This is a genomic window from Cupriavidus sp. 2SB, from assembly GCF_005503625.1.
Taxonomy (GTDB): domain Bacteria; phylum Pseudomonadota; class Gammaproteobacteria; order Burkholderiales; family Burkholderiaceae; genus Cupriavidus.
Genome location: NZ_SCMX01000025.1, coordinates 1 through 56,009, shown reverse-complemented (window position 1 = coordinate 56,009; position 56,009 = coordinate 1). Strand labels below are relative to the sequence as shown.

Here is a 56,009-nt window from a genome sequence, read left to right as displayed (position 1 = left end):
CGACGGTGGCCAGACCGTGGAATTGCGTTGAACCTGACGACTTGGGCGGCTGCGCTTGCCGAGTCGCCGCTGGCGGTCTGGTTGCGCGCATCGCCCTGGGCCTATCCTGCTGCGGAAATCCTGCACCTGAGCGGTATGGCGCTGCTGTTCGGGGCCATCGTCGTGGTGGATCTGCGGCTGGCAGGACTGGGGCGTCAGTTGCCTGTGACCACGCTGTTGCGGCACGCATTGCCAGCGTCGATGGTGGGATTTGCCTGCATCGTGGTCAGCGGCGCCTTGCTGTTCATCGCGCATGCCGATGAGCTGATCACCAATCGCGCCTTCCTGATCAAGCTCGTGCTGATTTTGCTCGGGCTGCTCAATGCCGCATGGTTTCATCTTGGCCCGTATCGCCGGCTGCACGGCAACGGCGCGTGGGAAACGCAACGTGCGCCGCCGCCGATGGCTCGCGCGTGCGCCGGACTGTCGATCCTGACGTGGTTCCTGGTCATCTGCGCAGGGCGTCTCATCGCCTATGTGTAGGCGTTTTCCAGGCAAATTCGGGTGCATCAATCGGCGCTTTCAAGTGCTGAAATTGATGTAACTCAAACGTGTGAGAGTAGACGCTCAAGAATTAAAGGTGGGCGACGTTAAGGCAGGTCGGACCCCTTACGAGTAGAGCCCCCTGATGAACAACCTCAGTATTCGCCACGGCTTGCTGGCGACGCTTGTGATTTTTGGTTTGATGATTGTTTTTGGCGCCGTGCTCGGCGTCAGCCAGTTGAGTGCGGCCAGCCAGGCTGCCGGCAGCGTGCATGCGGTCTCCACGCGGGCGTTGCTGATTAACGATGCCTACAAGAACATGACCCGCGTGCGCTCCGCGCTGACGCGTGCGTACAGCTCGGCCAAGGCCAGCGGCCAAGTCAATGCCGAAGCGATTGCCAGCGCGGAGAAATCGCTCGGCAAATCGAAGACCGAACTCGACGAATTCGAGAAGGCCGCAGCCTTGCCGCAGCAGGATGCTTCCACGCGCGAGGAAATCGTCAGCGCGGGCCGTTCGCATATGGAAGTGGTGCAGCGCGGGCTGGAAGCGCTGCGCAACGGCGATCCAGATGGCTACGCGGCTATCAACGACCGCGACATCACGGCATCCGGCGCCAGGTATTCGGCCGGCGTGGAGCGGTTTCAGCAGTACGCAACGAAGCTGAACGATGCGGCGATGGAAGAAGATGCGTCGCGCCTGCGCCGTGTGATCGTGCTGGTTTGCGTGGGACTGGTCATGTCCGTGGCGCTGATCGTCATGGTCCACGTAGCACTGCGCCGTTTGGTGGTGGCGCCGTTGATGCAGGCGCGTGACCTGATCATGCGCGTGGCCGATGGCGATCTGACCATCAACGTGCCGAAGGCGGGTCGCAACGAAATCGGCCAGTTGCTCGACGCGCTGTCCCGCATGCAGGCGGGCCTGACGCAGACCGTGAACAAGGTGCGCACGGGTTCGGATGCCGTGACGATCGGCGCGCGCGAGATCGCAGCCGGCAATACGGATCTGTCGTCGCGTACCGAGGAGCAATCGTCGGCGCTCGAACAGACGGCGGCCAGCATGGAGCAACTGACTTCGACCGTGGGCAACAACGCGCAGAGCGCGGCGCACGCCGCCGAACTGGCGAGCAACGCGGCCGACCTGGCCTCGCGCGGTGGCGAGGTGGTGCGTGGCGTGGTCCATACGATGAGCGAGATTAACTCGAGCTCGCAGAAGATCGTCGACATCATCGGCGTGATCGACGGCATTGCATTCCAGACCAACATCCTCGCGCTGAATGCGGCAGTGGAAGCCGCGCGCGCGGGCGAGCAGGGCAGGGGGTTTGCCGTGGTGGCGGGCGAGGTGCGCAGCCTGGCCCAGCGCAGCGCCAACGCCGCAAAGGAAATCAAGACGCTGATCGATTCCTCGGTGAACAAGGTGGATGCGGGCAGCGCCCAGGTGGAGCAGGCCGGCAGCACGATCGAGGAAATCGTATCCGCTGTGCAGCGGCTGGCGAGTACGGTCAGCGAGATCTCGGCGGCGTCGCTGGAGCAGTCCAGCGGCATCACGCAGGTCAGCGAGGCCGTGTCGCAAATGGAGCAGGTCAACCAGCAGAATGCCGCGCTGGTAGAGCAGGCTGCGGCTGCAGCAGATTCGCTCGAATCTCAAGCGAACCAGTTGGCCGCCGCCGTGGGCACGTTCCGTCTGGCCTGACGTGAGTTATCGACCGGCCAGCCGTTCCTCGACGAACAGCAGCCGGTCATTGCCCCAGTACAGTTCTTCATCGACCACGAAGCTCGGCGCGCCGAAGATACCGCGCGCCACGGCTTCCTCGGTGGCCTGCTTGAGCCCGGCCTTGACCTCGGGATCGTCCAGCATCGCCAGCGCCTCGCGCGGATCGAATCCCGCCGCCACCAGCACCTTGCCGATCTCGTTCGGATCGTTCAGGTTCCTGCCGTTCTCCCACATCGCAGCAAAGATCGCTTCCACATAGCGGAGGAATTCGGCTTCGCCCTTGCGCTGATAACCGATCGCGCCGCGCATCAGTGCCAGCGTGTTGATCGGAAAATGCGGGTTGTGCTGGAAAGGCGCGTGGTAGCGCTCGGCCCAGCAGCGAAGATCGAGCTTCGACCAGTCGCTCTTGGCCGGGATCTCCATCGGACTATGGTTGCCCGTGGCCTTGAACACACCACCCAGCAGCATCGGCTTCCAGACGATGGTCGAACCCGTGCGCGCCGCAATGCGCGGCAGTTCGCGATAGGCGAGGTAGGAATAGGGACTGCCGAAGTCGAAGTAGAAGTGGACTTGGTGGGGCATGGGGGTCTCCAGGAATTTTCTTTCGGTTTTCTCCCCTCTCCCACAAGTGGGAGAGGGGAGCTAAAAACGGGAGAGGAAATTGGCAACTACCACCGCTCCACCCACGGCCGCACATCCAGTTCATGCGTCCACGCATCCCTCGGCTGCTGATGCAGCATCCAGTACGTATCCGCAATATGGTCCGGGTTGATGATGCCGTCGTGCTCGCGCGTGGCGTAGCGCTCTGGGAAGTTGTCGCGGATGAAGGCCGTGTCGATGGCCGCGTCGACGATCAGGTGGGCGACGTGGATGTTCTTCGGTCCCAGTTCGCGCGCCATGCTTTGTGCCAGGGCGCGCAGGGCATGCTTGGCGCCGGCAAAGGCCGACATGCCTTCGCGGCCTCGCGTGCTGGCCGTGGCACCGGTGAAGAAGATCGATCCGCGCTGGCGCGGCACCATGACGCGGGCAGCCTCGCGGCCCATCAGGAAGCCGGCGAAGCAGGCCATCTCCCAGACCTTGAAATACACACGCGACGTGGTGTCGAGGATCGGGAAATTGACGTTGGCGCCGATGTTGAAGATCGCCACTTCCAATGGTGCGATCTCGCGTTCGATGCGCGCTATGAGCGCCACGGTGTCTTCTTCCTTGCGCGCATCGCAGGCGAAGGCGTGGGTTTCGCCGCCTTCTGCGCGGATCTGGTCGACGAGGGGCGCGAGCTTGTCGGCGCTGCGGCGCGTAACGCACGCGATGTATCCCTCACGCGCGAAACGGCGCGCGATGGCACCGCCTGTCGCATCTCCAGCACCTACAACGAGTACGGCTTTCTTGTCGGGCATGGGTCTCCTCCGGTCGAAGTGACTTGCATTATGACAGCGTCAATCGCGGGCGGCGTATGCAGATCAACCCTTGACTTTATATCGTACGATATATATCTTACGATACGTCTTACGACATAACGGAGCTATTCCATGCGACATCACTTTGGACATCACGGCGCTCACCACGGTCATCATCATGGCCATGGTGGCAAGCTGCATCGTCATATGCACGGTCTTTTCGCCATGGTGCGCGGCGGCGGGTTCTGGTCGCAAGGCGGCGGATTCGACGGTGGCGAGGGCGATGGAAGCGGTTTCGACGGCGAGAATCTGCGCCGTGGCCGCAAGTTCAGCGCGGAAGACCTGCAACTGCTGCTGCTGTCCCTGCTCGATGAAAAGCCGTCACACGGCTACGAACTGATCAAGGCGCTGGAAACCCGCACCGGTGGCTTCTACAAGCCGAGTCCGGGCGTGGTGTATCCCGCGCTGACGTACCTCGAAGACGTGGGCTATGCCACCGTCGATACCGAGGGCAACAAGAAGCGCTATCAACTGTCGGATGCCGGCCGCGAATACCTGGCCCAGAACCGCGAGCGTCTGGAGCAAATGGTGGCCCGCCTGCAGCACGTGGCGCGCAAGATGGATTTCATGCGCCGCGCCATGAGTGGCCAGCCGCAGCGCGAGCCTGAAGAGGGCGGCTGGGCGCCTGAACTCACGCGTGCCCGTGGCCGTCTCAAGCAGGCAATGATGATGCGCAGCGGGGCCACTGCCGACGAGCAGCGTCGCATCGCCGCCATCCTCGAACGCGCCGCCGACGAGATCGAAGGCGCAGCCGCTCAATCGAATGCCAACCCGAACGCCAACCCGGAGGCTTGAATATGACTGAACCCCGTGACCTGACCGTGCAACGTGTGCGTCATCCGCTCAAGATGCGTCTGCTCAAGGTGCTGCGCACGCAGCAGATGTCGCCGCAACTGCTGCGCGTGACGCTGGGCGGCAATGATCTGGCCGAGTTCGTATCCGCATCGTTCGATGACCACATCAAGGTTTTCTTCCCCGCGCCCGGCGATGAAAAGCCCGTGCTGCCGCAGGTGGGCCCCGACGGCATCGTGTTCCCCGAAGGCCAGCCGCGCCCGCAGGCGCGTGACTACACGCCGCGCCGCTACGATGCCGCTGCGCTGGAACTCGATATCGAATTTGTGCTGCACGGCGATGGCCCCGCATCCACCTGGGCCGCGCAGGCGCAGCCGGGGCAGTACCTCGGCGTGGGTGGCCCGCGCGGATCGTTCGTGATTCCCACTGGATTCGATTGGCATCTGCTGATTGGCGATGACACCGCGCTGCCTGCCATTGGCCGCCGCGTGGAAGACATCACGCAGCAGAATCCGGATGCGCGCGTGGTGGTGGTAGCCGAGGTGGGTGACGAGTCGGCGCGCATTGCGCTGGCATCAAGCGCCAATGTCGAGGTTCATTGGGTCTATCGCGGGGGCGAGCCGGAAGGCAGCCAGTTGCTACCCGCGCTGCGCACACTGACCCTGCCGCAAGGCGAGGGCTACGTATGGGCTGCCGGCGAGGCCGCCGCGATGCGCGACGTGCGGCAGTACCTGGTGGGCGAGCGTGGCATCGACAAGAAGCGCATCCGCGCCTCGGCCTACTGGAAGCATGGCAATGCTGCCGTGCATGAAACGATCGACGACTGAAGCAAGCGGGCGGATGCGGAAGCACGGATGCGCGTGCCCGACTACACTGTTTGGCATGCCCATCGACATGGAACCCTGACATGCCCAGTCTCCGCCGGTTGTCGCTCATCGCCGCCATCCCCTGTTTTGCCCTTGCTGCATGCGCACCGGATTCGGTGCGCAACTACGAGGCGCACGGTCTCAACAAGTATCTCGACAAGATCCAGGACGTCTGCGCCAACACGCGGCTGGGCGGCCAGCCCATGGGCGAGTGGCTGCGCAGCGGCTCCGATGACAGCGACAGCAACTACGTCTACTGGCTGGATCAGACGTCGCGGCTCTACTACAACCGCATCTCTGTGCCGCAATATCGCGACTCCATCGCCGCCACCTTTGGCGGCAACAAGGAGAACGCCGACGCGCTGGACTGCACCGTGCGCAACCTGCCGCCCGATCGGCCGGTCAACGTGCCGGGCGGACTCATCTAGGTGTCACGGGCCAGTTGTGAAAATGCGCACGGCTGGCTATGATCGATCCCCAGTGACCTAGACAGCGGTCACGACGTCGCTCGGACGGTTCCGGGCGCTTACGTAAAGGATCTCTCCATGACTGCCGATTCCGGCAAGCGCCGCTTTGCGCGCATCGATCGCCTTCCCCCGTACGTTTTCAATATCACCGCCGAGTTGAAGATGGCCGCCCGCCGCCGTGGCGAGGACATCATCGACATGAGCATGGGCAACCCCGATGGGGCCACGCCACCGCATATCGTCGCCAAGCTCGTCGATGCCGCGCAGCGGCCCGATACGCACGGCTATTCGACATCGAAAGGCATTCCGCGCCTGCGTCGCGCCATCTCGCACTGGTATCGAGAGCGCTATGACGTGGAGATCGATCCGGACAAGGAAGCCATTGTCACCATCGGTTCGAAGGAAGGTCTGGCCCACCTGATGCTGGCGACGCTGGATCGCGGCGATACGGTGCTGGTGCCGGACCCGAGCTATCCCATCCATATCTACGGCGCCGTGATTGCCGGTGCCGATATCCGTTCGGTGCCGCTGGCGCCGGGTATCGACTTCTTTGCGGAACTGGAGCGCGCCATCCGTGGCAGCTATCCGAAGCCGAAGATGATCGTGCTCGGATTTCCGTCGAACCCTACGGCGCAGTGCGTGGAACTGGATTTCTTCGAGCGCGTGATCGCGCTGGCGCGCAAGCACGACATCTTCGTCGTGCATGACCTGGCCTATGCCGATATCGTGTTCGATGGCTGGAAGGCGCCGTCGATCATGCAGGTGCCCGGCGCCAAGGACATCGCCGTTGAGTTCTTCACGCTGTCCAAGAGCTACAACATGGCGGGCTGGCGCATCGGCTTCATGGTGGGCAACCCCGACCTGGTGGCCGCGCTGACGCGCATCAAGGCGTATCACGACTACGGCACGTTCACGCCGGTGCAGGTGGCCGCCATCGCCGCGCTCGAAGGCGATCAGACCTGCGTGACGGAAATCGCCGCGCAATATCAGTCACGCCGCGACGTACTGGCGCGCGGACTGATCGAGGCGGGCTGGCAGGTGGATATCCCGAAGGCGTCGATGTACATCTGGGCGCGGATTCCGGAACCGTACCGCGCGCTGGGTTCGCTGGAGTTTGCCAAGCAGTTGCTGGCAAAGGCCAAGGTGTCGGTCTCGCCCGGCATCGGGTTTGGCGATTTCGGCGACGAGTACGTGCGCTTCGCCCTGATCGAAAACGAATCCCGCATCCGGCAGGCGGTGCGGGGGATCAAGGCGATGTTCCGGGCGGATGGGTTGGTGAAGGTGGGGGAGTAGCCGTTTTTTTCTCTCTCTCGGTTTTCTCCCCTCTCCCTCTGGGAGAGGGGCGGGGGAGAGGGCAAGCGGATCAAATTGCGACGTGGTCGGCAAGCAGAACCTCCGGCCCTCACCCCCAACCCCTCTCCCGCTATGCGGGAGAGGGGAGCAAACCAGCGAGGGAGGCGGTCAGCAGTTAACCCAGCAACTCGCAAAACCGCGCAATATCCACGTTTCCGCCGCTGATGATCACGCCCACGCGCTTGCCGCGCAGGGCTTCCTTTTGCTGGAGGACGGCGGCCAGTCCCAGGCAGCCGGTCGGCTCCACGATCATCTTCATGCGTTCGGCAAAGAAGCGCATGGCTTCCACCAGTTCGGCGTCCGATGCAGTCAGCACATCGGTCACATCGCGCTTGATGATGCCGAACGTGTAGTTGCCCAGCGCGCCGGTCTGTGCGCCATCGGCGATGGTCTTCGGTGTGTCGATGTGGACGATGGAGCCGCTGCGGAACGATTGCTGGCCGTCGTTGCCGGCTTCGGGTTCCACGCCGTAGAGCTTGCAGTCCGGCGCCAGTGCCCGCGTGGATAGTGCAGTGCCGGAGAGCAGGCCGCCGCCGCCCAGCGGCACGAACAATGCGTCGAGTTTGCCCACTTCCTCGAACAATTCCTTGGCCGCCGTGCCCTGGCCCGTCAGCACGTCGGGGTGGTCGAACGGGGGAATCAGTGTCATGCCGTGTTCTTCGGCCAGCTTGCGGCCGATGGCTTCGCGGTCTTCCGTGTAGCGGTCGTAGCTGACCACGGTGGCGCCATAGCCCTTGGTCGCCGCTACCTTGGCAGCGGGTGCGTCATGCGGCATCACGATCGTGGCGGGCATGCCGAGTAGCCTGGCGGACAGCGCGATGCCTTGTGCGTGATTGCCCGAAGAAAACGCCACCACGCCGCCCTTGCGTTGCTCGAGGGAAAAGCGCGACAGCGCGTTGAACGCGCCACGGAACTTGAACGCGCCCATGCGCTGGAAGTTTTCGCACTTGAAGAACACTTCCGCGCCCAGCAGGTCGTTGAGCGTGCGGCTAGTGTTGACTGGCGTGCGGTTGGCGTAACCGGCGATGCGGCCGGCGGCAGCTTCGACGTCGGCGTAAGTGGGCAGGGTCAGGGTGGTCATGATGGTTCCGCGAGGAGGGCGCGTGGGCACGCGAAGCCCCATAGCTTTAAGGCTGGCTCCTCGATTGTCAAGATACAGACGGCACCGGAACAGCGCCGCCTGTACCCGACTTCACGCTTCCCCTGCGCTGTCCTTACGCCACTTCCGTGACGCGGATCTCCACCAGCAGCTTGCGAAGCTCTGGCACGCAAGAGCCGCAGTTGCCGCCGGCCTTCACGCAGGCCGTGATCTCGGCGGGCGTCTTGAGGTCGTGTTTGCGCACTGCATCGCAAATCGTGTTCCGTCCCACCCCGAAGCAGGAGCAGATCGTGGGTCCTGCATCGGCGGTCTTTTCCAGGGGCTGGCCGAGCAGCAGGCCAATGCGGTCCGCGTCTTCCAGCCGTTCCTGGCCGAACAGTTGCGACAGCCACGCGCGCGATGGCAGTTCGGCGCGCGTCGAGATATAGACGCAGGCCTCGATGCGATCGTTGACGACGTAGCCCGCGTGGTACACGCCTGCCGTGCGATCCTCGTATTCGAGCCAGTCGGCATCCGGGTCCTGCACGCCGAGCAGTGCGCGCGCCCAGGCTGTGCGGTCGGTTACCACATCGCGGCCCGCGAATTCGTAGCGGTGGAATTGCTTGCCCTGGATGCGCGTCCAGTACGTCAGTGCGTCGGCAGGCAGCGCGTTGCGGCTCAGTGCAAAGCCGTGCCACGAGACACGGAACTCGTCCACGCGTACCGGCGTGTGCTTGAACTCGGGCTCGCCCGAGACCGGATCGACGGCGGGATTGACCACGGCGCCCACGCGCGCGTCGGAGCTGAACTGGTTGTTCCAGTGGATCGGCACGAACACGCTGCCGCGCGGGATGCCGCCGCCAAAGCGCACGCGCGCCACCATGGCGCCCCATCGGCTGGTCACGCGCGCGAGCTTGCCTTCGCCCACGCCGCACAGCAGCGCGTCTTGCGGATGCATGTCGACGAAGGGTTCGGGCAGGTGATCGGCCAGTCGCGCGGCGCGGCCGGTGCGCGTCATCGTGTGCCACTGGTCGCGCACGCGGCCCGTGTTCAGGATCAGCGGGAAATCATCGTCCGCGCTGTTCGCAGGTGCGCGGGCAGCCGTAGCGACAAAGCGCGCGCGGCCATCGCCGAATGCAAAGCGTCCGTCTTCGAACAGACGTTGCGTGCCGGGCGCGGTGGCGGTACGCAGCGGCCATTGCACGGGTACGAGTTCGTCGTAGGCTTCCTCGCCAAGACCGGTGAGGCCGCCGATATCGAACATGCGCGGGGCGTGGCGATCATCGGCATCACCATTGCGAAACGCGCTCAGGCGCGCGTGCTCGTCAAAGATTTCATGCTGGCCCGCATAGTCGAAGCCCGCAAAGCCCATGCGACGCGCGACATCGCAGAGGATGTCCCAGTCCGCGCGAGCCTCGCCCGGTGCGGAGAGGAACGCGCGCTGGCGCGAGATGCGGCGCTCGGAGTTGGTGACCGTGCCGTCCTTCTCGCCCCAGCCCAGCGCAGGCAGCAACACGTGCGCAGCGTCGTTGGTATCGGTGCGGGTAACGATGTCGGAAGCCACCACGAGTTCGCACTGCGCCAGCGCGCGGCGTGCCTGATCGGCATCGGGCAGACTCACCACGGGGTTGGTGCCGATGACCCACACGGCCTTCACCTTGCCTTGCTCGATGGCCTGGAACAGATCCACGGCCTTGAGGCCGGGGCGATCGGCCATTTGCGGCGACTGCCAGAAATCCTGCACGATGTCGCGATGCAGCGGATTCGCCAGCTCCATATGCGCCGCCAGCATGTTGGCGAGACCGCCCACTTCGCGCCCACCCATCGCATTGGGCTGCCCGGTCAGCGAGAACGGACCCATGCCGGCGCGGCCGATGCGACCCGTCAGCAGATGGCAATTGACGATCGCGTTGACCTTGTCCGTGCCCGACGATGACTGGTTCACACCCATCGAGAACGCCGTGACGACCTTCTCGGTGCCGGCGAATAGCGCGAAGAAGGTCTCTACGTCTTGCGCATCGAGCTTGCACGCGCGGGCGAGCGCGGCGATCTCGTTGGTTTCCAAGTCGGCGGCGGCCAGAGCGTCATCGAATCCGCTGGTGTGCGCCTCGACAAACGCCTGATCCACATGGCCATGCCGCGACAAGTACGACAGCAGCCCGTTGAACAGCCGCACGTCGGTGCCCGCGCGCAACGGCAGATGCAGGTCGGCCAGTTCGCACGTGGCGGTGCGGCGCGGATCGATAGCCACGATCTTCATCTCGGGCCGCGCTTCCTTGGCGCGCGTGAGGCGCTGGAACAGGATCGGATGGCACCACGCGGTATTTGAGCCAACGAGCACGACGAGATCGGCGGATTCCAGGTCTTCGTAGTTGCACGGCACCAGATCTTCACCGAACGCGCGCTTGTGGCCGGCCACGGCCGATGACATGCACAACCGCGAGTTGGTATCGATATTGGCCGAGCCGATAAAGCCCTTCATGAGCTTGTTGGCGACGTAGTAGTCCTCGGTCAGGATCTGGCCGGAGACGTAGAGCGCCACGGCGTCGGGACCATGGCGAGCAATCACGTCCGCAAAGCCATTCGCGACGCGATCCAGCGCATCGTTCCAGCTCACGCGACGTAGCGTGCCATCGGCATCGCGGAACTGTGGATGCAGCAGCCGGCCGTCGAGGTCGACGGTGTCTCCAAGCGCGGAGCCTTTCACGCACAGGCGACCGAAATTCGATGCATGGTCGGCGTCGCCCTGGACTTCAACCTGGCCATCGGCGCGCACCGTGGCGCGCACGCCGCACCCCACGCCGCAGTATGGGCACGTGGTGGAGACGGTCTTGGTGGCAGTGGTGGCAACCACCGCGATATCGGACAGGTTCACGAATCGATTTCCGGTTTGTGGCGATCAGGCAATCAGGCAGCCAGCGCGTCGCATTGCGCCTGGCCGAACAGCAGGCGCTGGCGCAGCGCGGCCACGGGCTTGCCACTCTGGATCAGGTCGAAGTACCACGGGCCGTCTTTCACATCGCCATAGAGCACGGCGCCAACGAGGCGCCCATCCTGCAGCACGAGCCGCTTGTAGACGCCCCGGCGCGGATCGCGTAGCACGAGGTCTTCGCTGCCTTCGGTGCCGATGAAATCGCCAGCCGAGTAGAGATCCACGCCCGTCACCTTGAGTTTGGTGGCCGTGGCTTGCTGCACGTAACGGCGATGGCCTGCGCCGGCCAGATGCGCCGCGCACACACGCGCCTGATCCCAGATCGGTGCCACCAGGCCGAACGTGGCTTGCCGATGCTGCACGCATTCGCCCACGGCGTAGATGCGGGGGTCGAAGGTCTGCAGTGTGTCATCCACGACGATGGCGCGCTCGCAGCGCAGCCCGGCGCCGGCCGCCAGTTCGATATTGGGACGCACGCCCGCGGTCATCACAACGAGATCGGCGGGAATCCGCGTGCCGTCCTTGAACAGTACGCCGGTCACGCGCTCATCGCCAAGGATGCCGGCGGTCTGCGCGTTAAGCAGGAAGCGCAGCCCTTTGCGTTCGAGCGCGCCCTTGAGCAGTTCGGCGGCGGGCTTGTCGAGCTGGCGCTCCATCAGCGTATCGGCCAGATGGACCACGGTCACGTCCATGCCCTGACGCATCAGGCCGTTGGCCGCTTCGAGCCCCAGCAGTCCGCCGCCGATGACCACCGCGTGGCGATGATTGCGCGCGGCGTGCAACATGGTCTCCACGTCCTGGATGTCGCGGAACGCGATCACGCCATCGAGCGTGTGGCCCGGCACGGGGATGATGAACGGCTTGGAGCCGGTAGCCAGCAGCAGGCGGTCGTAGCGGACTTCGCGGCCCGATGCCGAGCGCACGACGCGGCGCGGACGATCGATGGCCACCACGGGGTCGCCGGCCAGCAGCTCGATCCCGTGCTGCGTGTACCAGTCGCGCGTGTTGAGCATGATGTCGTCGACGGTCTTCTCGCCAGCGAGCACCGGTGACAACAGGACGCGGTTGTAGTTGCCGTGCGGCTCGGCGCCGAAGACGGTGATGTCGTAAAGGTCCGGTGCCAGCTTCAGCAGTTCCTCGACGGTGCGCATACCGGCCATGCCGTTGCCGACGACGACCAGCCGGGGGCGTGCGGGAGCGGTTTGAGCGACGGCGGTCGGGGAGGGGGACATCATGAGCGTCATCCGGTAGAGGGCCGCCCGCTTTCAGGCGGCCCGTAATTCAGGCAGCCAATTCTTCCTCGGATGCTTCCTCGGTCTCGCGCGTCACCGCTTCGGTGGCGACCCACACCTTGCCGTCGTAGACCCGTGCGGAGAAGGCGTCGATGGAGTGCTCCGGTGCTTCCAGGCACTCGCCCGTGCGCAGGTCGAAGTGGTGCTTGTAGATCGGTGACGCCACCACGACGCGATCGCCCAGGCTACCGACCAGCCCGCGCGAGAGCACATTGGCCTGCGAGTTCGGATCGAAATTGGCAATCGCGTAGACGTCTTCGCCACGGCCGATGCGGAACACTGCAACCTGCTGCTTGCCGATCAGCGCGCACACACCAGTATTGGGCACGATGTCGCGCAAGGTGCAGATGGCCGTCCAGGTTTCGGGATGGTGGGCTTGATTCATCACGTTCTCCTCAATTTGACGCGTATCAGGCTGCATTGGCGGGCACGGCAACCACGGGAATGTGGTTCAGGCGGGAACGCTGCAAGTTCCGTTCCTCAGGCGTAGCCGGGCGGATCTGGCCGCGTTCTTCGAGGAAGACGAGGTTGTCGTCGCGCATGTCGCTGTTCACGAAGTGGCGGAAACGCTTGCGGGTCTCGGGGTCGGTGATGGCCTTCTTCCACTCGTCCTCGTAGGTGTTCACCACATGCTGCATCTCGCTTTCGAGTTCGGCACCGATACCAAGCTTGTCGTCGATGATCACGGACTTCAGGTAGTCCAGGCCGCCTTCGAGGTTGTCGCGCCAGGTGCTGGTGCGTTGCAGACGGTCGGCGGTGCGCACGTAGAACATCAGGAAGCGGTCTACGTAGCGGATCAGCGTTTCGCGATCCAGATCGCCCGCCAGCAGTTCGGCGTGGCGCGGCTTCATGCCGCCGTTGCCGCACACGTAGAGGTTCCAGCCCTTTTCCGTGGCGATGATGCCCACGTCCTTGCCCTGTGCTTCGGCGCATTCCCGGGTGCAGCCGGAGACGCCGAACTTGATCTTGTGCGGCGCGCGCAGGCCCTTGTAGCGGTTCTCGATGTCGATGGCGAGGCCGACCGAATCGTCCACGCCATAGCGGCACCATGTGGAGCCGACGCAAGATTTCACGGTGCGCAGAGATTTGCCGTACGCATGGCCCGACTCGAAGCCGGCGGCAACCAGTTCCTCCCAGATCAGCGGCAGTTCTTCGAGGCGAGCGCCAAACATGTCCACGCGCGCACCGCCCGTGATCTTGGTGTAGAGGCCGTACTTCTTGGCCACCTGACCCACGGCGATCAGTCCATCGGGCGTGACTTCGCCACCCGGCATGCGCGGCACCACCGAGTACGTGCCGTCCTTCTGGATGTTGGCGAGGAAGTAGTCGTTGGAATCCTGCAGGCTGGCGTGCTCTTCCTTGAGCACGAAATCGTTCCAGCACGAAGCCAGGATGTTGCCGACCGTGGGCTTGCAGATATCGCAGCCCAGGCCCTTGCCGTGCGCGGCCAGCAGATCGTCGAACGACTTGAACTTGCCCACGCGCACCAGGTGATACATCTCCTGGCGCGAATACGGGAAGTGTTCGCAGAGATGGTTGTTCACCGCCATGCCCTGCTTCTTCATCTCGGCCTTCATGATCTGCGTGACCAGCGGCACGCAGCCGCCGCACGCCGTGCCGGCCTTGGTGCAGGTCTTCAGCGCGCCGATGCTGGTGGCGCCATCGGTTACGGCGGCGCAGATCTGGCCCTTGCTGACGTTGTTGCACGAGCAGATCTGTGCGGTGTCAGGCAATGCGTCGGCGCCCAGCGCGGGCTTGGCCTGGCCATCGGAGGAGGGCAGGATCAGGAATTCGGGCGACTCGGGCAACTCGATGCGGTTCAGCATCATCTGCAGCAGTGTGCCGTATTCCTCGGCGTCGCCAACGAGCACACCGCCGAGCAGGAACTTGCCGCAATCGGACACCACGAGCTTCTTGTAGACCTGCTTGCGCTCGTCGGTGAACTGGTACGAACGGCTGCCCGGCACATTGCCGTGCGGATCGCCGATGCTGGCCACGTCCACACCCATCAGCTTGAGCTTGGTGCTCATGTCGGCGCCGCCGAACTCGGCAGCTTCGCCGCGCAGGTGGCGCGCGGCCACACGCGCCATGTCGTAGCCGGGCGCGACCAGACCGTAGATCTTGCCGTCCCACAGCGCGCATTCGCCGATAGCGTAGACGTGCGGGTCCGAGGTCAGGCAATTGTTGTCGATCACGATGCCGCCGCGCGGGCCGATATTCAGGCCACTGTCGCGCGCCAGCTCGTCACGCGGACGGATGCCCGCCGAGAACACGATCATGTCGGTGTCGAGATGCGTGCCATCGGTGAAGTTCATGCGATGCGTACCGTCCACGCCATCGACGATCTCCACGGTGTTCTTGCCCGTGTGCGCCTTGACGCCGAGGTCTTCGATCTTCTGGCGCAGCATGCGGCCGCCACCATCGTCCACCTGCACAGCCATCAGGCGCGGCGCGAATTCGACGACATGCGTTTCCAGATCCATGTCGCGCAGGGCCTTGGCGCATTCCAGACCCAGCAGGCCGCCGCCGATCACCACACCGGACTTCGCGCGCTTGCCGCATTCCAGCATCGCTTCGAGGTCTTCGATGGTGCGATAGACGAACGTGTCCTTGCGATCCTTGCCCGGCAGTGGCGGCACGAACGGATACGAGCCGGTGGCCAGCACGAGTTTGTCGTAGGAGAGCGTCTCGCCGGTAGAAGTCGTGACCGTACGCGTGGCGGTGTCGATGGCCGTGGCCTTCGCGTTCAGGCGCAGCAGCATGTTGTTGTGCTGCGCGAAGAAGCCTTCCGGCACCAGCGACAGGTCATCGGCGGACTTGCCCGCGAAGAACTCGGACAGGTGAACGCGATCGTAGGCAGGACGAGGCTCCTCGCAGAGCACCGTCACTTCGAGATCCTGCGCGCCGGCTTCAGCCAGGCATTCCAGGAACTTGTGGCCGACCATGCCGTGCCCGACGATGATGATCTTCATGATGCTTTCCTTGTGCGGGGATGTTGTGCTTTGTCGATTAGTTCGCGAGGGCGTTGTCGTAGAGCGCCTGCTCCTGTGCCTTGTGCTCGGCGCTGAAGCGCACGGCGATGGCGCACAGCGCGGCCAGCGTGGCGGCCACGCCGAGATACGTCAGCGTCTGTTGCAGATCGCCCAGACCCTTCATCAGAAAGCCCGCGGCCACTGCGCCCACGTTGCCGCCTGCGCCGATGATCCCGGCCACACCGCCCAGCGCCTTGCGATCGATAAACGGCACCAGCGCATACGTGGCGCCGCAGGCCATGTGGGTGAACAGGCCGAAGACGAGCATTGCGACGATCGCCATGGCCACGCCCGAGGCGTGGGCAAAGGCCAGCAGGCCCAGGCCTTCGCCAAGAATGAAGACGAACAGCACGATGGAGCGGGCATCGAGGCCGCGACGGCGCGCAAAGCGATCCGACACATAGCCGCCCAACGCACGGGCAAACAGCGCCAGCAGGCCGAAGCTCGCCGCTGCCATGCCGGCTGCCGACAGCGACAGGCCGAAGCGATCCACATAGAACGTGGCGGCCACGTTATGGATGAAGATCTCCACGCCGAAACATGCGCCGTACGTGATGAACAGCAGCCAGACGCGATAGTTGGTGCTGGCCGCGCGGAAGCTAGCCCAGCCGCCACCGCCTTTGCCACCGCTCACTGCAATGCCACGTGCGCGCAGATCGGCAAAGTTGCCTTCGGGGCAGTCCTGCGTGAAGCGCCAGTAAATGAACGCCATCACCAGCATCAGCACGCCCGGCACGATCAGCGCCACGCGCCAGCCCATGGCGTGATCCACACCGAGGAACAGCACGGCGGCCAGCAGCAGCGGCATCACGCCCTGCGCGGCCCCGCCGCCGGCATTGCCCCAGCCCGCCGACGCGGCATTGGCCGTACCCACCACGTTTGGCGCGAACATCACCGACGTGTGGTACTGCGTGATCACGAAGCTGGCACCCACCGCACCAATCAGCAGGCGGAAGAACAGGAAGGTCTCGTAGCTCTGCGCGAACGCCACGCCGATCACGGGGATGGCGCCGATGGCGAGCAGGCCGGTGTAGGTCTTGCGCGGGCCAAAGCGATCACACATCGGCCCGATGATCAGGCGCACGATGATGGTGACGGCCACGGCGGCGATATTGATATTGGCGATCTGACCAGGCGTCAGACCGAATTCACCCTTGAGCACGGGCATCAGCGGCGCACAAGCGAACCAAGCGAAGAAGCAGACGAAAAACGCCATCCAGGTCAGGTGGAAAGCGCGCATCTGCGGCGTGCTGAAATTCAGCAGTTCGATCCGGGTGGCTTTGCCGTTCATTCTCGTGCTCCAAAAACAAAAGGCGTCCCGAGAATCTGGCAAGAGTGACCAGTTCAGGGGACGCCGTTGTCCTGACAGACGGCTACATGGCATAGCCGTCGTTTTATGTGGGGTGGGACAGTCGCCGTTGACCGGCCCACGCTCTATATCGCAAGCGGTGTGCCAGGCGTTTGAAGTGTCTTGGAGGTAGCTTGTGGGGCAGAGAAACGCTTAAAAAGTGCGTCTTTATACCCATTTGCACGTTATGGTGCAGCGCCAGACTAGGGCGTTCGCACGGCTATGGTGCAGTGCAATGTGCGGGGGCGGTGCGTGGGACTACTTCAGCAATGACCTTGCAATCCGCATCTGTGCGTTTTCGAATGCCGGAGCGAAATCATCCAAGTCACGGTTCGACATGCCCACTGCGGCCGACTTGCCAACGTTCGCCCATGTGTCGATGGCGCGGCAGACCTGACCCAGCACGCGCTGGACTGCGGACGAATCCAGCCTGAAGTAGCTTGCCACGCCGATGACGGCTTTGATGGAATCCACCGGGCCATAGGCTTCATCGAGCCAAAGCTTGAGTTCCTGGTCCTTGTCGGGGAAGGGATTGATGTCGAACGCGGGCGCCAGGCGCCATTGTCCGTGAGCGACGTGGAGAAAACCGTGGTTTTGCACGTGGTCGTCGACATTCGTAATCAGCAGATTGAAGACGAGGCGACGCCATAGCTCTTCAAGGTCCTCGGCGGGACGCGCACTGTTTGCAATGATGGTTTCCGCGATCTGCGTGTAGGCGTGGTCGTCTTGCCGGGATGCCCGCATCATTGAACCGGCGGAAAGATAGGGAATCCGGCCTCCGCCTTCAACGCGATCGAACCGGCGAATCAGTGCCACGGGGATGTCGTCGGACATGACGACGCGCGAGTCGGAGACGTTGATTCCGGCTGCAGCAGCCAGTTGCAGGGCAAGGACTTCGCCTCGGGTGACGCTGCGATCGTCCTTCACGCTGGGAAACTTTCCGATCGCCAGATGCCCGTCGTCGTCGACGATCGTGCATTTCGGGCGCATGCCGCCTATCGACGTTCCCCGGCCGCGCAGATATCGCAGGTCCGCTTCGGTTTCCTTGTTCAACTCCACGGCGCGCGATGCCGCCATGAGTTGCGAAAGCTCCAGAAGCGGTGGTGTTCCGCGCTCACCGTCTTCAATGACGCGCAGGAAACGCCTAGTTTCTGGATCGAAGAGTCTGATGGCGCCGATCCGGCTTGTGTCGTCGACCCCGAGCAGGTAGTCCATTTCGGTCAGTTCTGCCGATGGCACAGGAAGGTCGTTTCGCTGCGCAGCTTTACGGCGCTTGGCATGGTCGCGCGCGATCACGCGGCAGCCCCAGCCATCGGGTTCGGTGTCCGCAAACGCGAAATGGAAGATGGAGTCGTCTTTGCTCGGTGCCTTCCGAAACTGGTTGCCTGGGACGAGAGGAAGGTCAGGGGAGACCGAGAACTTCGCCGAGTCGGATAGCCACGCGGCGTCGTAGGCGAATGTCGAATGCTCCCGTCGTCCGTCACGGGCATAGGCGAGTTCGCCAAGCGGTATGGCCCGCTGACCCAAGGCGACGCCAACCTTCTTCCGCGTCGGGGCCATGGATCAGAGTGCTCCCGAATCAGGCTTTTGCTTCTTGCCTCGAACCCGCTGAGGAAGTTGTTCATTCATCAGGGTCAGCCCGATGTCGTCGTCGGCAGTCTCCAGCAAGCCGCTGATCTTTTCCAGTTCGCCCAATACGAACATTGCCTGCGCGATGGTGCCGATCGGAATGCGTGGGTCGCCTTTCTCCAGGCGTCGCAGCGTGGACACAGATGTCTGGATGCGTTCGGCCATCGACTGCTGAGTCAGCATCCGCCTCCTTCGAGCCATCGATAAATCGCGACCGAGCTTTATCAGAGCGCGCGAAACCGGAGTAGGGACGACGGCGGTGTCCCTATCGCTCATGTACGATCTTTTAGGCGGTTTAATCGATCCCATGTGAGCGCTTATATTCTTTCGGAGGTTGCTGCATTATTGGGCAAGCATCATCCAGCCGTCAAGCAGCATCGATTTAATCGCTCGCATATGAGCGCTTATTTGTGTTTAGTACTCATGAGTGAGCGCTAAAGCTCGTTGAGGCGCTCATCATGTCTGCTTCGGCGGCGATGGCTAGTCGTCTGCTCTGACTGGCACCAACAACGAAATCAACGCCATTTCATTCGGTGCCACAGGATCGTTGTTTTCGTCGACAAGCGCTGCGCGGACCTTGAGGCCGTTGACCTTCGAGCGGATTTCGGCCGGGCCTTGTCCGCAGGTTGTCAGGTGGTCGTCGCCCCATTGCATCAAGCCCACGATCACGGGCAGCAGCTCGACCGCGGCGCGGGTGGGGTGATAGGCAAAGCGCTCGCGCTCGCCCGGCTCCTTGTAGCCAATCTTGCGGAGCAGGCCGGCCTCGGTCAGCGTTTTCAGCCGGGCAGACAGGACGGCGGGCGAGCACTGGAGCCGCTCCAGGAAATCGTCGAATCGTCGCACACCCGAGAACACATCCCGCAAGATAAGAATGGTCCACTTCTCGCCGATGAGCGACAAGGTGCCGGCAATCGAGCACTGAGCAAAGTCAGCGGGGCTGATCGGCGGGGTTTCGGGTGACGCGATAGGTGTCTTGTCCATGACTTCAGCATAGCAGCCCTAACTTCATTTGCAAAAGCTAGGGTTTCGACTATGCTTCTGGCTATGTAAAACGTAGTCAGGGGTTGTCATGAGCCAAACACAGGGTGCTGCTGCTTATACGGGGATGCCGAACGCGGAAGAATCGTGGCAGGTATCGGGCGGTGCGCGCGTGACGCTGCGCGCGGTACGGCACACGGACCGCGCCGGGCTGCGCGCCTTCATTGATGGCTTGTCGCTGGAGAGCCGCTACTACCGCTATCTGACCGGCGGACGGGTTGCCGACACGATCATCGAGAGTTTCATTGGCTATCGGCCGGATCGCGATGTGGCCGTGGTGCTGACTTCGCCGTCGCCGGATGGTGAGGAGACGATCATTGGCAAGGCCGAATACGTGGTGAATGCCGAAGGCGTGGCCGACCTCGCCGTCGTGGTGGCCGATGGCTGGCAGGGCAAGGGGCTGGGGCGGCGCCTGATCCAGCGGCTCCAGAACATTGCGCGGACCCGCAAGCTGCGGGGGATGCGTGGCGACGTCCTCAGCGAGAACCGCCGCATGCTGGCGATCATGCGCGAGTGCGGCTTCTCCGCACGACGCAATCCGGAGGACAGCTTCCTGCATGAAGTCAGCCTGACGCTGGGCGCGCCTGCCCCGGCACATCCCGGCCGGCTGACGCCTCAGTGGCTGCCAGCCGACTGGTTCGCCGCCAACTGAGCTTCGTCCTGCGGCGGCGGTCGCTTTCCGCGCGCCGTCACTGTGCAGCCGATGGACGCCGTGATGATGGCCCCGATGGCCACCCACTGGATGGGCGTCAGCTGTTCGTGCAGGAAAGCCAGTCCAGCCAGTGCGCCCATGGCCGGCTCCAGGCTCAGCAGAATGCCGAATGTGCGGCGCGGCAGCCGCTTCAACGCCACCATTTCCAGCGAATAGGGAATCGCGCTCGACATCAGGCCGACGGCCAGCCCGGATAGCAGCAGCGCCGGGCTGAACAGGTCGGTTCCTGCATGCGCCACGCCAAACGGCACCGCCACGATGGCTGCCATGGTCATGCCCAGCGAGGTCGCCTGCCCACCATGGGCGTTTCCCGCCATCTGGCCGAACACGATATAGAGTGCCCAACCCACGCCGGCAGCCAGCGCGTAGCCGATGCCGACCGGGTCCAGATGCGTCGAGGCTTCTCCGAGCGGTAGCAGCAGGATCAGACCCAGTACGGCACATGCGATCCACACGAAGTCGATGGCGCGGCGTGATGACAGCACCGCCACCGCCAGTGGCCCGGTGAACTCGATCGCAATGGCAAGACCCAGGGGGATCGTGCGCAGCGACATATAGAACAGCAGGTTCGTGGCGCCGAGCGCGGCACCGTACAGCGCGATGGCCCGGGCATGGGCGCCCGACAGCGGAAAGCGCCAGGGCCGCCAGACGGCAATCAGGATCAGCGCGGCGAAAGACACGCGCATGGCAACCGTGCCTTGCGCGCCAACGGCGCCGAACAGACTTTTGGCGAACGACGTGCCGATGCATAGCGACGCCATCGACGCAATGAGCGCCAGCACGGCAAGCAGCGTATCGCTCTGTTTGAGGCGGGAAAGCGGCAATTGTGATCCTGGGTGCGATGGCCCCGTGGCGGGGTGGTGCGGCATCATGCTCCAACATTGCGCGGCCAACCATGCACAGATGCCGTGATCCGCCACTGTACAGTTGCCTCCGACGCCGCATCTGGCGAAGCGCGGTGCCACGCACTATGGTTGAGAGACCCCAGCGGGGCAGACACCCCCTTTCCAGGAGATCGCCATGGAAGCCAGTGCCGTCCGCCGTCATGTTGTCATCACCGGTGCCGCCGGCGCCCTCGGCCGTGCCATCGCCAGCCGGTTTGCAGCGGAAGGCGCGCGGCTTGCGCTGATCGACCGCGACCTGCAGCATCTGCAGAGCGTGTTCGCCCATCCCGAACCCGACCACGGCGGTACCTTGCTGCACGCCGCCGATGTCACATCGGATACGGCCATGGCCCCGGTGGCAGCAGCCATCCTCGATGCATTGGGCTCGGTCGATGTGCTTGTGCATGTGGCCGGCGGGTTCGAGATGGGTGAGCCCACCCACGCGCTGAGCCGCGAGTCGTTTGTACGGATGATGGATCTCAATGCATGGTCCTTCGTGGCCGTTACCGGCCACTTCATTCCGGCGATGAAGTTCCAGCAGCGCGGAAAAGTAGTGGCCGTGTCCGCGCGAGCTGCCAGCCAGGGCGCCGCGGCGATGGGCGCCTACACCGCGTCCAAGAGTGCATTGCAGCGGCTGGTGGAAAGCCTGTCCCACGAGGTGCGAAGCTCGGGCATCAACGTGAACAGCATCGCCCCGAGTATTCTCGATACCCCCGCCAACCGGCACGCGATGCCTGCCGCCGACCACGCGCTTTGGGTGTCTACCGGCGCGGCGGCGCGCGCCGTGGCGTTCCTGGCCTCGGATGCGGCAGAGGCGGTGCATGGGCAGCATATGGTGCTGGATGGATTGAGCTAGTTGACCAGGCGCATGCCGTTTTCCTTCGCCTTGCGATCGAATGTGAGCGTCTGGGAGCAGCCCGCCGCCTCGCATGTGCGCGTGATCAGGCAGTCGGCGAAATCGCCCTTTTTCTCCCGGAACAGGTAGAGCGCCGACTTCACGATATCGGAGGACTCCACGACGAGTTCGTCGCTGCGGATCATGTACTCGACGACGCGCGCGATCGTGCTCCGGTCCGCACCGTAGTGGCGCCGCATGGTCCAGACCACCTCGACCAGCACTGCAATCGGGATGAAGCCCCGCAGGCTCGTGGAGAGCGACCTCATGATGGAAGTCGCCCTCGGTGTCATTCTGGGGTCATCTCGCGCAAGGAATCTCAGCACGATGTTCGAGTCCAGTCCGATCATGCGAAGCTCCTCAGGTAGCGCTCGCTGGCTGCGTCGGCAATGACTGCGTCCAGTTCTTCCAGCGTTGGCGCGGAACATGAAGCCAGATGGCCCAGACAGCCTTCGAGCTGCACCACGGAACACCGCTGGCCCGGCCGAAGCGGCGGCAGCGTCCGGTTGAAGTCGGCATCGGCACGGGTATCGAGCGTTTCAAGATCCGCAACAGCCGCGCCAATCTCTGCCTCGGTCGGCGTCCGCACCCGGCCCAGGCAGCCTTCGAGATGGTGGATCGAGAAATGATGGTCGGCTGCTACGCTAGCGTCAGCGGATGTGGGAGCCGATGTGGAAGCTGATGTGGAAGCCGTGGTGTCGGCTGCCAGGGTTGCTGCATTCATGGTTGTGCCCCTCGGTTGGTTGTTGGCCCGGCAGCGCATTGGCGCCCGGTGCAACCATTCTCGGGGGAGGGCCGACGAATCGATATGGGACGGTTCTCAAAGTGGCGGCCAGCCGTTTGCGTCCAATCAAAGGGTCAACCAAAGGGCCGGTCAGTCCCTCTCGGCGCCCAGCGGCGGCGCAATGTCCTCCAACGGCCGTCGTTCCGCGTCCACGCCGAATCGCAGCGCCAGCAGCCCCGCCACGATCACCAGGGTGGCGCCGATGCCGTAGCCGATAGCTACCGCGCCGCGGCTGCCGGTCTCGATCAGCATGCCGAACAGCACTGGCGCGATGAAACCACCGGTGCCCGTGCCCACGGCGTAGAACACGGAGATGGCCAGCGCGCGCATTTCCAGCGGGAAGACCTCGCTGGCGGTCAGGTACGCCGAGCTGGCGGCGGCTGACGCAAGGAAGAACACGGCGGACCAGCACAGCGCCTGCGAGCGCGCGTCGAGCACGCCTTCCACAAAGGCCCAGCCCGTGGCCGCAAGTCCGATCCCGGAAAGCACATAGGTCACGGCAATCATCTTGCGACGCCCGATGCGATCGAACAATGGTCCTAGCAGGAACGGACCCAGCGCGTTGCCGAGCGCGAACGGGAAGATGTAGAGCGCCACGCGCTCGTCCGGCACGGCATAGAAGCGCGTCAGCACCAGCGCGTAGGTGAAGAAGATGGCGTTGTAGAAGAATGCCTGTGCCACCATCAGCGCCAGCACCACAACGCTGCGCGAACGGTAGCGGTGGACCAGCAGGCGCACGATATCGCACAGCGCGGGGATGGGTTTGCCGGCGTAGGCCACCACCGCGCGCGGGTCCACGGCGGGCAGCGGGCCATGCTGGCGCGATACCTCGGCTTCAATGGCGTCGATGATCCGGCCGGCTTCCGCATGCCGGCCATGGGTGGTCAGCCAGCGGGGGCTTTCCGGAATATGCCGGCGGATCAGCACGATGGCCACGGCCAGCAGGGCGCCCAGGCCGAAACAGACACGCCAGCCCCAGACCGGGCCGAATACACGAGGATCGAGCAGCACCAGGCTGAGTCCGGCCCCCAATGCGGCACCGAGCCAGAAACTGCCATTGATCGCCAGGTTCACACGGCCGCGCACGCGGGCGGGGATCAGTTCGTCGATGGCCGAGTTGATGGCTGCGTATTCGCCACCGATGCCCAGGCCTGTGACAAATCGGCACACCGCGAAGAACGCGAAGTTGGGCGAGAAGGCGGTGGCGAGCGTGGCAGCCATGTAGACCGCCAGCGTGGCGAGGAACAGCTTCTTGCGGCCGAGCCGGTCGGCCATCCGCCCGAAGACCAGTGCGCCGAACACAGCCCCGAGGATGTAGAGCGAGCCGCTCCAGCCCACCTGCGTGGCATCGAGCGCCAGCGTGTCGGGCCGTTCCAGCACGGCGCCCACCGAACCGACCAACGTGACTTCCAGACCGTCGAGCACCCACGCAACGCCGAGCGCAATGGCTACACGCCAGTGCCATGCCGACCACGGCAGACGGTCAAGCCGTGCGGGAATGTCCGATTGCCAGCCGGTGGAGGAGGGTTGTGTCATGAGTGTGAATGCGGCGCTGGGCGATACGCAGCGCCGTATTCACGGGATGATAAGCACAGGCAGGGCACTTGCCTGTCGGTGAACCACTGATACGCCGTCAGCCCATTCGACCCACGGCGGCCAGCATCGAGCGGCCGTGCGCGGTGATCTGCGGGCAAGGGCGTTTGCCCTGTTCGGATTGCAGGACCACCAGTTCGTGGTTGATCAGGGCGTCGAGATCGACGGGATCGATTTCACGCGATGCGGCAGTGGTGTCGTTACGCGTTTGGGGGCCATTGCCGATCAGCATCAGCGTGGCAAGTTCATGTGGGCTCAGCACGGTGTTCTCCTTGGCGAGAGGGGAGCGGTTGCTGGGGACATAGGGACGCGCTTCTCAGCGGTACTTCATCGGCGATGTGCCGATGCTGGGGGGCGCCTCTCCGTCGAGATTCTGGACTATCGCGCTGCAGCTTGCACGCTGCATTGCATCGTGATCCGCAGTCGACAGTCATTGCATTGGACGGGGCGCCCCGGCATCGGTTCCGGACCGATACAAAACCGCTACACAACGCAGGGTTGTCATCCCCTCGTCATGCAGGCTTCGCCTTGCCTGCATGATGCAACAGGATTGTCATCTGATGATGCAAGCCCCTCACGCGCTCATGGCGATGCCGTCGCTGCGCGGGTCGTGGGCGCCTGCACGGTGTCCGTCGTCGTACAACGCGATGGCACCGGGATGGCCTGCCAGCGGGCTTTGCGCGGGGATGACGCTGACCTCGTGCCCGCGCGCGGCCAGCGCAGCGATCACATCGTCGCCGGCATCGGCCTCGATCTTGAGGCTGTCGCGCGTATCGGAGAATGTGCGGCCGAGCAGAAAACGTGGCCGCGACAGCGCGGTGAGCGGGTCCATGCCGTGGTCGATCATTCGGGTCAGCACCGCCGCAAGCGTCTGCGGCTGACCATCCGCACCCTGTGTGCCATAGAGCAATCGCGGCTTGCCGCCGCGCAGGTACATGCCCGGGTTCAACGTATGAAACGGACGCTTTCCTGCTGCGATGCAATTGGGATGCCGTGGGTCCGTGTTGAACGCTGCGCCCCGGTTGTGCCACAGGATGCCGGTATCGCCTGCCACCACGCCGCTGCCCCAGTCGAAATACACGGTCTGCAGCACGCTCGCGCAGCGGCCTTCGCTATCCACTGCCGCCAGATACACGGTGTCGCCATGCTGGTAGACGTGTGGCCACGGCAATGCGTGCGTCATATCGATATGCGCGGCCAGTGCGGAAAGGCGCGTCGGCGACAGCATCTCGTCCGTCGGCACGGCATGGAACTCGGGGTCCGCCACGTAGCGGTTGCGTTCGATGAACGCCTGTTTCACGGCCTCCACGAGCACGTGGTAGTAGTCCGCGCTGCCTTCCTCCAGGCTCCCGATGTCGAACCGCTCCAGGATGCCCATGATCTGCAGCGTGGTCACACCTTGCGTGGGCGGCGGCAGGCTCAGTAGCTCGCCGCCGCGATATGGCACGCGCAGCGGCGCTTCATCGCGCGCGGCAGTGCGGGCCAGATCCTGCATCGACAACGGAGAACCCGCTTCGCGCAGACCAGCGACGATACGCTCGGCCAGTTCGCCTTCGTAGAATTCGCGCGCGCCATGCGTGGCAATGCGCTCCAGACTGCGGGCCAGTGCGGGTTGGCGCAGCCAATCGCCGGCTTCGGGCAGCCTGCCATCGGGCATGAACGTGCTCGAGAAGCCGGGCCAGCTACCAACTTCGTCCTTGCGGAAGGCTTGCCAGAAGCGCTGCGACGGCGTGACCTCGAATCCTTCATGCGCCAGCGTGATGGCGCGCTGGAACAAACTGCTCCAATTCTGGGTGCCGCCCCACTGGCCGCGGCTGATGGCGAACGCGCGGTCCCAGGTATCGACCGTGGCAGCGGTGGTGAGGGCGGACGCGGCGCCGCGCGTGGGAATCGCATCGCCGTAGTCCGGCAGCGTGCCGGCGGCCTGCCCTATGCCGGACAACGTGCGCACGTTGCCCGCGCCATCGCTGACGATGAAGAACGCATCGCCGCCCAATCCCGTGAAGTGCGGGTAAGTCACGGCCAGCGTTGCGCCGATGGCGATGACGGCCTCGATGGCATTGCCACCCGCGTGCAGGACTTCCAGCCCCGCCTCGCTGGCCAGTGCATGCGGGCTGGTGACCATGCCCGCGCGGGAAGTGGCGAGCCGGCTCATGCGTGTTGTCCGCCGAGGTAAGCCTGCACCAGTGCGGGATCGCGCGCCAGCGTCTGCGCATCGCCGCTCGCCACCACGCGGCCTTCTTCGAGCACGTAGGCGCGGTCTGCCAGAGACAGCGCAAGTGCCGCCATCTGGTCTACCAGCAGAATCGTGATCGAGGCTTCGCGCAGCTTGTCGAGCGAGGCGAACAGTTCGTCGATAACCTTCGGCGCGAGGCCCAGCGATGGCTCGTCGAGCAGCACCACGGTCGGCTTCGACATCAGACCACGTGCCACGGCCAGCATCTGCTGCTCCCCGCCGGACAGCAGCCCGGCGCGTTGATGCTGCCGCTCGCGCAGGCGCGGGAAGCGCGTGAACATCAATTCAACCCGCTGCAGCATCTCTGAGCGCGCGATGCGGCCCGAGGGGAAGGCGCCGAGTTTCAGGTTGTCGAGCACTGACAGTTCAGGGAAGACCTGCCGGCCTTCGGGCACCAGCACCACACCCATTTCGACGATGCGTGCGGCATCGAGTCGGGCCAGGTCGGTGCCGTCGAATGTGATGCCGCCTTGCACAGGGCGATGCAGGCCGGCCATCGCACGCATCAACGTGGATTTGCCTGCACCATTGGCGCCGAGGAGCGCCACCATCTCGCCCTCGCGCACCTGCAGATCCACATCGTGCAGCACGGGGGCCGCGCCATAGCCGGCACGCAGGCGGCTGACGCCGATGACTTCGGGCAACTGCGCAGCGTTCTTCGATGCCGCACGATGACGCGTAGGTACCGCTGCCGCATCGCCGAGATACGCGCGGCGCACGGCGGGGTCCTCGCGCACGGCATCGGGCGTGCCCGCAGCCAGATGCTGGCCTGCGTCGATCACGACGATGCTGTCCGACACGTCCATGACCAGCGACATATCGTGTTCGACCAGACCCACGGCCACGCCGCTGTCCGCAATCTTGCGCAGCAGACGGCCGAGCGTGGCCTTGTCTTCGCGCGAGAGGCCGGCAGCCGGTTCGTCGAGCAGCAATACAGCAGGCCGCGTTGCCAGTGCGCGTGCGATTTCCACGAGTCGGCGATCCACGTGCGCGAGGTCCGCTGCGCTCGTGTCGGGGTTGCCCATGTAGCCGCAGGCGGCCAGCAGTGCGCGGGCTTCGTCGCGTACGGACGGTGCGGTGAAACCGGCAATGCCGAGGAACGTCCCGAGCTTGCCGCGCGACAGCGCAATCGCCACGTTATCCAGCGCACTCATGCCCGCGAACAGTTGCGTAGTCTGGTAGGTGCGAGAGATGCCTTGCCGCGCGCTGTGGCACGCGCCACGAGCGGGCAGGGTGTCGCTGCCGAGCTTGCGACCCCCCGCGCGCGGACGGTAGTAGCCCGACAGCATGTTCAGGACGGTGGACTTGCCCGCACCGTTGGGGCCGATCAGGCTCGTCACCTGTCCAGGAGGAAGATCGAACGAAAGGTTGTCCACGGCACGCACGCCGCCGAACACCATCGACAGACCGAGCGCGGAAAGTCCTCGCCGCGCCTCTGGTGCGCGCGCGGGCAGCGTGGCACCGGTCACGGCGTCGTGCTGGGCTGCGGCCTTGGGATGCAGGCGGCGGAACGCGGATGTTGCGACACCAACGAGACCGGTCGGTGCAACCCACAACACCACCAGCAGCAGTACGCCGAAGCACAGCAGGCGCAGGTTTTCCAGGCTCGACAGGATCTCGGGCAACAGGCCGACGATGATCGCGCCTGCCACCGGGCCAGCCACCGTGCCCGCGCCACCAATCATCACCACGAGCACGAACAGGATCGACTGCAGGAACGAGAACATGCCCGGCGTGACCATGCCCTGCAGCGGCGCGAAGAGTCCACCTGCCAGACCGGCCAGTGCTGCCGAGAATGCGAAGCCTACGGTCTTGACCACCAGTGGATTCACGCCGATCGATGCAGCGGCGGCTTCGCTGTCGCGTACTGCACGCATCGCGGCACCCCAGCTACCGCGCGAAATGCGAGCGTAAGCCGCCAGCGCCACACCGAGCACGGCGATGGCGATCAGCGCCAGCGCGCGCTCGCCACCTTCGACACCAGGCAGCGAAGGCTGCGCGATACCCATCAGGCCATTCTGGCCGCCGGTCAGGGCACGCCATTCCACCGCACCGTGTTCGACGATAAAGCCGAAGGCGATGGTCACCATCGCCAGACCCGGCCCCTTGACACGTAGCGCAGGCAGCGCCAGCAATGCGCCGAGTGCGGCGGCGATCAGCATGCCCACCGGCCATGCGGCCCAGAAACTCCAGCCGGCCTGTCCGGTCAGGATCGCCACCGTATAGGCGCCGATGGCATAGAAACCGACATGGCCGAACGATACCTGCCCGGTCAGGCCGAGCAGCAGATTCAGTCCGACGCCGCAGATCGCCAGCATTGCAACGCCAGCAATCACGAACACAAAGTAGCCGTTGAGCGTTAGCGTGAGTGCGGCCGATGCCACCAGCACGGCGATCATTGCCGAGATCTGCAGCGGCGTGCCCAGACCAAGCACGGGGGCAGCGGCACGCGGTGCCTGGGTAGCGGGTGCGGTTGGCACCGGGGAAGTCATTGTCTTGCTCATACCTTGCGCACCTCCGCGCGTCCGAACAGACCATCGGGCCGCAGGGCCAGAATGGCGATCACCAGCGCGAACGTGATGATCTGGGTGTAGCTGGAACCCAGCGATGCGGTGATCATCGCCTCGACCAAACCAAAGATCAGGCCGGCCACCATCACGCCCCATGCGCTCGACAGTCCGCCGAGAATCGCTACGGCAAACGCCTTGAGACCGAAGACCGTGCCCATGTCGGCCTGCACATTGAACAGCGGCGCGATCAGCACGCCGGCAATGCCTGCCAGCAGCGTGGAGAGCGCGAATGCGCCAGCGATGGTGCGTCGGATGGGAATCCCCATCAGGCGCGCCGCATCGCGGTTCTGCACCACGGCAAGCATCGCCACGCCCCATCGCGATTTGCGCAGCACGTAGTGGAGGACGGCGGCCAGCGCGAGTCCTACCACCGGAATCACGAGTTGCAGCGGATAGACGCCCACGCCCGTGCTGCCGAGTTGCACCGACTGCGTGGCAAGCGGGGAGGGCAGGCTGCGCGGCTCCGTGCCGAACCACAGCATCACCACGTTATCGAGCACGATGCCCAGTGCTACGGTTGCCATCAGCCACGCGTTGGAGCCACGGCTTGCAAACGGACGCACTGCGAGGAATTCGACGGCAAGGCCGTAGAGCGCGCACAACGCGAGCGCCAGCAGGATAGCCAGCGGCATCGGCCAGCCCAGCGTCTGCGCGAACGTGTAGGTGAGCACGGCGCCCAGCATCATCGAGCTGCCCTGCGCGAAATTGACCGTGGCCGATACCGCGTAGGTGATGTGAAATCCCAGCGCCATCAGCCCGTACATGCTGCCCAGGCCAAGCCCGCTGATCAGGGCGGATATCCATAACATGGTGAGTCCTTTTTCTTTCTTCTTTCGGGGTGTTCTCCCCTCTCCCGCAAGCGGGAGAGGGGCGGGGGAGAGGGCCAGCGGTGAAATATGCGATACGGTGGGCAAGCAGAGCCTCCGGCCCTCACCCCCAACCCCTCTCCCGCGACGCGGGAGAGGGGAGCAAGACAAGCGGTAGGCAACTAGCGCGTTACTTCTTCACCGGCACGATCCGGTTGTCGATGAACTGCGCCCAGACGTAGTCGTTCTCGCCCAGCGCGTCATGCTGTTGCGGCGAGAACGGCTTCACGTAGGTCTTGATCAGACCTTCGTAGCGGTCGATCTTGTAGAAGCCTTCGCGGATCGCGTCGCCCTTGGTGCTGCCGGCCTTGGCGATAGCAAGCGCGGCGAGTTGCGTGGCGTCGTACGCATTGGCCACACCCACGGCCGGGGTGATGTCGTCCGGACCCTTGATGTCGCTGTACTTGGCCTTGAGGTCGGTGACCACGCGATTGCTGACCGGGGTCTGCGCGCCGAAGAAGCTGTACGTTTGCACGAAGTGAACGTTCTTCGCGTTCGGTCCCGCCAGTTCGGTGAAACGGCCGCCTGCGGGGCCCCAGTGCGAAACCACCGGCACCTTCCAGCCCATGCGATCGAGCGATTTCACGACCTGTGCCGACGGCCCCACGTTGCCGACCATCAGCAGCACATCGGCACCGGCAGCCTTCAGGCGGCCCAGTTGCGGCACCACGTCTACATCGGTGCCTTCGAATTTCTCGATGCCCACCGGCTTGCCGCCCTTGGCGGCCATCGCGGCGACGATGCCTTTCTCGTTCGATTCACCCCACGGGTTGTTCACGAGGATCAGGCCGACCTTGGTGGCGCTGAAAGTCTTCTGCGCGTACTGCACCATGGCCTTGTCCACCACTTCGTCCACTGCCGAGACACGGAAGGCAAAGTTCGGATTCGCGCCGTTATGCGTGATCGGCGTGCCAGCGGCCCACGGGCCCATGAACGGCACCTTCTCCTGGTTGGCGATCGGCACGATGGCCAGCGAGACCGGCGTATCGAGACCGCCGAACAGCACCGCCACCTTCTCCTTGTAGATCAGTTCGCGCGCAGCCAGCACACCCTTGGCCGGGTTGCCTTCGTCGTCGCGGCGCACCAGTTCCAGCTTGCGGCCGCCCAGCAGGCCGCCACGGGCGTTGATCTCGTCGATGGCGATGGTGATACCGCGCGTCAGCGATTCGCCCGCCCGTGCAGACTGGCCGGACAGCGCTGTGATCAGGCCGATCTTGATGGTGTCGGCGGCGAGCGCCGGCAGCGTGGTCATCGCAAGGGCGGCAGCGGTGGCGAGCAGTGCGCGGCGTTGGGGACGAAACATGGCAGATCTCCGGGGGTTGGATGGGATTCGCCGGGTGGGCTTGCAAGAGCCATGCCACGGCGTTGACAAATCCACCCCAAGGTCCGCGACATAACGGATTCCCAAGCGTTGACGATCTGGCCCGCAATTTGCGAACGATTGGTATCGATCAGTGCATACGATCACAAACGGGGCGCCACGCACGAAGGCGGTGCGTACGGACCCGGCGGATGCACCAACCAGAAGAAAGGCAACGTTCATGACCCTCAATCCGAGTCCGCTGGCTGCCGCGCAGGCGGCTGCGACGCCCACGTTCGGTCCGCTGCGCCACCATGGCCGCTTTCCGTATCGGCCCATCATCGATGTCGATCACTTCCGCTGGCCGAATGGCGCACGGCTGGCCGTCTATCTGGGCTTCAATATCGAGCACTTCGCGTTTGGCGAGGGGTTGGGTGCGAACCTCGGCCCCGTATCGCCGCAGCCTGACGTGCTGAACTACAGCTGGCGCGAGTATGGCAATCGCGTGGGCGCATGGCGTTGCCTGGAGTTGTTCGATCAGTTGGAGATGCCTGCCGGCGTGATCCTGAACACCGCGCTCTACGATCACTGCCCGGAACTGCTCGACGCCTGTCTGGAACGTGGAGACGAACTGATCGGCCATGGTCATACCAATGCGCATCGGCAGAGCGAATTCGATGAGGCAGGGGAGCGCGCACTGATCGAAAATTGCCGCGACCGTATCCAGTCGCACAGCGGTCGCGCCCCGACGGGCTGGCTGTCGCCATGGATCTCCGAGACGATGGCCACGCCGGATCTGCTGGCCGAAGCCGGTTACCGCTACACGCTGAACTGGGCACACGATGACCGCCCGGTGCCGATGCAGACGCGCGACGGCGGCGCAATCTGGTCGATCCCGTATCCGCAGGAACTGAACGATATCCCGATGATCATCGGTCGCCAGCTCGACGGCGCGGCGTTTGCCGATATGATCATCGACCAGTTCGACGAGATGCTGCAGCAGGCCAATCATCCGCAGCATCCCCAGCCGCTGGTGATGGGCATTGCGCTGCATCCGTATCTCGTGGGCCAGCCGTACCGGCTGCGCCACCTGCGGCGCGCACTGGCGCATATCGCCGCGCGGCGCTCGCATGGCGATGTGTGGATGACCACGCCCGGCGCGATCTGCGACGCGATGGAGCAGGTTGCGAAAACGGCTTCGCGCTAACATCATGGCCATCGTTTCCCTGACCGACGTCATGTCAAACAAAGCTGCACGGAAGCCCGCCCCCGCTACCGAAGCGCCCGAGGCCATCGAGCCTGCGGACGCCGACACGCGCATCTACCAGGCCATTTTCGATGGCGTACTCAATCATCGGCTGACGCCCGGCACCAAGCTGCCCGAGCCCGAGCTATGCAGCCTGTTCGGCGTGGGCCGCGCCGTGGTGCGACGTGTGCTGGAAAAGCTCGCGCATGATGGCATCGTCGCACTGCGTCCCAACAAGGGCGCCGTGATTGCCGAACCCACGCCCGAGGAAACGAGCCAGATTTTCGAGGCGCGCCGCGCCATGGAGCGTGTGCTTGTGGAACTGGCGGTGGAACGCGTGACGGAGGATGACCTGCGCGAACTGCGTCGCCAGCTTGCAGACGAACACGATGCGATGCATCGCTTCGATCAGCCGTCGTGGGCGCGGCTGGCCAGCGGCTTTCACCTGCGCATTGCCGCGCTGGCCCGCAACGCAGTGCTGCAACGCTACCTGACCGAACTGGTCTCGCGCTGCTCGCTGATCGTGGGGCTGTACGAGCCGCCGGGCCATGCACCGTGCGAGCACGACGAGCATGCGGCCATCGTGGCGTGCATCGAAGCACGCGATGCGGAAGGCGCCGTGGCCCGGATGGAAGCGCACCTGCGCGAACTGGAACAGCGGATCGAAACCTCGCGCATGTCGGGCGAGAAGAGCCTGGCGCAGATGCTTGGGCTGCCGCAGCCCTGAACAAAGGAAGAGTATGGAAATCGATTTCAGCGCGATCACCGAGTATCAGCGCTACAAGCTCATGGCCAGCCTGATCGTGCCGCGTCCCATCGCACTCGTCACCACGCTGGGTCCCGACGGCACCGCCAACGCCGCGCCGTTCTCGATGTTCAACATGCTGGGCGAAGAGCCTCCTATCGTCATGATCAGCGTGAACCGTCTTGACGACGGCGCGTTGAAAGATACCGCCGCCAACATTGTGCGGACTGGCGAGTTTGTCGTACACCTCGGCGATGAAGCGATGGTCGAGAAGATGCATCGATGCGGCGAGCGTTTGCCGCCTAACGTGAGCGAGCTCGCACACGTGGGCCTGACGCCCGCGCCGTGCACGCAGGTGGCCCCGCCCCGTATCGCGGAAGCGCCCGTGGCCTTCGAATGCAATCTTTGGGAAACGCTGGAGACAGAAAGCCGCCAGATCTTCATCGGTCGCGTGCTGCGTCTGCATGCACGCGATGGGTTGATCGATACGGAGCGCTGGCGCGTGCGGCTGCAGGAGTACTTTCCTGTAGGCCGCTTCGGCGCCAGCTTCTACGTGACCACGCGTGACCGCTTCTCGCTGGAGAAGGATGCCGGCGCGGTTACCGCATCAACCGCGATCGACGAGATGTGAGCCCAGCGGCGCGGTGGCCGTCTTGCGCCGCGCCCGCCACTGGTCTGCCACGACGATGATCTCGCCGACGATGCCGCGCCGGAATGTCAGCACGCAGATCACGAAGATGATGCCAGTGACCATCGTCACCGATTCGCCCAGCGTGTTGAACCACGCCACGCCAGTCGCATTGGCGAGGAACATGCCGAGATCGCCAAGCTTGTTCTCCAGCGCGATCACAACCAATGCGCCGACGATGGGGCCAGTCAGCGTGCCGAGGCCGCCGACCAGCGTCATCAGGATCACCGCACCCGACATCGACCAGTGCACATCGGTCAGTGTCTCGAAGCCCAGCACGAGCGCTTTCAGCGAACCAGCCAGACCGGACAGCGCGGCTGAGAGCACGAATGCCAGCAGCTTGAAGCGATCCACGTCATAGCCCAGCGACACCGCACGCGGCTCGTTTTCCTTGATCGCCTTCAGGATCTGCCCGAACGGCGAATGGATCGTACGCACGATCAGTGCGAACGCTACCACCACGATGGCCAGCACCACGTAATACAGCGTCAGGTCGCTGTCGAGCGGCAGGAAGCCGAGCAGCTTGCCGCGCGGGATTCCCTGAATGCCGTCCTCGCCTCCCGTGAACGGTGCTTGCAGGCAGAAGAAGTAAAGCATCTGCGCGAGCGCAAGCGTGATCATCGAGAAGTAGATGCCCTGACGACGAATCGCCAGCGCGCCCATCGCCCAGCCGCCGAGCGCGGCAAACGCCATGCCCGCCAGCAGACCGAGTTCGGGCGTGAGGCCCCATTCCTTCATGGCGTGCCCGGCCACATAGCCCGCGCCGCCGAAGAATGCGGCATGACCGAACGACAGCAGCCCGGTATAGCCAATCAGCAAGTTGAATGCGCAGGCGAACAGCGCGAAGCAGAGCACCTTGAGCACGAAGACCGGATAGACGCCCAGCGCAGGCGCCAGCAGCACGGCCAGCAGTGCCACGCCATAGACCGCGAACTGGCCGCGGCGATTTTGGTTTTGCAGCATCATTTTTCCTTCCCGAACAGACCTGCGGGACGCAGCAGCAACACGATCACCATGATGAAGAACACCACGGTCGACGACGCTTCCGGATAGAACACCTTGGTCAGGCCCTCGATCACGCCCAGCCCCAGGCCGGTGAGGATCGAACCCATGATCGATCCCATGCCGCCAATCACTACCACGGCGAAGACGACGATGATCAGGTTCTGACCCATCAGCGGCGACACCTGGATCACCGGTGCGGCGAGCACACCGGCAAACGCGGCCAGCGCCACGCCGAAACCGTAGGTCAGCGTGACCATCAACGGCACGTTGACGCCGAAGGCTTCCACGATCTTCGGGTTCTCCGTGCCGGCGCGCAGGTAGGCGCCGAGCTTGGTCTTTTCAATCGTGTACCAGGTGGCGATGCACACCACCAGCGATGCCACCACCACCCAGGCACGGTAGTTCGGCAGCATCATGAAGCCGAGGTCCGTCGCGCCTTGCAGCAGTTCGGGCGGCGAGTAGGGCAGGCCGGACACGCCATAGATCGAACGCAGCACACCTTCGATCACCAGCGTGATACCGAGGGTGAGCAGTAGGCCGTAGATGTGATCGAGCTTGTAGATCCAGCGCAGCAGTGTCTTCTCGATGATGACGCCGAGTGCACCGGCCAGCAGCGGCGACAGCGCCAGCATGACCCAGTAGTTGAGCCCGGCGTATTCCATGCCGGCCCACGCCAGCACGGCACCCAGCATGAACAGTGCGCCGTGCGCGAAGTTGATCACGTTGAGCAGGCCGAAGATCACAGCGAGGCCAAGACTCAGCATCGCGTAGAACGCGCCGTTGACGAGCCCGAGCAGCAACTGCGAGAGCAGCGCGGGCAGGGGAATTCCAATATCGAATGTCATGAAATGCGTTATCCCTTTCCTGTCTACACGCCTAGCAGTTCATTGAGCACCGGCATCTTGGCCTGCAGCTCGTTCGCGGCAAAGCGCTCGACTATCGCGCCGTGCTCCATCACGTAGAAGCGATCTGCCAGCGGTGCGGCAAAGCGGAAGTTCTGCTCTACCATCACCACCGTGTAGCCCTTCTTCTTGAGCATCAGGATCATGCGCGCCAGTGCCTGCACGATGACCGGTGCCAGCCCTTCCGAGATTTCATCGAGCAGCAGCAGGTTCGCACCAGTGCGCAGGATGCGGCCGACGGCCAGCATCTGTTGCTCGCCGCCAGAAAGACGCGTGCCCTGGCTCTGCTTGCGTTCCTTCAGGTTCGGGAACATCTCGTAGATCTCGGCCTCGCTCATGCCCTGGCTGGATCCTTTCAGTACCGGCGGCAGCAGCAGGTTCTCTTCGCACGAGAGCGACGAGAAGATCGCGCGCTCTTCGGGGCAGTAACCAATGCCGTAGTGCGCAATCTTGTGCGTGGGCAGGTTGATGGTTTCCTTGCCATCGACCTTGATCGATCCCTTGCGTGCGCCGGTCAGGCCCATGATCGCGCGCATGGTGGTGGTACGGCCTGCGCCATTGCGGCCCAGCAGCGTTACCACTTCGCCACGATTCACAGTGAGGTCCACACCATGCAGGATGTGCGATTCGCCGTACCAGGCGTGCAGGTCCTTGATTTCGAGAGCGGGAACGTTGGATGCGTTCGTGGACATATCAGTGCGCTCCCTGCAGTTCGGCGTCGGCGGTGCCCATGTAGGCTTCCATCACGCGCGGGTCTTTCGACACTTCGGCGTACGGACCTTCGGCCAGAATCGCGCCACGTTGCAGCACCGTGATCTTGTCGGCAATCGACGAGACCACGTTCATGTTGTGTTCCACCATCAGGATGGTGCGGCCAGCCGATACCTTCTTGATCAGTTGCGTCACGCGATCCACGTCCTCGTGGCCCATGCCCTGCGTCGGCTCGTCGAGCAGCATCAGCTCGGGTTCCATTGCGAGCGTCGTGGCGATCTCCAGCGCGCGCTTGCGGCCGTAAGGCAGGTTGACGGTGACGGTCTCGGCGAACTCGGTCAGGCCCACCTGATCGAGCAAGTCCATCGCACGTGCATCGAGCACATCGAGCGAACGTTCACTGCGCCAGAACTGGAACGCGGTGCCAAGCTGGCGTTGCAGACCAATGCGCACGTTCTCGCGCACGGTCAGGTGCGGGAACACGGCGGAAATCTGGAACGAGCGAATCACGCCGCGCCGCGCAATCTGTGCGGGCTTCTCGCGCGTGATGTCGATGCCGTTGAAAAGAATGGTGCCCGTGGTGGGCTCCAGGAACTTGGTGAGCAGGTTGAAGCAGGTGGTCTTGCCCGCGCCGTTCGGCCCGATCAATGCATGGATCGAGCCGCGACGCACTTGCAGGTCCACACCGTCGACCGCCGTGAAGCCTTTGAAGGACTTCGTGAGGTTGTGGACTTCCAGTACGTTGGTTGTCATGTGATACGAGAAAATTTGCCGTGAAATCGCTGCTGGTTTTCTCCCCTCTCCCGCTTGCGGGAGAGGGGAACCGTCCCCGAGTTATTTTTTAACCAACGGGCAGCGCGATTGCGCCAGCGGCTGGAAGGCTTCCTCGCCCGGCACGGTGGCCACCAGCTTCAGGTAGTCCCACGGCGTCTTGGAGTCGGCGGGCTTCTTCACTTCCATCAGGTACATGTCGTGCACCATGCGGCCATCCGCGCGGACATAGCCGTTCTTGGCGAAGGCGTCGTTGATCTTGGCCTTCTTCAACGCAGCCATGACGGTGTCCGAATCATCGCTGCCCGTGGCCTGTACGGCCTTCAGGTAGTTCAGCACAGCGGAGTAGGTGCCAGCGTGAACCATGTTCGGCATGCGCTTCATGCGCGCGAAGAAGCGGGTGCCGAACTCGCGCGTCTGCGGGTTCAGGTCCCAGTACCACGCGTCGGTCATCTTCATGCCTTGCGTCAGCTTCAGGCCCAGGCTGTGCACGTCGCTGATGGTCATCAGCAGACCCACCAGCGTCTGGTTCTTCGGCAGGCCGAAGTCGTTGGCGGCCTTGATGGCGTTGATGGTGTCGCCGCCGCCATTGGCCAGAGCCACGACCTGCGCCTTCGATGCCTGTGCTTGCAGCACGAACGACGAGAAGTCGGAGGCGTTGAGCGGATGCTTGACCTGACCTACCACGCTGCCGCCCGATGCCTTGACCACGTCAGCCGTAGCGGTTTCCAGCGACGCGCCGAAGGCGTAGTCGGCCGTCATGAAGTACCAGCTCTTTAGGCCCTGCTTGACCATCGCCTTGCCGGCCACGTTGGCCAGCGCGTACGTGTCATAGACCCAATGCACGATGTACGGCGAGCATTCCTCGTTGGTATGGCGCAGATTGGCGCCGCCCGTGATCAGCGAGATGCGCTTCTTCTCCGATGCAATGCGCGACACGGCCAGCGCGACCGACGAATTCGGCAGGTCGACGATGGTGTCCACGCCGTCGCGGTCGATCCACTCGCGCGCCTTGGCGCTGCCGATGTCGGCCTTGTTCTGGTGGTCGGCGGTAACCAGTTCGATCTTCTTGCCGGGCAGGCCATTGCCAAAGTCCTCGATAGCCATCTTGGCGGCTTCGACGGAACCCTTGCCGGCGTAATCCAGATACACGCCGGACAGATCGGTCATCACGCCGATCTTGACGACGTCACCGGAAATCGCCGCGCTGGCTGCGCCGGCAAACGTGGTCAGGCTGAACGCCAGGGCGGACAGCAGGGTGGCTCGCTTCATCTCTTTTTCTCCGTGGTGGTGTGGCTTGAAAACTGTCTCTCTCGATCTCTCGATGTACCGGCTTTAGCCGGCCATATGCGGGTAGCGGTAGTCGGCGGGTGGCACGAACGTTTCCTTGACCGTGCGCGGCGAAACCCAGCGCAGCAGGTTCAGCGGCGAGCCCGCCTTGTCGTTGGTGCCGCTGCGGCGCGCGCCGCCAAACGGCTGCTGGCCAACCACGGCGCCCGTGGGCTTGTCGTTGATATAGAAGTTGCCTGCGGCATAGCGCAGGGCTTCGGATGCCTGTGTGACGGCTGTGCGGTCCCTGGCGAACACCGCGCCGGTGAGTGCGTAAGGACTGGTGCCGTTCACCAGCGACAGCACTTCGGGCCAGTGCTCGTCCGCGTAGACATAGACGCTCAGCACCGGGCCGAACAGTTCGGTTTCCATCAGCGTGTGGCGCGGATCGCTGACTTCGAGCACGGTCGGCTCGATGAAGTAACCGACGCTGTCATCGGCCTTGCCGCCGGTGATGATCTTCACGTTGCTATCGCTGGCCGCGCGTTGTAGATGACCGGCGATACGGTCGAACGCACGACGATCGATCACGGCGCCCATGAAGTTGGTGAAGTCGGTGACGTCGCCCATGCGGATGGTGTCGACCAGCGCAGCCAGTCGATCCTTGACCTCTGGCCACAGCGACGCGGGAATGTAGGCGCGCGATGCCGCGCTGCACTTCTGGCCCTGGTATTCGAAGGCGCCGCGCAGCAGGGCCACGGCCAGCGTTTCGGCATCGGCCGATGCGTGCGCGAGCACGAAATCCTTGCCGCCCGTTTCGCCAACCAGACGCGGATAGCTGCGATAGCGCGACACATTGCGGCCCACTTCGCCCCACAGCATGTCGAACACGGCGGTCGAGCCCGTGAAGTGGATGCCAGCCAGTTCCGGACGCGCCAGCACGGCGCCGCTGACCGCCACCGGATCGCCCGGCACGAAGTTGATAACGCCTTTCGGCAGACCCGCCGCTTCGAGCAATTCCATGAACAGGTAGTTCGACAGCGAGGCCGTGGCCGCAGGCTTCCAGAGCACGGTGTTGCCCATCAGTGCCGGAGCGATGGCGAGGTTGCCGCCAATAGCCGTGAAGTTGAACGGCGTCACGGCGTAGACGAAGCCTTCCAGCGGACGGTATTCGAGGTGGTTGCGCATGCCCGGCGACGAGATCGGCTGGCCGTTGGCGATCTCGTGCGCGAACTGCACGTTGAAGCGCAGGAAGTCGATCAGTTCGCAGGCGGAGTCGATCTCGGCCTGATAGGAAGTCTTGCCCTGGCCGAGCATCGTTGCGGCATTCAGCTTTGCGCGCCACGGACCAGCCAGCAGGTCGGCGGCCTTGAGGAACACGGCCGAGCGTTCGGCCAGCGACGCGTTGGCCCAGTCCCGCTGCGCAGCCACGGCGGAATCGATCGCGGCGTTGATGGTGGGGGTGTCGGCGTTGTGGACCTGGCCCAGCATCTGCGCATGGGCGTGCGGGGCGCGCACATCGGTATGGCTGGCGCTGGTGATGCGCTCACCGTTGACCACGGCGGGGATTTCGAGGACGTGTGCCTGCTGCGCGTCCAGTTCGGCAATCAGCGCCTTGCGCTCGGCACTGCCGGGTGCGTAGCTCAGAACGGTTTCATTAGTGGTTTTTGGATGCAGATTGTTTGCAGACATATACGACAAATTACCTATTGGATATGCAATGTTTGAAATTGGATCCAATATAGCAGCGCGAATATTCAGGCACAATAGGGACCTCACTCGAATCGCACACCGATCTCCAGCACTTCCCATGTCAATTCAACCGGGCCGCACCAGCGCCCCTACCAAGGGTTTACCCCAGATCATCCGTGACCAGCTTCGCTATGAAATCCTGAAAGGCACGCTTGCCGTGGGTGTTCAACTGCGGCAGGACGCGTTGGCCGAGCGCTTCAACGCAAGTCGCATTCCTGTGCGCGAGGCACTGCGCCAGCTAGAAACGGAAGGGTTGGTGACGTACCAGCGCAACCGGGGCGCCGTGGTGTCGGGGATGGATGTGTCGCAGATCTGCGAACTGCTCGATATCCGCGTGGCGCTCGAATGCCACGCGGCGCGGCTGGGCGTGCCGAACATGGTTCAGCAGGATTTCCAGCAAATGCAGGAGATTCTTGACGCGTACTCGAGTTCGGAGTCGCTCGCGGAATGGGCCGAGTACAACCGGCGCTTCCACCTGGCACTCTGCGCGCCGGCCAACAACAAGCGCCTGCGCCGACTGATCGAGGAGTTTTGCCTCAATACCGATCGCTATACGCACGAACAGATGTCACTGGCTACCGGCAAGGAAGGCCCGCAGGCTGACCACTATCGCATCCTCGAAGCGTGCAAGGCGCGCGATGCGGTGAAGGTGGCGGCTTTGCTCGAGGAACACATCCTGGAGACGAAGCGGAATTTGCTGGCGAGCGAGCGGATGAAGGAGGAGGGGTAACGTTTTCCCTTGCTCTTCGGTTTTCTCCCCTCTCCCGCTTGCGGGAGAGGGGAGCGAAACAATCCGGGAGAACTACGTCAGTAGTTCAAGTCGGATGCACCACCACCAACAACGCCGTCGCCACACCTTTCCCCGGATTCCCAATCGCATGTGCCACGTCCGCGCCATAGCGCGCCGTTTCGCCATGCTTCAACTTCTTCTCGTCGCCCCCGGCTTGCACTGTCATGGCGCCGGTGAGCACCGTCAGGTGCTCCTGCGTGCCCGTATCGTGCGGATCGGATGCCAGTACGCCGCCGGGCTGGATCGATAACTCATACCACTCGAAGCGCCCCGCGAGGTCGATCGGACCCAGGATACGTAGCTCGCAGCGCGTATCCGGGCTCTTGAGCGCCGGAATCGCGTGCGGCTGCACCACGGTAATGGCCGGGGCCGGTGGCGCGCTGCCGCCTTGCGCCAGGAAGTCGGCCAGGCTCACCCCCAGGGCGTTTGCCAGCCGCCACAGCACCGCCACGGTGGGATTGGCAAGATTCCGTTCGATCTGCGACAGCATAGACTTGGAAACACCGGCGCGCCGCGAGAGGTCGTCCAGCGACAGTTGCTGGCTCTGGCGCAGGGCCTGCAGCGTGCTGCCAACGGCTGGTGGCCCTTCTGCGGGGACGGGTTGCGTCGTCGTCATTCGTTCGTTATAGTGCACGGCACGTTCGTTATATAGAACTCGTTCGATTTATCGATCGAGTGATTCGAGACACTACCACCGGGAGTCTGGCCATGTCGAGTGCCGAGGCGTTTTATGCATCGATCCGCGCGGAGCTTGCTGCCATCCGCGAAGCGGGGCTGTACAAGCGTGAGCGCATCATCGCTACGCCGCAGGGCGCAACGATCCGCACGGCGGATGGCCGCGAGGTCATCAATCTCTGTGCGAACAATTATCTCGGGCTGTCCTCGCACCCCAAGGTGATCGAAGCCGCGCACGAGGCGTTGCGCACCCATGGCTACGGCCTGTCGTCGGTGCGTTTCATCTGCGGCACGCAAGATTTGCACAAGTCGCTCGAACAGCGGCTCGCCGCATTCCTCGGCACCGAGGACACCATCCTCTATGGCTCGGCGTTCGACGCCAACGGTGGCCTGTTCGAAACGCTGCTCGGCCCCGATGACGCCGTGATCAGCGACGAACTGAACCATGCGTCGATCATCGACGGCATCCGCCTCTCCAAGGCGAAGCGCTACCGCTACAAGCACAACGATCTCGCCGATCTTGACGCGCAGTTGAAGCAGGCCGATGCCGATGGCGCGCGCTTCAAGCTCGTGTTCAGCGATGGCGTGTTCTCGATGGATGGCACCGTAGCGCGGCTCGACGAGATTCGGCGCATCTGTGATGCGCACGGCGCGCTACTGGGTATCGACGAATGCCACGCCACCGGCTTCATGGGTGCGCGCGGTCGCGGCACGCACGAAGCACGCGGCGTCTTCGGCAAGATCGACATCATCACCGGCACGCTCGGCAAGGCACTGGGTGGCGCATCGGGTGGTTTCACATCGGGCCGCAAGGAAGTCATCGACCTGCTGCGCCAGCGCTCGCGTCCCTATCTGTTCTCGAATACCGTGGCGCCCGCCATCGTCGGCGCCAGCATTGCCGTGCTCGATATCCTCGAAGGCAGCACCGAACTGCGCGACCGGCTCGAAGCCAATACGAAGTTCTTCCGCGAAGGCATTGCCGCGCTGGGCTTCGACATCAAGCCGGGCGATCATCCCATCGTGCCGATCATGGTCTACGACGCAGAGAAGGCGCAGAAACTGTCCGAGCGGCTGCTTGAACTCGGCGTTTATGTGGTGGGCTTCTTCTATCCCGTGGTGGCAAAGGGCCAGGCGCGTATCCGCGTGCAGATGAGCGCCGGACACGATGAGACCACGCTGCGCACTGCGCTCGATGCATTTGCACAGGCAGGTCGTGAACTGGGGCTGGTGCAATGAACGCAGCAGTCAACACTGGCGCGCCGAAGATCCTGATCGTCGGCGCCAATGGGCAGCTTGGTTCCGAACTGGCGCTCGCCCTGGCCGAGCGCCATGGGCGCGAACAGGTGGTGACTTCCGATGTCGTGCCCACGGGCCGCCACGTCCACATCGCCCACGAAATGCTCAACATCACGGATCGCGGCGAACTGACCACGGTGATCGAGCGTCATGGCATTACGCAGATCTATCTGTTGGCCGCAGCACTGTCCGCCACCGGCGAGAAGGCACCGCAATGGGCGTGGAACCTGAACATGACGGGTCTGCTCAATGTGCTGGAAGCCGCGCGCCATCACGGTATCTCGCGCGTGTTCTGGCCCAGTTCGATTGCCGCGTTCGGCCCCTCGACACCGCGCGTGGACACGCCGCAGAAAACCATCATGGAGCCGACCACGGTCTATGGCATCTCCAAGCAGGCGGGCGAGGGCTGGTGCCGCTGGTACTTCGAGAATCATGGCGTGGATGTGCGCAGCGTGCGCTATCCGGGCCTGATCTCGCACAAGACGCCGCCCGGCGGCGGCACGACGGACTACGCAATCGATATCTTTCATCACGCGGTGCGTGGCGAGCCCTACACCTGCTTCCTCGAAGCTGACGAGCGCCTGCCGATGATGTATATGCCCGACGCGATCCGCGCCACGCTGGAGCTGATGGAAGCGCCGGCCGAACAGGTGCGCGAGCGCGGCAGCTACAACCTGGCCGGCATGAGCTTCACACCCACCCAGATCGCCGAAGCGATCCAGCGCCGCGTGCCGGATTTCAAGGTGAACTACGCGCCCGACTATCGGCAGGCCATTGCCCAGGGTTGGCCCGATTCGATCGACGACAGCGCCGCGCGCCGTGACTGGGGCTGGCAGCCGCATTTCTCGCTGCAGCAGATGGTGGACGACATGCTGGAGAACTTGCGCCTGAGTGTGGCTGCGGCTTAAGCGCCGCAAAGGCGAGATAGCGCAGTGCATCGGCAGGCACTGCGGGTGAAGTACTTGCCATGTGAACTAATTCGCAAATAAATCATTTGCATTCTAATTAATTCATGTCTATTATTCGCCCATGCCAAAGATCGATGCTCTCCGATTCGCCTTTACCGGCCAGCTGATGCTTGCCGGCCGCCAATGGCGACAGATCAGCCAGGCTGCTGTGACTGCGCACGGAATCTCCGCCGCCGCCGCCGCGCCGCTGCTCTTTATCCGCCGCCTGGGCGGTGGTGTTCGCCAGGTCACATTGGCCGACTACGTGGGCGTCGAAGGCGCCACGCTGGTGCGGCTGGTGGATCAACTGAGCGCCGCCGAACTGGTGCGCCGCGAGGTGGATCCCAGCGACCGGCGCGCCAATGTGCTGTCCTTGACCGAGGCCGGCGACCGCATGGCCGAGCAGATCGAGGTGGAACTCAAGCAGTTGCGCAGCGAGGTGTTCGCGGAAATTTCCGAAGAGGACATGGCTGCCACGCTGCGCGTGCTCGAAGCGTTGTCGCGCGCGGCCGCCGCCGCTTCGTCGAACCGGCAGGAGTCCGGCGCAGCATGATGAGTTGGCCGTCTGCCCGGGACTGGATCTTTTCCTTCAAGGCTTTCATTGCAGCGATGCTGGCCTTGTGGATAGCGATGTACCTGGGCTTGCCTCGTCCGTACTGGGCGATGGGCTCTGTCTATATCGTGGCGCACCCCCTGACGGGAGCAACGCGCTCCAAGGCGCTGTACCGCGTGCTCGGTACGCTGATCGGTGCCGCCGCAGGTATCGCGATGGTGCCGCCGCTGGTCAACTCGCCGCCGCTGCTGATGGCCGCCGTGGCCATCTGGGTGGCCTGCCTGTTGTATGTGGCATTGATGCACCGCACGCCGCGCAGCTACGTGTTCATGCTCGCGGCCTACACGCTGCCGCTGGTGGCGCTGCCTTCCGTCGATAACCCCACCGGTATTTTCGATCTCGCCGTCGCGCGCTCCGAGGAAATCTGCCTCGGTATTCTCTGCGCTGCGGTAGTGGGCGCCGTGCTGATGCCGGCCAGCGTGGCCAACGTGCTGCGCGACAAGACACGCCAGTGGATGGCCGATGCCACGCTGTGGGCCACCGACATGCTGTCCGCGGCGCCCGGCGCCCGCGTCTCGTTGCACCAGAGCCGTCATCGCCTGGCTGCCGACATCCTGGCCCTCGACCAACTCATCAGCCAGCTTGGCTACGACGCCGAAAGCGCAGACCGCGTACGCGCCGCGCGGGAACTGCGTGGCCGCATGACGATGCTGCTGCCGGTGCTGTCTTCGCTGGCGACCATCGTCGAATCGATGCAGGCCGCTGGCGGGGTGCCCGCGCCGCTGGCCGTGCAGATGCAGGCCGTGAAGGCGTGGATACAGGCTGGCGCCGCCAGCGATACACGCCCCACGTTGCCGTCCACACCGCTGGAACCCGGTTGGGATGCCGCGCTGGTGACCGCCGCCGAAGATCGCCTGCACCAGATGGTGGCGCTGTGGCATGACTGCATGACGCTGTGCCGTCGCCTGGGCGAGAAACACATCCAGGGCGAGTGGGTGCCGGAATTCCTGCGCTGGGAAGTGGGTCGTGCCCGCCACTACGATCACGGCATGCTGCTGTTCTCCACGGTGACCGTGGCGCTGGCGATCTTCGCCATGGGGCTGGTGTGGATCCATACGGGCTGGGCCGATGGCGCGGGCGCCGTGGCGCTGGGCGCGATCTCGTGCTGCTTCTTTGCCGCGCTCGACGAGCCTGCGCCGATGATCCGCTCGTTCTTCAACTGGAACATCGTCTGCCTGCTGATCTCGATGGTCATGCTGTTCGCGGTGCTGCCCGTGGCGCACGATTTCGAGATGCTGGTGCTGATGTTCGCCGTGCCGTATCTCATCATCGGCCTGCTCGTGGCGCAGCCGCGCCTGGCGATGATCGGCATGCCGCTGGCCGTGGTGACGGCCAACGACATCGGCATCCAGGGTGCCTACAGCGCGAACTTCCAGTCGTTCTTCAACAGCAACATTGCCGGCATTGCGGGGATTGCTTTCGCGCTGGCGTGGACGCTGGTGGTGCGGCCATTCGGCACGCGCGCCGCCACGCGCCGGCTGGTGCGGGCAGGGTGGAGCGACATCGCGGAGAACGCGCTGGGCCAGCATCCTGATTCGCATACCCGGTTGCGCGCCCGCATGCTGGACCGTCTTGCGCAACTGGTGCCCCGGCTGGCCGCCAGCGAAAGCGAGGTGTCGAGCGATGGCTTCAGCGAAGTGCGTGTGGAACTGACCGCGCTGGCGCTGCAACGCGAGATGGCGTCGATGCCCGGCGACGAGCAGCATGCGGTGCGCCGCGTGTTGCGCAGTATCACCACGTACTACAAGGCCCGGCTCGACGGATCCGCCGATGCGCCGCCGCAGGCGTTGCAGACCCGCATCACGAACGCGCAGCAGAAGGTGCGTTCCCGCGTGGCGCTGGCCGCGCTGGTCGATATGCAGGTGGCCCTGTTTCCGCCGGCGCTGCCGGCAACCGTTTCCAGGAAGGCATGATGCCCGGTGAATTCAGTATCTATGGCGTGTTCATCCCGAGCTTGCTCGTATGGATGTTCGCGGCCTTCCTCATCACGAGTGGCGCACGCGCGGTGTTGACGCGCGTGGGCTTCTACCGGCTCGTTTGGCACCGTTCACTGTTCAATCTTGCGCTGTACGCGATCATCCTCGGTGGGGTGGTGGCGCTGGCGCCATCGCTGCAATCATGAAATTCAGACTCTCTACGCTCGGGCCGGTCGTGTTGACGCTGGCTGTAACGGCCGTTGGCGCGGTCGTTGTCAAACACCTTTGGGATTACTACACCGTGGCGCCATGGACGCGCGACGGGCACATCCGCGCGGAGGTGGTGCAGGTCTCGCCCGATGTCTCCGGTCTGGTCACGCGCATCGCCGTGAAGGACAACCAGCATGTGAAGGCCGGCGACGTCCTGTTCGAGATCGATCGCGAACGCTACGCGCTGGCGCTGCGGCAGGCCGAGGCCACCGCTGCTGCCGTGCGCGCGAACCTGTCGCAGGCGCGCCGCGAGGCCAAGCGCAGCCAGACGCTGTCTGACGTGGTGTCCAAGGAAATCATCGAGGAAGGGTTGGCCAAGGTGCAGCAGGGCGAAGCCCAACTGGCGCAGGCCGATGCCGCCATCGGCGTGGCAAAGCTCAATCTGGCGCGCACGCAGGTGACGAGCCCGGTGGAAGGCTACGTCAACGATCGCCTGCCGCGACTGGGTGACTACGTGGTGACGGGCAAGCCGGTGCTGTCGATGGTGGATTCCACATCGTTCCATGTGGAAGGCTACTTCGAGGAAACCAAACTGCAGGGCATCCATATCGGCAGCGCGGTCGAGATCCGCATCATGGGCGAGAAGCGTGTGCTGCACGGCCATGTGCAAAGTATCGCGGCTGGCATCGAGGATCGCGACCGTAGCAATGGCTCGAACCTGCTGCCCAACGTGAATCCGACATTCAACTGGGTGCGCCTGGCCCAGCGGATTCCGGTGCGTATCCAGTTCGACCAGATGCCTGACGATGTGCGTCTGGTGGCGGGCCGTACCGCGACGGTATCGGTGCGCGATGACGGTTCGAAAGCAACCAAGGCTGCGCCGGCAGCCGCGACGCAATCGCAAGACAAGGTAGCGCTGGCCGGCAAGCGCGCACCCGCAACCGGAGCTGTGCAGTGAAACGTTTTGCCCGTGTCGCGCTGACGGCGATGTTGCCGCTGGCGCTGGCCGCCTGCATGACCGTGGGCCCCGACCACAAGGTGCCTGACGATGCCGTCGTGCAATCTTCCGCAGCGAATGGCCCGTTCGGCGGTCCCGACAACGGCGCCGTGTCGATTGGCGACGTACCCAACGACTGGTGGCGTCTCTACGACGACCCGCATATCGACGGACTCGTCCAACAGGCGCTGGTCGCCAACACCGACCTGCGCGTGGCGGCCGCCAACCTCAAGCGCGCCATCGCCATCTACCACGAGGTGGAGGCGGAGAACCTGCCCGAAGCCAAGTTCCGCGCCAGCGCCGAACGCGGCCAGATTGCCGGCGAACCGCTGCTGCACGAAGAAAAAATCCCGGCGATGAATTTTGGCGACATCGGTTTCGAGGTGTCGTACCTGATCGACTTCTGGGGCAAGCTCAAGCGCGCCGACGAGGCCGCGCTGGCCGCCGCGCAGGCGAGTCATGCCGCGCTGGATCAGGCCCGCGTCGGCGTGGTGGCCGAGACCGTGCGCGCCTATGTGCAGGGCTGCACCGCTACGCACGAACTGCACGTGGCGCAACACCAACTCGACCTGCAGGAACGCGGCGTGACACTCGCGCAGAAACTCGTCGATGCCGGCCGTGGCCAGCCGACCGACGTACTGCGCGCGCAGGCACAGGCCGATACGTTGCGCGCCGTGCTGCCGAAGTATCGCGCCGAACAGGAAGGCGCTGCATACCGGCTGGCCGTGATGCTGGGCAAGCCGCCGATGGCGCTCGACATCCAGAGCGTGGCGTGCGAGCACGTGCCCGCTCTGAAGCAGCCGCTGCCGGTGGGCGATGGCATGGCGCTGCTCAAGCGCCGTCCGGATGTGCGCCAGGCCGAGCGCGAACTGGCTTCGGCCACGGCCAAGATCGGTGTGGCCACCGCTGACCTGTTCCCGCAGATCCGCATCGGCGCGTCGGCGGGTTTCACCGGGATTCTCGATCACCTGGGCCAGGCGCCCACGGCGCACTGGGGCTGGGGGCCGGCGATATCGTGGACCATTCCCACGAGCGGCACGCGGGCACGCATTCACAACATGGAATTCGGGGCGGAAGGTTCACTCGCGCATTTCGATGGCGTGGTGCTGAAGGCGCTGCGCGAGACGCAGAGCGCGCTGTCGGCCTACACGCATGAACTGGAGCGCAACCAGTCGCTGCGCTCGGCCCGCGACAAGGCCGAGGAAGCCGCACGCCAGAACCGCAAGCTGTGGCAGGCAGGGCGCTCGCCGTACCTGCAAAGCCTGGACGCGGACCGCACGCTGGCCAACACGGACGCGGCGCTCGCCACCTCGGATGCGGTGGTGGCGATGGATCAGATCAATCTGTTCCTCGCTCTGGGTGGTGGGTGGCAGGATGCGCCGGCGATTGCCTGCGCCCATAGAATAGGGCTTGTCAAATCCGCATCATGTGGCTTGTCAAACCAATCCAATCCGCCGCAAACCGTTGTCAGGTAAGGGTTTGACAAACGCTCCCCTTTTTTGCTCTGAGCGCGCTAGAAGGGGAGCCGCTCTCAAATTCTTGTATTTCGCCTATCGTCCGTCCAAGTCCGCTTCTGCTTTGGGTGACCCTTTGTATGGGGTCAAACCGTCACTGCACTATAGACTAATCTGGACCCAGTAGAACTGACAGTGAGACTAGGGGTGCCCGATCAAATACCTCGTTTGGCAGTGCATTTCCCCAGCATAATTTGCAGTACGGAAGGATTCGCCTGGCTTAATTCTTTGGTATCGGTCGCGTAGCCATACAGCCGGTGCAGCCCTAACGCGATCGCGCTCGACCGTGAGTAGCCTCCCTCGCAATGCACGACGACAGTTGCCACCTCTATTGGTAGCACCTCGACGAACCTTCGAATCGCTTCCGCATGCTTCGGTCGGAACGCCTCCACCAGCTTCTCTCTTGCTTGAGCCGATAGCTCCGGGTTCATGAAGTCGACATCGGCGAAGCTCAGCCGCAACACTTGCTCAAATCCCTCCAGACTGGCCAGCGGCCTCCCAGGCGCAGTAACTGAGATAACCGCCACGGATTCCAATCGTGGCAACTTTTCAGCGACAACCCGCGACACCGCCAGCACCTGGCGTTTTCCATCCCTCGGCGGCTTGTAAAGCTTGTCGATGGCATCCTTTAGTTGAAGCGGCACGGCAGCATCTCCCTGGTCGCCCGCTCAAGCTTGCAGCAGCACAGCCAGTCTCCCGATAAGCCAACCCAACTCGTCCTCAGAGCACCAACCCTTCTGCGACACGGAAATCCGGACTCTCTTAAGCGTCATTTCCCGCGACTGCCCTGGATGTTCCGTCTCATCCTTCCTGGCAACCCGCAACAACTGCCGCGCCAGATCCTCACACATATCCCAACGCCCATAGCGCTCTTCCTCGGTTTGACCGGCGACGTATTGGCCGTCAATCTCCCGAACGCCAATCTTCGGCTGCACGCCCGTCACCACTGCCGGAATCGCGATGCGCGGGAAGTCCTCTGGCACGTCATTGAGGTTCATGGTTCGTCTCCGGTTTCTTCGGTCGAGGCTTGCTGGCGCGCTGGCGAGGCTCTGCATCTCTCGTCATCATCAATGGATTGATTGTCGCGACAGGCCCGATCATGTTGAACCATTCCTGCCGACCGAGTGCACGAACTACGCAGACAAGCGTATGTAAGGAGGAGCCGTTACCCAGCTCGAGATTCCGCAAAGCTCGCGTGCTGACACCTGCGCACTCTGCCAGGACGACTTGCTCCAGATTTCGATTGATACGTAGACGTCTGAGACTGGAGCCAATCTCATATTGGAGCTCTTCAGCGGTGTACGAGCGCGCCGGGTCTATGCGCGCCATGTCCGTACCTCTTGGCGCAAAAATGTCTTTGCAATTAACGGTGCATTTCTGCCCCTACAAGCCTGCTCGACTCCAATACAGGCAAGCTCTTGCCGGTTGAACCTTGAGGGTAGGGCGGCTCGTTTCGGCATGTTGGTCCGCGTTACTCAGGCTTGTGGGTGGCGTGGTACTTCGCCATAGCTCTGAGCGCAGCCACGAAGTAAGTCTTCCCCGTTGCCGTGACATCGTCAATTGCGCAGGTCACTTCGCCGCGGATGACTGTGAAGCTTGCGCCGTGCGTCTGCGCGTACTCCAGGACGGCGAGTCGGCTCGTCGAGTCGCAAGGCGTCATCTGAACGTGAGCATTGTTCATTGAATAGACCCTGAGACTGCTTCTGCCGGCGTCGTATGCAGCAAAAGCCTTCGTCGGGTCTCCAATGATTTCGAGGCCATCGGTTATGCAAAGTTGGTACATCAACTCCAGCTCTGTCATTTGGTCGATGGCCTTGCCGAAGCTGTACCTCTTATGGGTGGTCGCAGCTCCCTCAGGCCACTCTTCTAGCAGAGTGACCAAGCCTTTTCGTATGTGTTCCATTTCCATCCCGGGTCTCCGCAGACCGATGTGCCATTTCCGCTCAGCGCCGGCGCTAGAAGGGGACCGGCCGCTAAGATTCGTCAATAGTGCGATTTTAGAGTATTCAAATTTAACACTATTGGGCATTTGACGGCAAGCTAGCGGGTTCACTACCCGTCACGCCGGCAATGAGAACTTCCATTCCTGAGGAGGAGTACGCCCTTTTGCTCAACGCTCTTCGGGCGGAACGCGAGTCCAGAGCGATAACGCAAGTTGAGCTTGCCGCCAGGATGGGAGTCGATCAGAACTTCATTAGCAAGTGCGAGCTGGGAGGGCGCCGGCTCGATGTGCTGGAGTTCCGGAAGTGGTGCATGGCGCTTGGTACGACGATAGTCGACGTCCTCGCGCGGGTCGAAGTGCAGCTTTCTGAGTTTGAAGCCGCAATGGAGACCACCCGGCGCGTCCAGAAGAAGCTCGCCCGGAAGCCAAAGTCGGTCAAGTAGCGCAGTTCTTACGAGCCAGTAGCTTAAGGACGATTTCTCGGTATACGTCCCCCGCCGGCAAAAGGCCCCAGCTAGCCCAGAGTTTTCACCCCCTCAAGCCGTGTCACGCAGCCCACGTCGAATTCATGAGTCTTCCGCGCGCCTACACTCCTAAGTAGGCCATTCGCCTGCGCGATCTGCCTGCCCGCAGCAACCTCGGTTGGATAGCAGCTTCTCCCCCAACCTGGTCGCCTCTCCAGAGTCAGAGCACGTGGCCTTCCGTGACGATCGCGGCGCCGCCGAAGATCGCACAATTTTCGCGAAAATTCTTTCCAGCAGTCCACGCGAGGAAAACTCCCTTCCTGCCGGCGCGATTTCCGTCCGACAGCACCTGCGATGAGGAACGGACACACCTTCCGACTCACTTTCGAATCCGTCATCGCGTCCATTTCGCTCTATACCCTCTGCAGCCCAATCGGAGCTGCGTGAGTGCTTCACCTGGAGCGCTCACCACCTAGGTTCTATGCAGGAGTGGAAATGTACGTTTATAGGGTATCGCGAGGCCTGAAGTTGCTGGAGGAAAAGCCAGACCCGTTCACCTACGAGGTCGACCCCGTGACGGCCAAGGACAGGACGAACGTGGAGCTTGTTACGAGACTTGATTCAGACTTCGGCACGCGCCCGAACCTTCGGCCCGAGTATCTTTGCGATGCGTTGTACACGTACGAGCAGCGCTTCGAATACAAGCTGTTCTTCGGCGATTTTCTCGAGTGGGACGCCGCACTTGCCCGGCTCGTCGGCTATGACCAAGAGAACGAGGACAACAATGCTCCGGGCGGGCCGTTCTACGAGATTCTCCATCGAAGCTTTGGATGCTCTCCTATCGGCCCAGCGGTAGCGAAGAAGCTGATTGCAGACTTCGATGCCTGGGAGGATCGCGCTCGCAAGTTCGAAGACGAACCTCTGTTCTATCTGACCTTCTGGTGGGCCCGATGCGCGTTTGGGCATGTCCTGCATGACGGCTTGTTGCATCGCCACGTCGACTGGCAAGTCCCGTAACGCTGCTGGCACCTCTCGAGCGCAGCGACTAGCTGCGCTCATTTCCTATCTTGCCGGCACGTCAAATCATGACGTCGCTGCGAACCTACACTCATAGACAGGCTTGAGGCCTGCGCGAGCCCGCACTTAGCGAGGTTCGCAATCCAACAATGTGAAACAAATGAACGATTTCGAAAACGGTGTGCATGCTGTAGTGCAGTTCAACCTCTTTGGGCAGTTCTGGCGCAAGCGGGAGATGCCGGAAGGGCTGCCACCTTACGTTGGTGCATTGACATGCCCCGTGGCCACATGCGACCTGGCTAGCCTGCCAGAGGATTTCTCGCCCGCTACCCTGACTTTCGGAAGCCTGCAGCTCGGCGACCAGCCCATCTTCGAGATGACACTCTCCGTCGGCGACTTGATGTTGCGCTGGCTTGCGGATGCGAGGGACCGGGATGTTTGGGAAGACCTCCACATGTGGAAGGAGTGGAAGGTGCTGCCGGTTGTGCTCGGCGTTGAACAAGACGGAACTTGGGCTTATCGATTCTACTTTCCCGAGATTCCCGAACTTCCGCCGACTCCTGACGGGCTGGTGAACTATCGCAATGTCCGGGACGAGCCAGAACCGTGGAATAGCATGGCGGAGTATGTAGAACACCATCCAGAAGCGTATCCAATGATGTCGAACCGGGTGCCTTTGTTGCCAACATCGGACAATGCCAAGCGGTTAAGGGTCGTGCTCAGTCCAACGGAGTTTTGAGTCAGACGAATAGAGATTTCGACGATGGACTGCCTGCCAGTGGCGGGCAAGTCGGAACGACTCATTGTGATGCTGCCAGATTCGGTGCCGGTAGCAATGCGATATGACTCCTTCCGACTCATCTGACGACCGTGCCATCGTTATAGAAAGACCGGAAGTTGTCCGAAACGAGACGCGCGGATCTCGTCAGATTTATCCGCTTCTTGCAACCATCCGACCGCTCGCCCACGTCCCCGCTAACCCAAAGCACCGGCAAGATGTGGGTGTAGTTTGCAATGTCGCCAAGGATCTCCTTGCCATGCTTCTTCATGGCGGCATGGTAGCCCTCGGCCAAATCACAGATGAATCCGCACATTGCTACGAAGGCGTGCGGTGGCCCTGCCGCCGCTCTATCGGCAAGCCCCTCTCGACGGTGTGCACCCGCACGCCGAAGTCGCGCGCTTCGACCACGCCTACTCAACCGGCACATGCCGTTGGTAAAGGCGAGGTTGGGCAGTGCCTTCGCATACTAGGCGCCAATCTCACTCGAACTCTAGGATAACGTCGGCAACGCGCTGGCCAAAATGGAGAGCCGCTTGTTCCGCCGATTCACGCGTGAAATAGTCGCTTTCGTCCTCGTCGGCACCGTCATAGTGGGAGTCGATCGATGGAACTTCGCTGCGACCGACGCCCACCAAATAGCCCCATTTGGGTCCGGGAAAGGAACATTTTGTGGAACTGTCTGAGAGCTGAAATGCCAAGGCGTGGATATACAGGCCACGATGCGGAGCAGTGATCCAGCGTAGTCGTTCACTCATGGCGGCACTCCGTCGTCGGTTGGGCTCTGTTGGCTTCGTCCACGGTAGCAATGTATCACCTGATGACATGTCTCCAAATCATCCAAATGGTGCGGTCGCCTCGTTGTAGGTTTTACCTTTTGGGGCGCTGTCACGGGCTAGAGACTATGTGGAGTCGAAGCGATTCGAGGGACCGGAGGTGGCGATTTGTTAGCGTACGTCGCAAGAAGCTTCGCGATTCGATCGTCTATCGGCCATATGTCTCTCTCCGTCATATGCGTCTGAACGCAAAATTCTCGTCGCCTTAGATGCGCTACGTGCACAATAGGACGAAGCGGTGCAGGAACTGCGCAGCATGACCGTGGTAGCGGGGCTCCCCATGTAGGACGGATACCTACAGCCGAAGAGTGCTCGCCTTTACTGGCCAGTTCGGACACCATGGCCCTGCTGGAAACAGCATTTTGAACTAGCTACCACGCCGCCGCGTCCCTGCGCTGCGGCGTTTTTTTTGCCGGACCTTGTCGGACGCTCGCCTATAGCACCCACCCCCATCCGCGCGCAGACTATGCTCACAGGAATAGGAGACGGTCATGCCCAGCAAGGATGTTCATGTAGTGCCCGCTGGCGAAGGGTGGGCAGTGGAAGTGCCGGATGGCGGTAAGCGCACCATGTTCGCCACCCAGGAGGAAGCCATCGAGGCAGGCACCGAACGCGCCCAACGCGACAAGGTCGAACTGCTGATCCACGGCCGCGATGGCCAAATCCGCGAGCGGAATTCTTTCGGCCACGATCCCCGCGACGTCAAAGGCTAGGAGGCATGCCGCAGGACTCACCCACGTCGACAGTGGCCCAGCGGTTTCCCTGCTGCTTCTCGAGCGTAAGTCCATGCCGCGCTAGGGCAACAGACACTACGAGACCGTGTTAACGGCAATTTGCCAGCTGACCGCCTGGACGACGTAATGCGGATGGTCTAAGCGCTGCGAACTGAGGGTGGGTGACTTGCCGTGGAACGGCCTTTGCCGTCCACCAACACTCTGAGGATCCTCCTGCTTTGCTGGCTGAAGTCCCCAAAGAACCTTCATGAACATCTTGATCGTCCGAAGCGACGGTAAAGCTCTATTCCTCCCCGCTGCCTTTTCCCTTCAAGATTGCCCGGTTGCTGTGCTGCGGTGGCTTGGCTCGCCCGTCTCTGAAGTGTTCACCGAGTTGAACTGTTCAACTGCGATGAGGTATCGAGGCCTAAGCGGTGCTAGATGAAATCTCGAAGGTCGGTTTCTGCGCAATCGACGCCGCCGGCATATTGCGACCGACTTAGTGGAAGCGATCGAGTCAAGCAGCCTTGAGCTAAGCCGCTCGGGCCCCCCTTTTGCGAGTCGCCCAATGCCTCTTGGCCAGATATCGGTCTTGTGAATCCGGTCGTGGTATGCCTGCGCCAGAGGCGAGTTCCGACCCTTCTGCGCCATCGGCCTCTCAAACGTGAGTGGCCGATCTTTGTCAGGGAACGGTCAGCGGACTCTGACATCGTGCATGTTCAGAGAACATATGCTCGGCAGCTGTGCATAAGCAGCTTTCGTGATGCCGAAAGCGTGGGGATTTGAGCAAGAACGGTGATGGACGCTGGAGGGGTTCCCTCAGGGAGCGTGCATGCACGCGCCTGAGGGAAGATG

General features: G+C 63.3%; 55 protein-coding genes (1 of these 55 running past the window's edge). 24 read left to right on the top strand and 31 right to left on the bottom strand.

The features are described 5' to 3' along the window. The 3 genes from FFS21_RS14175 to FFS21_RS32695 all read left to right on the top strand — a co-directional run. Positions 1–31, top strand: the end of a protein-coding gene (locus FFS21_RS14175; RefSeq protein ID WP_237380573.1) for a DUF6152 family protein. It extends 341 nt beyond the left edge of the window; 31 of the gene's 372 nt are visible here — the last part of the coding sequence; its start codon lies beyond the left edge, outside the window; the stop codon is at positions 29–31. Further along, a complete protein-coding gene (locus FFS21_RS14170; protein WP_249359377.1) occupies positions 28–522 on the top strand; it encodes a DUF6644 family protein in 495 nt (164 codons plus the stop codon). The genes FFS21_RS14175 and FFS21_RS14170 overlap by 4 nt, the downstream gene beginning before the upstream one ends. Before the next feature lie 145 nt (positions 523–667). Next, entirely contained in the window at positions 668–2,212 is a 1,545-nt protein-coding gene (locus FFS21_RS32695; protein WP_137925417.1) for a methyl-accepting chemotaxis protein, read from the top strand. A 6-nt stretch (positions 2,213–2,218) separates the two neighbouring features. On the opposite strand, the gene FFS21_RS14160 is transcribed toward FFS21_RS32695, so the two are convergent. Next, on the bottom strand, positions 2,219–2,815 hold the full coding sequence (locus FFS21_RS14160) for a 2-hydroxychromene-2-carboxylate isomerase (RefSeq protein ID WP_137925416.1): 597 nt from the start codon (positions 2,813–2,815) through the stop codon (positions 2,219–2,221). A gap of 86 nt (positions 2,816–2,901) precedes the next feature. Then, complete coding sequence (locus FFS21_RS14155) at positions 2,902–3,630, bottom strand: SDR family oxidoreductase (RefSeq protein ID WP_137925415.1); 729 nt, start codon at positions 3,628–3,630, stop codon at positions 2,902–2,904. A gap of 132 nt (positions 3,631–3,762) precedes the next feature. Between FFS21_RS14155 and FFS21_RS14150 the strand changes: the two genes are divergently transcribed. The 4 genes from FFS21_RS14150 (at position 3,763) to alaC (ending at position 7,108) form a co-directional block, all read left to right on the top strand. Beyond that, positions 3,763–4,485, top strand: a complete 723-nt coding sequence (locus tag FFS21_RS14150) for a PadR family transcriptional regulator (protein WP_137925414.1) — start codon at positions 3,763–3,765, stop codon at positions 4,483–4,485. A gap of 2 nt (positions 4,486–4,487) precedes the next feature. Continuing rightward, entirely contained in the window at positions 4,488–5,309 is an 822-nt protein-coding gene (locus FFS21_RS14145; RefSeq protein WP_137925413.1) for a siderophore-interacting protein, read from the top strand. Positions 5,310–5,389: 80 nt separating this feature from the next. Next, a complete protein-coding gene (locus FFS21_RS14140) occupies positions 5,390–5,776 on the top strand; it encodes a hypothetical protein (RefSeq protein ID WP_137925412.1) in 387 nt (128 codons plus the stop codon). 117 nt (positions 5,777–5,893) lie between these two features. Continuing rightward, the gene (alaC, locus tag FFS21_RS14135; protein WP_137925411.1) at positions 5,894–7,108 is read left to right on the top strand and encodes an alanine transaminase; all 1,215 of its coding nucleotides are present in this window, start codon (positions 5,894–5,896) and stop codon (positions 7,106–7,108) included. A 175-nt stretch (positions 7,109–7,283) separates the two neighbouring features. On the opposite strand, the gene FFS21_RS14130 is transcribed toward alaC, so the two are convergent. The 9 genes from FFS21_RS14130 to FFS21_RS14090 form a co-directional block, all read right to left on the bottom strand. Further along, complete coding sequence (locus FFS21_RS14130; RefSeq protein WP_137925410.1) at positions 7,284–8,249, bottom strand: threo-3-hydroxy-L-aspartate ammonia-lyase; 966 nt, start codon at positions 8,247–8,249, stop codon at positions 7,284–7,286. 133 nt (positions 8,250–8,382) lie between these two features. Further along, a complete protein-coding gene (locus FFS21_RS14125; protein WP_137925409.1) occupies positions 8,383–11,121 on the bottom strand; it encodes a nitrate reductase in 2,739 nt (912 codons plus the stop codon). Between the two features lie 32 nt (positions 11,122–11,153). After that, positions 11,154–12,410, bottom strand: coding sequence for an NAD(P)/FAD-dependent oxidoreductase (locus FFS21_RS14120; protein WP_137925444.1), 1,257 nt, complete (start codon positions 12,408–12,410; stop codon positions 11,154–11,156). Between the two features lie 49 nt (positions 12,411–12,459). Next, entirely contained in the window at positions 12,460–12,855 is a 396-nt protein-coding gene (gene nirD / locus FFS21_RS14115) for a nitrite reductase small subunit NirD (protein WP_137925408.1), read from the bottom strand. Positions 12,856–12,880: 25 nt separating this feature from the next. Then, the gene (gene nirB / locus FFS21_RS14110; protein WP_137925407.1) at positions 12,881–15,442 is read right to left on the bottom strand and encodes a nitrite reductase large subunit NirB; all 2,562 of its coding nucleotides are present in this window, start codon (positions 15,440–15,442) and stop codon (positions 12,881–12,883) included. 37 nt (positions 15,443–15,479) lie between these two features. Then, a complete protein-coding gene (locus FFS21_RS14105; RefSeq protein ID WP_137925406.1) occupies positions 15,480–16,793 on the bottom strand; it encodes an MFS transporter in 1,314 nt (437 codons plus the stop codon). Between the two features lie 315 nt (positions 16,794–17,108). Beyond that, a complete protein-coding gene (locus tag FFS21_RS14100; protein ID WP_137925405.1) occupies positions 17,109–18,410 on the bottom strand; it encodes a type II toxin-antitoxin system HipA family toxin in 1,302 nt (433 codons plus the stop codon). 3 nt (positions 18,411–18,413) lie between these two features. Then, positions 18,414–18,755: a helix-turn-helix domain-containing protein gene (locus tag FFS21_RS14095; protein WP_255459601.1), complete on the bottom strand. Its 342-nt coding sequence runs from the start codon at positions 18,753–18,755 to the stop codon at positions 18,414–18,416. A 204-nt stretch (positions 18,756–18,959) separates the two neighbouring features. Continuing rightward, complete coding sequence (locus FFS21_RS14090) at positions 18,960–19,460, bottom strand: winged helix-turn-helix transcriptional regulator (RefSeq protein WP_137925403.1); 501 nt, start codon at positions 19,458–19,460, stop codon at positions 18,960–18,962. 88 nt (positions 19,461–19,548) lie between these two features. Between FFS21_RS14090 and FFS21_RS14085 the strand changes: the two genes are divergently transcribed. Then, positions 19,549–20,169 carry a GNAT family N-acetyltransferase gene (locus FFS21_RS14085; RefSeq protein ID WP_137925402.1) on the top strand — a complete coding sequence of 207 codons (621 nt, stop codon included), beginning with the start codon at positions 19,549–19,551 and terminating at the stop codon, positions 20,167–20,169. On the opposite strand, the gene FFS21_RS14080 is transcribed toward FFS21_RS14085, so the two are convergent. Beyond that, complete coding sequence (locus FFS21_RS14080) at positions 20,133–21,053, bottom strand: EamA family transporter (RefSeq protein ID WP_249359375.1); 921 nt, start codon at positions 21,051–21,053, stop codon at positions 20,133–20,135. The two genes, FFS21_RS14085 and FFS21_RS14080, sit on opposite strands and share 37 nt — an antisense overlap. A gap of 196 nt (positions 21,054–21,249) precedes the next feature. On the opposite strand from FFS21_RS14080, the gene FFS21_RS14075 reads away from it, so the two are divergent. Then, the gene (locus FFS21_RS14075) at positions 21,250–21,969 is read left to right on the top strand and encodes an SDR family NAD(P)-dependent oxidoreductase (protein WP_137925401.1); all 720 of its coding nucleotides are present in this window, start codon (positions 21,250–21,252) and stop codon (positions 21,967–21,969) included. On the opposite strand, the gene FFS21_RS14070 is transcribed toward FFS21_RS14075, so the two are convergent. The 8 genes from FFS21_RS14070 to FFS21_RS14035 form a co-directional block, all read right to left on the bottom strand. Then, entirely contained in the window at positions 21,966–22,358 is a 393-nt protein-coding gene (locus FFS21_RS14070) for a type II toxin-antitoxin system VapC family toxin (RefSeq protein WP_137925400.1), read from the bottom strand. The two genes, FFS21_RS14075 and FFS21_RS14070, sit on opposite strands and share 4 nt — an antisense overlap. Beyond that, on the bottom strand, positions 22,355–22,732 hold the full coding sequence (locus FFS21_RS14065) for a hypothetical protein (RefSeq protein ID WP_137925399.1): 378 nt from the start codon (positions 22,730–22,732) through the stop codon (positions 22,355–22,357). The genes FFS21_RS14070 and FFS21_RS14065 overlap by 4 nt, the downstream gene beginning before the upstream one ends. 150 nt (positions 22,733–22,882) lie before the next feature. Then, on the bottom strand, positions 22,883–24,328 hold the full coding sequence (locus FFS21_RS14060) for an MFS transporter (protein WP_137925398.1): 1,446 nt from the start codon (positions 24,326–24,328) through the stop codon (positions 22,883–22,885). 97 nt (positions 24,329–24,425) lie between these two features. Beyond that, positions 24,426–24,647, bottom strand: coding sequence for a hypothetical protein (locus FFS21_RS14055; protein WP_137925397.1), 222 nt, complete (start codon positions 24,645–24,647; stop codon positions 24,426–24,428). 312 nt (positions 24,648–24,959) lie between these two features. Then, complete coding sequence (locus FFS21_RS14050; protein WP_249359373.1) at positions 24,960–26,540, bottom strand: gamma-glutamyltransferase family protein; 1,581 nt, start codon at positions 26,538–26,540, stop codon at positions 24,960–24,962. After that, complete coding sequence (locus FFS21_RS14045) at positions 26,537–29,125, bottom strand: branched-chain amino acid ABC transporter ATP-binding protein/permease (protein WP_137925396.1); 2,589 nt, start codon at positions 29,123–29,125, stop codon at positions 26,537–26,539. Before FFS21_RS14045 ends, FFS21_RS14050 begins: the two co-directional genes overlap by 4 nt. Further along, positions 29,122–30,000 carry a branched-chain amino acid ABC transporter permease gene (locus tag FFS21_RS14040; RefSeq protein WP_137925395.1) on the bottom strand — a complete coding sequence of 293 codons (879 nt, stop codon included), beginning with the start codon at positions 29,998–30,000 and terminating at the stop codon, positions 29,122–29,124. Before FFS21_RS14040 ends, FFS21_RS14045 begins: the two co-directional genes overlap by 4 nt. A 187-nt stretch (positions 30,001–30,187) precedes the next feature. Further along, positions 30,188–31,360, bottom strand: a complete 1,173-nt coding sequence (locus FFS21_RS14035) for an ABC transporter substrate-binding protein (RefSeq protein WP_137925394.1) — start codon at positions 31,358–31,360, stop codon at positions 30,188–30,190. 238 nt (positions 31,361–31,598) lie between these two features. Between FFS21_RS14035 and FFS21_RS14030 the strand changes: the two genes are divergently transcribed. The 3 genes from FFS21_RS14030 to FFS21_RS14020 are packed head-to-tail and all read left to right on the top strand — an operon-like array spanning position 31,599 to position 33,979. Then, positions 31,599–32,564 (top strand): polysaccharide deacetylase family protein, encoded by a 966-nt coding sequence (locus tag FFS21_RS14030; RefSeq protein WP_137925393.1) that lies wholly within the window; start codon positions 31,599–31,601, stop codon positions 32,562–32,564. A 4-nt stretch (positions 32,565–32,568) separates the two neighbouring features. Further along, a complete protein-coding gene (locus tag FFS21_RS14025) occupies positions 32,569–33,330 on the top strand; it encodes a GntR family transcriptional regulator (protein ID WP_502705173.1) in 762 nt (253 codons plus the stop codon). Positions 33,331–33,343: 13 nt separating this feature from the next. Continuing rightward, positions 33,344–33,979 (top strand): flavin reductase family protein, encoded by a 636-nt coding sequence (locus FFS21_RS14020; RefSeq protein ID WP_137925392.1) that lies wholly within the window; start codon positions 33,344–33,346, stop codon positions 33,977–33,979. Here the strand turns inward: FFS21_RS14020 and FFS21_RS14015 are convergent. The 6 genes from FFS21_RS14015 to pruA form a co-directional block, all read right to left on the bottom strand. Next, positions 33,956–34,999, bottom strand: coding sequence for a branched-chain amino acid ABC transporter permease (locus FFS21_RS14015; protein WP_137925391.1), 1,044 nt, complete (start codon positions 34,997–34,999; stop codon positions 33,956–33,958). The two genes, FFS21_RS14020 and FFS21_RS14015, sit on opposite strands and share 24 nt — an antisense overlap. Beyond that, positions 34,999–35,886, bottom strand: a complete 888-nt coding sequence (locus tag FFS21_RS14010; protein ID WP_137925390.1) for a branched-chain amino acid ABC transporter permease — start codon at positions 35,884–35,886, stop codon at positions 34,999–35,001. The genes FFS21_RS14015 and FFS21_RS14010 overlap by 1 nt, the downstream gene beginning before the upstream one ends. A 23-nt stretch (positions 35,887–35,909) precedes the next feature. Continuing rightward, the gene (locus FFS21_RS14005) at positions 35,910–36,635 is read right to left on the bottom strand and encodes an ABC transporter ATP-binding protein (RefSeq protein WP_137925389.1); all 726 of its coding nucleotides are present in this window, start codon (positions 36,633–36,635) and stop codon (positions 35,910–35,912) included. A 1-nt stretch (position 36,636) separates the two neighbouring features. Beyond that, positions 36,637–37,407: an ABC transporter ATP-binding protein gene (locus FFS21_RS14000; RefSeq protein ID WP_137925388.1), complete on the bottom strand. Its 771-nt coding sequence runs from the start codon at positions 37,405–37,407 to the stop codon at positions 36,637–36,639. Positions 37,408–37,488: 81 nt separating this feature from the next. Continuing rightward, on the bottom strand, positions 37,489–38,697 hold the full coding sequence (locus FFS21_RS13995; RefSeq protein WP_137925387.1) for an ABC transporter substrate-binding protein: 1,209 nt from the start codon (positions 38,695–38,697) through the stop codon (positions 37,489–37,491). 63 nt (positions 38,698–38,760) lie between these two features. Beyond that, entirely contained in the window at positions 38,761–40,386 is a 1,626-nt protein-coding gene (gene pruA / locus FFS21_RS13990; RefSeq protein ID WP_137925386.1) for an L-glutamate gamma-semialdehyde dehydrogenase, read from the bottom strand. Between the two features lie 118 nt (positions 40,387–40,504). On the opposite strand from pruA, the gene FFS21_RS13985 reads away from it, so the two are divergent. Continuing rightward, positions 40,505–41,176: a GntR family transcriptional regulator gene (locus FFS21_RS13985; protein WP_137925385.1), complete on the top strand. Its 672-nt coding sequence runs from the start codon at positions 40,505–40,507 to the stop codon at positions 41,174–41,176. Positions 41,177–41,261: 85 nt separating this feature from the next. On the opposite strand, the gene FFS21_RS13980 is transcribed toward FFS21_RS13985, so the two are convergent. After that, positions 41,262–41,852, bottom strand: a complete 591-nt coding sequence (locus tag FFS21_RS13980) for a helix-turn-helix domain-containing protein (protein WP_137925384.1) — start codon at positions 41,850–41,852, stop codon at positions 41,262–41,264. 92 nt (positions 41,853–41,944) lie between these two features. Here FFS21_RS13980 and kbl point away from each other — a divergent pair, with 92 nt between their 5' ends. The 7 genes from kbl (at position 41,945) to FFS21_RS13945 (ending at position 49,365) form a co-directional block, all read left to right on the top strand. Continuing rightward, complete coding sequence (gene kbl / locus FFS21_RS13975; protein ID WP_137925383.1) at positions 41,945–43,147, top strand: glycine C-acetyltransferase; 1,203 nt, start codon at positions 41,945–41,947, stop codon at positions 43,145–43,147. Then, positions 43,144–44,115 carry an NAD-dependent epimerase/dehydratase family protein gene (locus tag FFS21_RS13970; protein ID WP_137925382.1) on the top strand — a complete coding sequence of 324 codons (972 nt, stop codon included), beginning with the start codon at positions 43,144–43,146 and terminating at the stop codon, positions 44,113–44,115. The genes kbl and FFS21_RS13970 overlap by 4 nt, the downstream gene beginning before the upstream one ends. 121 nt (positions 44,116–44,236) lie before the next feature. Next, positions 44,237–44,707: a MarR family winged helix-turn-helix transcriptional regulator gene (locus tag FFS21_RS13965; RefSeq protein WP_137925381.1), complete on the top strand. Its 471-nt coding sequence runs from the start codon at positions 44,237–44,239 to the stop codon at positions 44,705–44,707. Next, complete coding sequence (locus tag FFS21_RS13960; protein ID WP_137925380.1) at positions 44,704–46,680, top strand: FUSC family protein; 1,977 nt, start codon at positions 44,704–44,706, stop codon at positions 46,678–46,680. The genes FFS21_RS13965 and FFS21_RS13960 overlap by 4 nt, the downstream gene beginning before the upstream one ends. Further along, the gene (locus tag FFS21_RS13955) at positions 46,680–46,889 is read left to right on the top strand and encodes a DUF1656 domain-containing protein (RefSeq protein WP_137925440.1); all 210 of its coding nucleotides are present in this window, start codon (positions 46,680–46,682) and stop codon (positions 46,887–46,889) included. The genes FFS21_RS13960 and FFS21_RS13955 overlap by 1 nt, the downstream gene beginning before the upstream one ends. Next, on the top strand, positions 46,886–47,851 hold the full coding sequence (locus FFS21_RS13950) for an efflux RND transporter periplasmic adaptor subunit (protein WP_171020410.1): 966 nt from the start codon (positions 46,886–46,888) through the stop codon (positions 47,849–47,851). The genes FFS21_RS13955 and FFS21_RS13950 overlap by 4 nt, the downstream gene beginning before the upstream one ends. Then, a complete protein-coding gene (locus tag FFS21_RS13945; protein ID WP_249359371.1) occupies positions 47,848–49,365 on the top strand; it encodes an efflux transporter outer membrane subunit in 1,518 nt (505 codons plus the stop codon). Before FFS21_RS13950 ends, FFS21_RS13945 begins: the two co-directional genes overlap by 4 nt. A gap of 194 nt (positions 49,366–49,559) precedes the next feature. Here the strand turns inward: FFS21_RS13945 and FFS21_RS13940 are convergent, their stop codons facing one another. From FFS21_RS13940 to FFS21_RS13925, 3 genes are all read right to left on the bottom strand, one after another. Continuing rightward, on the bottom strand, positions 49,560–50,048 hold the full coding sequence (locus FFS21_RS13940) for a hypothetical protein (protein ID WP_137925379.1): 489 nt from the start codon (positions 50,046–50,048) through the stop codon (positions 49,560–49,562). Between the two features lie 24 nt (positions 50,049–50,072). After that, complete coding sequence (locus tag FFS21_RS13935) at positions 50,073–50,402, bottom strand: hypothetical protein (protein WP_137925378.1); 330 nt, start codon at positions 50,400–50,402, stop codon at positions 50,073–50,075. Between the two features lie 473 nt (positions 50,403–50,875). Beyond that, on the bottom strand, positions 50,876–51,313 hold the full coding sequence (locus FFS21_RS13925; RefSeq protein WP_137925376.1) for a hypothetical protein: 438 nt from the start codon (positions 51,311–51,313) through the stop codon (positions 50,876–50,878). A 161-nt stretch (positions 51,314–51,474) separates the two neighbouring features. Here FFS21_RS13925 and FFS21_RS13920 point away from each other — a divergent pair, with 161 nt between their 5' ends. The 3 genes from FFS21_RS13920 (at position 51,475) to FFS21_RS13910 (ending at position 53,566) form a co-directional block, all read left to right on the top strand. Next, the gene (locus FFS21_RS13920; RefSeq protein ID WP_137925375.1) at positions 51,475–51,789 is read left to right on the top strand and encodes a helix-turn-helix domain-containing protein; all 315 of its coding nucleotides are present in this window, start codon (positions 51,475–51,477) and stop codon (positions 51,787–51,789) included. A 516-nt stretch (positions 51,790–52,305) separates the two neighbouring features. After that, positions 52,306–52,827, top strand: coding sequence for a hypothetical protein (locus FFS21_RS13915; protein ID WP_137925374.1), 522 nt, complete (start codon positions 52,306–52,308; stop codon positions 52,825–52,827). A 160-nt stretch (positions 52,828–52,987) separates the two neighbouring features. Further along, on the top strand, positions 52,988–53,566 hold the full coding sequence (locus FFS21_RS13910; protein ID WP_137925373.1) for a hypothetical protein: 579 nt from the start codon (positions 52,988–52,990) through the stop codon (positions 53,564–53,566). A 521-nt stretch (positions 53,567–54,087) separates the two neighbouring features. On the opposite strand, the gene FFS21_RS13905 is transcribed toward FFS21_RS13910, so the two are convergent. Continuing rightward, on the bottom strand, positions 54,088–54,363 hold the full coding sequence (locus FFS21_RS13905) for a hypothetical protein (RefSeq protein ID WP_137925372.1): 276 nt from the start codon (positions 54,361–54,363) through the stop codon (positions 54,088–54,090). Positions 54,364–54,932: 569 nt separating this feature from the next. Here FFS21_RS13905 and FFS21_RS13900 point away from each other — a divergent pair. After that, on the top strand, positions 54,933–55,154 hold the full coding sequence (locus tag FFS21_RS13900) for a DUF2188 domain-containing protein (protein ID WP_137925371.1): 222 nt from the start codon (positions 54,933–54,935) through the stop codon (positions 55,152–55,154). Positions 55,155–56,009: the final 855 nt, after the last annotated feature.

Bases quoted from the DNA above. Each gene is read 5' to 3' on its own strand.
- FFS21_RS32695 (WP_137925417.1), top strand. From the start codon at position 668: ATGAACAACCTCAGTATTCGCCACGGCTTGCTGGCGACGCTTGTGATT.
- FFS21_RS14160 (WP_137925416.1), bottom strand. From the start codon at position 2,815: ATGCCCCACCAAGTCCACTTCTACTTCGACTTCGGCAGTCCCTATTCC.
- FFS21_RS14155 (WP_137925415.1), bottom strand. From the start codon at position 3,630: ATGCCCGACAAGAAAGCCGTACTCGTTGTAGGTGCTGGAGATGCGACA.
- FFS21_RS14150 (WP_137925414.1), top strand. From the start codon at position 3,763: ATGCGACATCACTTTGGACATCACGGCGCTCACCACGGTCATCATCAT.
- FFS21_RS14145 (WP_137925413.1), top strand. From the start codon at position 4,488: ATGACTGAACCCCGTGACCTGACCGTGCAACGTGTGCGTCATCCGCTC.
- FFS21_RS14140 (WP_137925412.1), top strand. From the start codon at position 5,390: ATGCCCAGTCTCCGCCGGTTGTCGCTCATCGCCGCCATCCCCTGTTTT.
- alaC (WP_137925411.1), top strand. From the start codon at position 5,894: ATGACTGCCGATTCCGGCAAGCGCCGCTTTGCGCGCATCGATCGCCTT.
- FFS21_RS14130 (WP_137925410.1), bottom strand. From the start codon at position 8,249: ATGACCACCCTGACCCTGCCCACTTACGCCGACGTCGAAGCTGCCGCC.
- FFS21_RS14120 (WP_137925444.1), bottom strand. From the start codon at position 12,410: ATGTCCCCCTCCCCGACCGCCGTCGCTCAAACCGCTCCCGCACGCCCC.
- nirD (WP_137925408.1), bottom strand. From the start codon at position 12,855: ATGAATCAAGCCCACCATCCCGAAACCTGGACGGCCATCTGCACCTTG.
- nirB (WP_137925407.1), bottom strand. From the start codon at position 15,442: ATGAAGATCATCATCGTCGGGCACGGCATGGTCGGCCACAAGTTCCTG.
- FFS21_RS14105 (WP_137925406.1), bottom strand. From the start codon at position 16,793: ATGAACGGCAAAGCCACCCGGATCGAACTGCTGAATTTCAGCACGCCG.
- FFS21_RS14100 (WP_137925405.1), bottom strand. From the start codon at position 18,410: ATGGCCCCGACGCGGAAGAAGGTTGGCGTCGCCTTGGGTCAGCGGGCC.
- FFS21_RS14095 (WP_255459601.1), bottom strand. From the start codon at position 18,755: ATGAGCGATAGGGACACCGCCGTCGTCCCTACTCCGGTTTCGCGCGCT.
- FFS21_RS14090 (WP_137925403.1), bottom strand. From the start codon at position 19,460: ATGGACAAGACACCTATCGCGTCACCCGAAACCCCGCCGATCAGCCCC.
- FFS21_RS14085 (WP_137925402.1), top strand. From the start codon at position 19,549: ATGAGCCAAACACAGGGTGCTGCTGCTTATACGGGGATGCCGAACGCG.
- FFS21_RS14075 (WP_137925401.1), top strand. From the start codon at position 21,250: ATGGAAGCCAGTGCCGTCCGCCGTCATGTTGTCATCACCGGTGCCGCC.
- FFS21_RS14070 (WP_137925400.1), bottom strand. From the start codon at position 22,358: ATGATCGGACTGGACTCGAACATCGTGCTGAGATTCCTTGCGCGAGAT.
- FFS21_RS14065 (WP_137925399.1), bottom strand. From the start codon at position 22,732: ATGAATGCAGCAACCCTGGCAGCCGACACCACGGCTTCCACATCAGCT.
- FFS21_RS14060 (WP_137925398.1), bottom strand. From the start codon at position 24,328: ATGACACAACCCTCCTCCACCGGCTGGCAATCGGACATTCCCGCACGG.
- FFS21_RS14050 (WP_249359373.1), bottom strand. From the start codon at position 26,540: ATGAGCCGGCTCGCCACTTCCCGCGCGGGCATGGTCACCAGCCCGCAT.
- FFS21_RS14045 (WP_137925396.1), bottom strand. From the start codon at position 29,125: ATGAGCAAGACAATGACTTCCCCGGTGCCAACCGCACCCGCTACCCAG.
- FFS21_RS14040 (WP_137925395.1), bottom strand. From the start codon at position 30,000: ATGTTATGGATATCCGCCCTGATCAGCGGGCTTGGCCTGGGCAGCATG.
- FFS21_RS14035 (WP_137925394.1), bottom strand. From the start codon at position 31,360: ATGTTTCGTCCCCAACGCCGCGCACTGCTCGCCACCGCTGCCGCCCTT.
- FFS21_RS14030 (WP_137925393.1), top strand. From the start codon at position 31,599: ATGACCCTCAATCCGAGTCCGCTGGCTGCCGCGCAGGCGGCTGCGACG.
- FFS21_RS14025 (WP_502705173.1), top strand. From the start codon at position 32,569: ATGGCCATCGTTTCCCTGACCGACGTCATGTCAAACAAAGCTGCACGG.
- FFS21_RS14020 (WP_137925392.1), top strand. From the start codon at position 33,344: ATGGAAATCGATTTCAGCGCGATCACCGAGTATCAGCGCTACAAGCTC.
- FFS21_RS14015 (WP_137925391.1), bottom strand. From the start codon at position 34,999: ATGCTGCAAAACCAAAATCGCCGCGGCCAGTTCGCGGTCTATGGCGTG.
- FFS21_RS14010 (WP_137925390.1), bottom strand. From the start codon at position 35,886: ATGACATTCGATATTGGAATTCCCCTGCCCGCGCTGCTCTCGCAGTTG.
- FFS21_RS14005 (WP_137925389.1), bottom strand. From the start codon at position 36,635: ATGTCCACGAACGCATCCAACGTTCCCGCTCTCGAAATCAAGGACCTG.
- FFS21_RS14000 (WP_137925388.1), bottom strand. From the start codon at position 37,407: ATGACAACCAACGTACTGGAAGTCCACAACCTCACGAAGTCCTTCAAA.
- FFS21_RS13995 (WP_137925387.1), bottom strand. From the start codon at position 38,697: ATGAAGCGAGCCACCCTGCTGTCCGCCCTGGCGTTCAGCCTGACCACG.
- pruA (WP_137925386.1), bottom strand. From the start codon at position 40,386: ATGTCTGCAAACAATCTGCATCCAAAAACCACTAATGAAACCGTTCTG.
- FFS21_RS13985 (WP_137925385.1), top strand. From the start codon at position 40,505: ATGTCAATTCAACCGGGCCGCACCAGCGCCCCTACCAAGGGTTTACCC.
- FFS21_RS13980 (WP_137925384.1), bottom strand. From the start codon at position 41,852: ATGACGACGACGCAACCCGTCCCCGCAGAAGGGCCACCAGCCGTTGGC.
- kbl (WP_137925383.1), top strand. From the start codon at position 41,945: ATGTCGAGTGCCGAGGCGTTTTATGCATCGATCCGCGCGGAGCTTGCT.
- FFS21_RS13970 (WP_137925382.1), top strand. From the start codon at position 43,144: ATGAACGCAGCAGTCAACACTGGCGCGCCGAAGATCCTGATCGTCGGC.
- FFS21_RS13965 (WP_137925381.1), top strand. From the start codon at position 44,237: ATGCCAAAGATCGATGCTCTCCGATTCGCCTTTACCGGCCAGCTGATG.
- FFS21_RS13960 (WP_137925380.1), top strand. From the start codon at position 44,704: ATGATGAGTTGGCCGTCTGCCCGGGACTGGATCTTTTCCTTCAAGGCT.
- FFS21_RS13955 (WP_137925440.1), top strand. From the start codon at position 46,680: ATGCCCGGTGAATTCAGTATCTATGGCGTGTTCATCCCGAGCTTGCTC.
- FFS21_RS13950 (WP_171020410.1), top strand. From the start codon at position 46,886: ATGAAATTCAGACTCTCTACGCTCGGGCCGGTCGTGTTGACGCTGGCT.
- FFS21_RS13935 (WP_137925378.1), bottom strand. From the start codon at position 50,402: ATGAACCTCAATGACGTGCCAGAGGACTTCCCGCGCATCGCGATTCCG.
- FFS21_RS13925 (WP_137925376.1), bottom strand. From the start codon at position 51,313: ATGGAAATGGAACACATACGAAAAGGCTTGGTCACTCTGCTAGAAGAG.
- FFS21_RS13920 (WP_137925375.1), top strand. From the start codon at position 51,475: ATGAGAACTTCCATTCCTGAGGAGGAGTACGCCCTTTTGCTCAACGCT.
- FFS21_RS13915 (WP_137925374.1), top strand. From the start codon at position 52,306: ATGTACGTTTATAGGGTATCGCGAGGCCTGAAGTTGCTGGAGGAAAAG.
- FFS21_RS13910 (WP_137925373.1), top strand. From the start codon at position 52,988: ATGAACGATTTCGAAAACGGTGTGCATGCTGTAGTGCAGTTCAACCTC.
- FFS21_RS13905 (WP_137925372.1), bottom strand. From the start codon at position 54,363: ATGAGTGAACGACTACGCTGGATCACTGCTCCGCATCGTGGCCTGTAT.
- FFS21_RS13900 (WP_137925371.1), top strand. From the start codon at position 54,933: ATGCCCAGCAAGGATGTTCATGTAGTGCCCGCTGGCGAAGGGTGGGCA.